Origin of the sequence: Gottfriedia acidiceleris (genome assembly GCF_050457485.1) — a bacterium.
Classification (GTDB): domain Bacteria; phylum Bacillota; class Bacilli; order Bacillales; family Bacillaceae_G; genus Gottfriedia; species Gottfriedia acidiceleris_D.
This window is the reverse complement of sequence record NZ_JBCMJM010000017.1, coordinates 1-57671: the sequence shown is the minus strand read 5'-3', so window position 1 is coordinate 57671 and position 57671 is coordinate 1. Positions and strand designations below refer to the sequence as shown.

Genomic DNA, 57671 nt, shown 5'->3' with positions numbered 1-57671 from the left:
TGGCAAAAGAATACGCGGATAAGAAAAACATTAAAATCTTTAATGCAACTAGAGGAGGAATGCTTGAAATATTTGAAAGAGTCGATCTTGATAATGTTTTAGCAAACAATAAAATAGAAGAATCTTTAGTTTATTTAACTTAATAAAAATCCAAATTGACAGATATTTAAAAAGATGATAATTTTTGTGATAAGTAGTTCTCAATAAAGAAAAAATATGATTTGTTAATTGCTAGACTATACCTCCTTATGTGATATTTTTTTTAGTCATTGTTCAATATAATGAACAGCTACTTTTAAACTTAAAAAATTAACGATCTTACATCAAAGGACAAAAAGAGGGAGCTTTAAATGGAGGAGTTTACTTATATTTATATAGATAACTTTCTATATAGTTCGCTTTACATAAACTTAGAGCAAAGTTTAATTGGTCTTATATTCTTCCTGTTTTTTAAAGGGAAACCTTTTGGTTTTCTTGAAAGGGAGACGAAAATTAGATTTATTAATTTTTTTATACCAATAGTTAGACTTATTCGAGTATTGGAATTTGCATATTTATATTTTAAAAAAAGGAGAATTAATAAAGTAAAGCCTGGTACTTTTCCAACTTTGTCGTCATCGCATTATGGAAATTGTTTAATTTTGGTGGGGCACGGTGAGCATAAAATTGTAAATCTTAGAGAGAAAAGTGTTACGACCATATTTCCTAACAATTTTTCAAGTAATGTAATGGAGGATAAAATTTATAAACTAATCGAGGCTCAAAATTGTAAATTATCCCAAAGTTTACTAGAGTGGAATATTAGTAATAGATTTATGAAAGAATCTTATGTAAATTTAAAACCGGCTTGCTTTAGTCTTCAGAATGTTCATACAGAGGCTTTACCTATATTAAGAGATATTTTATTAAGTAAAAACTACCAAATAGTCTCATTGGGGCAACATCTCCAAAACGTTACAAAGAGGATAGATGAATTGTTAAATCCTTTATTACAAGAAGATTTTACATTAATTAATAGTGTAAAATCTATTTTTGAATTTGTTTCAGATATAAATATAGAATTGAAAAAAAATTGTTTAAAAACAGAAATACTTTTAGGATTCACCCATGGAGATTTTTGGGAAGGAAATGTTCTGAAGAGTAAGAAGATAACTAAGGTAATAGATTGGAATACTTTAGAAATTAGAAGTTCGTTTTTTGATCTTTACTTTCTTATATTTGAAAAACTTTCAAATGTAAGTGAAATAAAGTTGTACGAAACAAGTGGAGAATTTGAAAACTTATTTCATATTTTTATTCGGAATTACTTAGAAGACAATTTTATTAACTCAGAAATAGCAGCAATTCTAGTAAATCAGTCGGAAATTTATAGATATATATTTTACTTAGAATTTATTCTTCGAAAGATAAAGGGAAATCTTAAAGGAGAACGAATATATTTTGAATATCTAGTAGAGCGAATTAAATTTTTTCAAGCATATGAAAGTAAGCTAAACGAAAATAAATACAATAATTGTATAGTAGAAAAAATTCAGTAGAAATATTTTATGTGAACGTTCTTTAAAATGAACAAGCCCTTTTAATCTATAAGAAGATATCAGGAGGAAGATAATTTATGAAAATCATTGGTGTTATTCCAGCTAGATATAATTCGTCAAGATTCCCAGGCAAGCCATTAGCAGATATTTGTGGAAAACCAATGATTTGGTGGGTTCACGAACGATTAAAAGGATTAGAGGGTCTAAGTGAGGTATATGTAGCAACAGATAATCTACGAATTAAAGAAGTTTGTGAAAGCTATGGAATAAAAACGATTATGACTTCTGAAAATCATAAAACACATCTAGACCGATTATACGAAGTTTCCACATTAGTAGACGCAGATTTTTATATAAATGTAAATGGGGATGAACCATTAATAGAAACTGAGGCAATTAGAAGGATTCTTCCTAAAGAGGTTGATTCGAATTCATTATATGTATCAAATTTAATGACGGAGTTAAAAAATCCTTTGGAGGCGGTTGATTTTTCAAAGATTAAAGTTGCCACGGATGTTTTTGGATATGGTTTATATTTAGCTCGAAGCCCAATTCCATACCCAAAAGGGACATACGATTTTTATTATAAAAAGTTTGTTGGAGTACAGTGTTTTACAAAAAGTGCATTGGAGTTCTGTTATTCAGCACCGAGAGGCCCTTTGGAAGCAGCTGAAGACATTGACGAGTTTAGATTTATTGAGAATGGTCAAAAGATAAAATTTGTGGAAGCAAATGTGACGACTCTTTCTGTAGATACTCCAAAAGATTTAGATAAAGTACGGGATATCATAAAAAATCGTTTAGAAAGTGTGGTATTTGAGTGAACAATATAAAGCTACTCGACTGTACTTTACGCGATGGTGGATACATCAACGATTGGAACTTTGGTAAGAGGACGGTTAAAAAAGTAATTGAAAAGTTGACCCAGTCTAATATAGACATTATCGAATGTGGATTTCTTAGAGATGTGGATTATGATAATGATACTACAATTTTCAATGATATTGAAAAAATCAAAGAACTGATTCAGCCAAAAAATAAAGATACTATTTACGTAGCTATGATTGATCAACCATTCATCTCAATCGATAAAATAAAAGTATATGATGGTACTTCAATTGATGGAATTCGATTAACGTTCCATGATAATGAAAAAGAAATTGCTGAAGCATTAGAATATGGAAAAATGTTAATTGAAAAAGGGTATAAAGTGTTTATTCAGCCAGTTGGTACTACTAGCTACACTGATGCAAATCTGTTAGCTTTGATCGAAAAAGTTAATGAGTTAAAACCATATGCATTTTACTTAGTAGATACACTTGGGATTATGTACAAAAATAATTTACTAAGAATGTACCACCTACTAGATCATAATCTTGATAAAACAATTAACATCGGATTCCATTCTCATAATAATTTACAATTATCTTTTTCAAATGCCCAAGAATTGCTAACGCTACACACTAAAAGAAATATAATAATAGATTCTTCGGTATTTGGTATGGGAAGAGGAGCAGGGAATTTATGCACGGAGCTAATTTCTGAGTACATCAATGAAAATATTGACGAAAAATATAAAATAGTACCGTTATTGGAAATTGTTGATGAACATTTGAGTAGATTTTTTAATGAGCCTAAATGGGGTTATTCCGTTCCCTATTTCATAGCGGCAATCAATAATTGTCACCCTAACTATGCATCATATTTAATGAATAAACAGACGATTTCTGTTAAGTCAATCAATACAATATTGAGGCAAATTCCGAACAAAAAACGAGATATCTATGCTGAAAATTATATTGAAGATTTATACATAAGTCATCAAATGCAATTGGTAGACGATACAGAAAGTTTGAAAAGATTAAGGAAGCTAATTGGTAATAAAAAGGTACTTATTATAGCACCAGGTAAATCAATCGAAAAAGAATTAGAGAATATTAAAACGTTTATAAACGAAGAGCATCCGTTTATTATTAGCGTAAATTTTTTACCTAGTCCTTTTAACTGTAACGCCATTTTTATTAGCAATAGTAAGAGATTTAAGAGTATGGAAGATGTAATAAAAGATAGACCATTTACTACAACTTTGATTACAACGTCAAATATTACAAATTTAAAAGTGGATTCACCTATTGTTGTTAATTATTCTGATTTACTGCTAGAAAACTCCTTAATTTCAGATAACGCAGGATTAATGGCTATTAATTTATTAAATCGTTTATTTATTGATCATGTGTATCTTGCGGGATTTGATGGGTTCAGTTTAAACAAGGCTAAAAACTACTATTCAACAGAATTAATTAATCATATTGAAATGGTTGAGCTTGTTAAGAAGAATGAAGAAATAAAAAATTACTTAGCCAATGTAGAAAAGCATATGGAAATTCACTATGTAACGTCGACGATTTATAAAGATGTTCATTTGTATAGTAAGACATATTAAAGCGGAGGGCATATGAAATATTCTACAATCATTTTTGACTTAGATGGAACATTATTAGATACAGCGGAAGGAATCATGATTGGCGCGAATCATACTGCAATTCTAATGGGGGCACCCGAATTAACAGTTCAACAGCAGAGACGATTTATTGGTCCACCACCTGTCGAATCATTTATGCGAGAGTGCGGTTTTAATGAAGAGAAGGCTAGAGAAGCTGTAAAAATATATAGAAGTAGATATAAAGAAAAGGGTAAATTTGAAGCTAAGCAATATAGCTATATTAAAGAGTTACTATTTTCATTAAAAGAAAAAAATTGTACTACGGCAGTTGCAACACTAAAGAGGGATGATTTAGCAAAAGATATTTTGGAAAATTTCAAATTGAGTAAGCACTTTGATGTTATTTTCGGGGTTGACGATGCCGATACTCTTAGTAAATCAGATCTAATTTTAATGTGCTTAGAAGAGATAGGGCAAAATGATTTGTCAAAGGTAGTATTGATCGGTGATAGCATGCATGATGCAATCGGCGCTGAAAAAGTAGGAATCGATTTTATCGCCGTTACCTATGGTTACGGTTTTGAAAGTATAGTTGATGCAGGTAAGTGTAAGAACGTTCACGTAACTGAGAGCGTTGAGGGGCTCTTTGATTTTTTTGAATTAAAGCAGACAATCAAGTATTAATTTCATTTGTACGGGTTATCAATACTTTGTATAAAAAGTGGATAATGGAGCGGTTACTTTGAAAAATAAATTAGCAAAAGTAGTTGCAGGGTTAATCATATTATTTATCTGTGCTCTAGTAATTTATATAATTTGGGATAATAACAGAATTACAATAGCAAAACAAGATGTCTTAGTAGACCACTTACCAAAAGAATTTGAGGGATATAAAATTCTTCAAATTACAGACTTGCATAGTAAAGAGTTTGGTAAAAATCAAAGTCGCTTGTTAAAATCCATTAATTCCACTGATTATGATGCCATTGTTTTTACTGGGGATATGATTCTTAAAAGCCAAAGTAATAATGTTAAGCCTTTCTATCAATTATTAGAAGGAATAAAAAACAAAGAGAATGCAATTTATATACCTGGAAATGAAGACCCAGAGGCATATTATGTAAATTCAAAAGGTGTATTAGTAAAGAGTAAGTTCATAAAAGGAATTGAAAAACGTGGTATCAAATTCTTGGAATCTGTTTATTCAGTCAAAAAAAACAATTCCTCAATTAACTTCGTTGACTTTGAAACGTCGATCCTGAACGCTTCTCAAAGTGAAAAACAAACAAATGGGATCTTCTTACCTGAATATGTACAAACCAAGCAGTATATTGAGCACCGTAAATCATTAATTAAAGAGATGTCCGGTATTAATCGTTTAAAAAAGAATGATGTCTTAATTGCGCTTAATCACTATCCTATAGTTGACACGAGAATTGATAGTCTTTTAAATGATTCTAGTCTGAAGTTTAGAGATCGGAAATACGATTTGATTATTGCTGGACATTATCATGGGGGGCAAATTCGTTTACCTTTTATAGGAGCACCATTTGTTCCAGAGGGATGGTATAAATGGGGTGGTCTGTTTCCTCCACAAAACCGAGTTAAAGGTCTTTGGGAGTACAAACATACTAAACAATATGTGAGTACAGGTCTTGGAAGCAGCAATTTTATTCCATTCCTAAAGTTTCGTTTATTTAACCCACCTGAAATTAATGTTTTAACATTAAAACAAAAAAAATAAAATTAACAAGATGTTGAAACATATTTTCTTAATTATAGTCTAACTACATTTTAATTTTTACTAAAAGGAGCAATATCCGTGAGCTGGAAAAAAATAATGTTGCGCATTGGAATTGTTTTGACCGTACTGGTAGTTATAGCTGGGGCTACTGGATTTTATATTTATCATGAAGTAACGAAAACGACTAGCGTTATCTATCACCCAATTGAAAAGACGGAGAAAAGGGTAGAACCCGTCAGCGTTAAAGAAAAAAGTCCATTCTCAGTTTTACTTCTAGGAGTAGACAAACGGCCAGGTGACCAGGGGCGCTCAGATTCCCTAATGGTCATAACCGTAAATCCTACAAAACATACGACGAAAATTATTAGTATTCCCCGCGATACTCGTACTGAAATAGTAGGGAAAAATCGTACTGATAAGATTAATCATGCATTTGCATTCGGTGGTATACAGATGAGTGTAAACACTGTGGAGAAATTTTTAAACATACCTATTGATTACTATTTGGAGGTCAATATGGAGGGATTTAAGGGCATTGTAGATGCAATTGGTGGAGTAGAGGTTATGAATACACTAGACTTTACAAATGACGGTTATCACTTTAAAAAGGGATTATTGTCTTTAAATGGGGAAAAGGCGTTAAGTTTCTCGCGAATGCGTTACGAGGATCCACAAGGTGATTTTGGACGTGAAGCTAGACAACGTCAAATTATTCAAGAAGTAATTAACAAAGGAACAAAAATTAAAAGTTTAGTGAGTTATAAGGATATATTAAATTCGATTAGTAAAAACCTAGAAACTAATTTAACCTTAAATGAAATGTTCGATATTCAGAAAAGCTACCGCGTTGCCACTGACAGTATTGAACAACAGCAATTAGAAGGAAGTGGGAAAATGATTAAAGGAATCTACTATTATTTAGTACCGGAAGAAAATCGTTTAGCACTTTCAAACGAACTACGCGATCAGTTGGGATTAACTCAATAAGAAAAAACCCCGATTTGTATTATAGTTTAACTATATTACAAATCGGGGTTTTTTTGCTTTGATCTTTAATCTGAACAAAAGACTATTCCTCTGATATTTATCCTCTGTAGTTTCTACAAATTTCTACATATTGATATTCGATCATAAATCTTTAGGCTACTAAAGACCTAGTACTTAATCCTGGTTTTACCTTTGAAATCTGAAAAAAAATAGAGAATGAACAGTATTTACGTTTAATCATTTTCGTGTTTTATATGTAAAAAGAACTAATTAATAGAGTAATAGTTAGTATAGTTCTGTTTTTACAACAGAAAATAACAAATAAATACAATATTCGTCAAAAAGTGATTTAAAACAACAGTATTATCGTCGTTTTTTGTCAAAATAGCACTTTTTATAGAGGTTCAACTCAATTGTTAGATTATTTAGTCTTTTGTATAGTTAAATTGTATACGTTCTCACTGGAGAACAGAATACAAACTATATACAATTTAGGGAGAGAGAAAGAGATGAAAAAGGTTAAGAGTAAAGTTGTAATAGGGATTGTATCTGCCGGTTTAGTTATTTCTGGAGGAATCGCATTCGCAAGTACTAACGCAGGGGAGTTATTAACAAACTGGGCTAATTCGAAAACTTCTGATGCAAAAACAGAGCTTTCTTCATCATACAAACCAAAATATGATTCTTCAGTTGCAGATATGAAAACTAACGTAAACAATTACAAAGTTGATGCTGCAAACACGATCGAATCAGTAGGAGACGCTCAAACAAAATTAGCAAATCAACAAATTAGTGCGGCTTTAAATGAGCATATTGCTGCAATTTCTGAAGCTATGGCAGCTTTAAACATGAGCATTCCTGCTGATTTTGCTAACTATGTTTCAACAACAAATGGTAAAACAACATCTGATTTAAATGCATTAGCAGATACATTAAATAGTAGCTTTAATGCACAGCTTTCAGCAGTTGCTAAAAGTGCGGATTCAAAACTTCAATCTAATTTAAATTCTTCTCGTACAACAGCTGTAAACACTTTAACACAAAAAATTCAAGATGCTAAAGCTGAAATTACTACATTAATTAACTCTCAAGCATCTGATTCCCAAAAAGCTGTTTTAGAGCACTTATCTTCTGAAATTGATCGTATTGAAGCTTCATTAAAAACTGAAATTGACACGCAAAAAGAAGCAGCATTTAAAACTTTAGAAGATACACAATCAAAAACTACTAATGATGCGATAAAAGATATGCAAAATTTAGTGGATGCGATTAATAAATAAGATAATTTCCATTATTAGCAGTAAACATGAATTTTAAATTCATAAAATTAAAGAGTTTGTTTTTTTTCATGTAGTCATTAGGAGGTAAATTATGCAGAATCGTACTGAAAAAACAGAAAAACAAACATGGATCTCCAAAAAAATTAAAAAGCTTTTAATTGGCTCTGTTACGTTAAGTGGTGGTTTGCTCATCGCAACGACGTTTTCATTTGCCGATACAAATTTACCTGCAGCAATGACTGCATGGACAAGTCAACAAACTAAACAAGCAAGCGATTATATTATTGGAATGACCGAAGCAGAGTCTACTAAGCAAAAAGCACGCTTAATTCAAGAGGTGCAAGAAAATGCTAAAGAATCTGCTGATGAAATACAAGAATATGCGACACAAAAAAGCATAGAATCACAAGCAGAGCTTCAAAAGTATGGAGATCAATTGATTAAACAAATTGATAGTAAGAATGAAAAAGATGTACAAGAAGCAAAAGCGAGAATTGATAAAATTATACAAAACGCTCAGGAACAAGCAAAAGAAGAAATTAAACAGCAAGTTCCTAAGGGGAACTCAAATAATGGAAATAAATCCAATGAAACATCTAACTCGAAAAATGATGATTCACAAAATACAAACAGCCAAGATCAGTCTAGCGGGGAAGGTCAACAGTAATGAATGCTTCAAAAATTGAAGAACAAAAAGCAGTTGAAGATAAAAACGTACAAACTTTTAGTCAGTCATTATTTGAATGGATGAGGTTCTTTCTAATTTTAAGTATTCTTTTAGTTATTTTACTAAACACAGTTGGACTTACAAAAGTTAGCGGATTTTCAATGTACCCTACTTTAAACGATGGGGATGTAGTCTTTGTGAATAAATTAGCTCGTTTTACTCATGATCCTGAACTTGGAGATGTAGCGATTATGAAATTAAGAGCTGAAGGATTTGATGTTGTAAAACGAATAATTGGAGTTCCCGGGGACACAGTTTTTATAAAAAATGGAATTATTTATGTGAATAACCAACCAGTTCCAGAAATCTCCACAAATGGGACTTCTGAAGATATGGAAAAAATAACGGTTCCTAAAAACAAGGTATTTGTTGTTGGTGATAATCGAGAGCCGGGAATAAGTTTCGATAGTCGAAGTAAAGATTTTGGATTTATACCTATTAATGACATTAAAGGTTATGTACTTGTTTCAATTTTACCTATTCATAAAATAGCAAAACCACTTAAAGTGTAATCTGTCTAATGGAGGCACGAAAGAAAATGGAAAAAAAGTCAATGAAAAAGAAAATTGCAGTTGGAATACTGGCTGCTGGAATCTTAACATCTTCTAGCTTGGCATTTGCATCTACTAATGCCGGGGAGTTATTTACAAATTATGCCGCTCAATTATTAAGTGATGCGAAGTCAACTGTTAGTAGCACATTAGGTTCTAAAACTTCAGATATGATTGGGGCATTAAAGAATAAATTAAATGCATATGCTTCTGATACAGAAAATGGCGTTAATAATAAACAAGGTGAGTTAGAACAAGCTGGTGTTAATAAAATTAACAGTCAGTCAGATGAGCATATTAACGCAATCAACAATACTTTACCTGGAATTAATCAAAATACTACAGACCAATTTTCGCAGCTAGTAGCACAATTAAATGCTCAAACTACTGCTGGAGTTGAAGGTGAAGTTAACGGATTAAAACCTGACTTTAGTTCACAAGTTTCAAATGGGCAACAAAAAATTACTGCTGAGCAAGCTAAGGCGCTTGATGAACTAGAAGACGCAATAAACGCTGCTAAAGTAACTTTAGGGCAATTAATCGATGAGCAAAAAAAATCGACTGATGCAACTGTAAAAGCATATTTATCAGATGAAATCAAAAGAGTAACAAATATTATTAATGCTGCAACAGATCAATTAGAGCTTAAGAAAGCAACAGCTCTAGCGAATAAAGCTACATCTATTAAAAATGATACACTTAATGATTTAGATACTCTAGCTGGTGGATTATATACTCCACAAAATAGTTATCTAGCAGACTTTGAAAGTGCAAGTTCACCATTTTCAATTGCTGGTGATTGGGGAAGAATTAATTCAAAAGTAGATGGTAAAACTGACTTTTATTTAATTAGCAATAATATTTCTAATAACAGTTCTTCTACTGCTGAGGTAACAATTAATGTACCGGATAACGCATATAACGCATTCTTATCTTTTGATTATTTAGTACTTTCTCAACTAAATAAAGATATCCTAACGATTTCATTAGATGGAAATGTACTAGTTAGTGAATCGGGTACAGATAACCATTGGATAAATAAAAAACTTACTATTCAGCCAGGTAAACATGTGTTAAAACTTACGTATGCTAAAGATAAATCTGGCAGCTCTAGTAAAGATGCTGGTTATATCGATAACATTTCTCTAAAATATGATTTACGTAAATAAATGATAAGAAGGGCGCTCTTCGTTTGAAGAGCGCCCTTCTTATTTTTGTGGGAAAAAAAATCTTCAAATTAAAATGGAAACATTTTAATTCGAAGGTTTATTTGCCTTGCTTATACTTATTAAACTCAATAAATTTTAATAATTCATCTTTTGGTATTCCTGAATTAATTGCTTCTTGAAGGATATCCATCCATTCAGAATCAATAATTTTTGTTGGATCAATATCATCTTTCAGGAGGCTTTCTGCCGTTGTATTGAAGACGCCAGCAATTTTTTCAAGTACTTGAATTGAAGGATTGCTTTGTAGATTTCGTTCAATCGAACTTATGTAAGATTTTGCGATACCAGCACGTTCTGCAAGCTCTGTAAGTGACATTCCATGTTGTAAACGTAGTTTTTTAATTCGTTCTCCAATCATATAAGCTACTCCATATCTTTTTGACTATTACAAAAAGTATATCATAGTAGGGAGTAGTTATCCTAGTTTTGACATGAATCTTTAACGCAATTGTAAAGAAATGATCGCACTTCATCAGGGCTTATGCCTACTTCAATGCACTCTAGTAGTAAGTCGATCCAGTTTAATTCGGCAGAATGTTCTTCCAATTGACTGTACATGGATAATGGCCTCCTAAAATTAAGGTATAAAATACCTAGGTAACCCTGCTATCTTAGTTCGTTTCATAGTTAAAAAATACAGAAAAATAGTTCTTTTTAACTATATTTACAACTAAGATCAGTGGCTTTGCGTCCCAATCTCTCAATTGGTTTGCCTTTTTCTAGAGAGAGTTCTGGTTGATTTATTACAATTTTTAAAAAATTTATATAACAATTATATAATGAATCCAATACATAGTTTGTAGTAATTTGTAGTTTCAAAAAAAACAATAATATTAATAATATTTCAATTATATTAAAAACATTAGATAAATCAAGGTGTTTTTTTACATTTGAAATAAAAGGAAAAATTTTAAGAAAAAACATTTCGACATTCGATAAAAAAAGTGTCGAAACACCAAAAAACGCTGGTAAAATTTAGTAATTCTAGAATAGTATTCTAGACTAGGCCAAAATAGAAGTGAATGTTAAAAAATGTGTAAAATTCTACTCAAAACGGCATAGTTTTGAAGTTTCTAAAAATAGGAGGAAAGTAATGGTTCTCTTGGATATAATAGGAATTCAAGTTGATAAACTTAAAAAATAAAATGATCAATAAATAGATTAAGTTATTTCACGCTGTTGAAAAACAACCTTGTCAATTAAATTATCAAATTTTCGTAATAGGAGTAGAGTGATGTTGATTNNTGGGGCGAGATTCTTTAACCTTCTCGGCAAGCCTGCGGGGTCTTTAGCCTCCCCGCTTATCCCATAGGAGTCGAGCATCCCTCCGTTTCAATCAACTTATCCATAAAAAAAGTCTGTAATAATTCCTAATCAAATAGCCTTTACTTAGAGTAACTTAACTGTTGTATTTTAAACAGCTTTTAGGTCAATTAATATGGAGCACTAATTAAACTAATCAATTGAATAGGTTTTTCTAAAAATTAGCTCATAATATTTTTAACTTCTAAAAAACATTACTAGTGTTATTAGAATCATAAAATTGATCAAACATATTAACATTAAAATCCATTAATAGAACATCCAAAAAATGATAATTTCATCATTAATAATTGTTCATTTAATGTCCGTTTTCCCTATTGACCATTTTATATTTCTTTAGTTTACTTTGAATCTCTTAATCTTTTTAATGCATAACGATAACTAGACCGTACACTAGATTCTTTCATATTTAAATTTTTTGCAATTTGGGGAAATTCATGATTGAAATAAAACCGTTCAATAAGAATTTGCTTCTGTAAGGGGGAAATTCCATCTAGAAAACTCATGAAATTTACAAGTGAAAATGCCTCATCAAAATATATTAAATCTTCTATACCTTGCTTGGAGAATACGTTTCTTTCATCATATTTAATTGCTTTGGAAAGCTCGTTTAATAAATAGCCTCTTACTGTAATAAAAGCATAACTTGAAAAGCTCCCTTTCTCAGTTTGATACTGCTGATAAGCCTTCCATAATGCGATTTGACCAATTTGATAATATTCATCAAAATTTTTGTATATATGTAACTTCTTCATAGTTGCTTTTATCATTCGGGAATACTGGTTTAAGCATTCCTCGAATGTACTTGGCTTCAATTTTCCTGAAACAACTTGATAATCTACATGTTCTTCACTACATTTCATGCTTACTGCCTTTCTTAAAGGCATGCCCTTTTGTGTATTCCGCGGTGAAGTAACTATATAAAAATATAAGAAATATATCATATTTGGAAACATCAATTAAGAATAAAAAAAATAGAGTGAAATGTGAGTATTGAATTTAAAACTTTAAATTTGCCAGAAATAATTAAATGAAATCTTATCTATTTATATTTTTAAAAGAAGTAAAGTTTACTAAAACACAGGCTAAACGGTCATAGAAGTTTCAAAAATACGTAAAGATAATTTTGATATAATCGATATGTAAAAAATCCTCAAAGGAGGCACATATGTCAAAATTAGATTATGTTGTATCGTATGAAACAATGCTGATTGAAGCTGCGGATCATCCAGAGTTTTTAACCAAAATAACAGATAAAAACAAAGGGGTGATCTATTCAAAGCGGCCAATGAAAGCAATTTTGAAAGAATCCGCCCTCTACCATAATCAATCTATTAAAGGTCATCTCGAAGTCGTAAAAAGTAAATATCCAACTATGAAAAAGATTCCTCTTATGATTAATCCCACATTATCAATTATTATGATTCCTACATCTTCGCAAAATAACATATCTTGCAAATGGCTAAATTTTATCCAAATAAATAAATATATAAAAGAAAAAAGAAAAACAAAAATACAGTTTAGGAATGGAGAAGAGAGAGTATTCCCAATTTCTTATTACATTTTTGATAAACAAATTAGTAAAGCCACAAAGATTATTAGTATGTATTTAAGTCAGAAAGTAGAATATAAGCTAAAATCAGATGAAGAAAAGTTAATGATGATTAAGGAATTAATAGAAGGATATTCTTCAGATGGGTAGGCTAGAGGTAAGTTGTTTTTAGGAAAGCAGGGGCAGGAAATACAAAAAGCAGGCCTTAAGATCTTAATTGATCATAAATCCTGCTTTTAAACTTTGTGTATCTATTCTTTAATTATACCTTAAATAACTTCTTGTTCAGGTATCCTGATTGTCCATTGTGAGAACGCATTTATTTCTACTAGTTCTTTAGGGAAGATAAATGTCCATGGTTTACTTGTATTTGCTTGGATTGTTAATGGAGGTAGTGTGAATAAACCTTTCGCAATTATTTCGCCATTCTCATTTAACATTTCTAGTGGTAATAATTCTAGACTAACAGCTTGGGTTGATCCGTTTCGAACTAAAATATTAACGCCTAAGTTTCCTTCTTCATTATAGCTTGCACGTAAAGCATGTAAGCTCACTTCATTTATACGTAATTTAGGTAAAGAATTTACAAGATTGCTTAATTCTGTAATTTGTTCTTCAGTAAGTCGGCCTTCCCATGTTGGATCTATATCTAATCGGTGGATAGTTTTTGATAAATCAAATGCTAACTCAAAACCAGTTTCAGGCAAGTTCTCTTTTAGTAAATACTCTCGTTCAAATACAAAGCGCCATGGGCGGCTACTGCAAGGAGGCATTTCGCCAAGCTCTTCCAATCTAAATCCTTTTTTAGCTAAGAGTTCTCCTTCTTCACTAATCAATAATAGAATTGCATCTTCTAAACGAACTAATTTTTCTAAACTGTTACGAACGAATGCAGTAACAGTTGCACTTCCGTCATCATTAGTTTCAAGTTCGATTGCGGATAATGATAATTGATTTGGTTTTAAAGGAGAAAGCTCGTTATTTAAAAATTGATAAACATAACGCTTTTCATCCTCAATATGCATTAATGGATGGAATGAAATTTTAGGAAAAATTTCAACCACTTCATTTTCTTCAACTTGAACTGCTTGATCAGTAGATGTTTGTTGCAATAAATCACTCGATGAAACTGTTGAATCTTTACCCTTTTGTAATAAACGCTTAATCGACGATAACATTTTGTTTTTCTACCCCCTGTGGACAAGATAATTCTTGGAATGTTGAAGCAAGACTTGCTGATATTTCTTGTTGTATTGAGTTATAAGTATGTTCAAACAGAGTAAATCCATCAAATTCATATAGTCGAAATGGATCTTCATGTTGATACTGTCTTAAGTGTATCCCTTCAATCAATTGTTGTAAATGCTCTAAATGTTCAGTCCAATATAAATCTATCGTACTTAATGCCATGCTTTTTACAATACTAATAAATTTTACTTTTTTCTCTTCATCCATACCGTTTAATACATCTTTATATACTGAAAAAGCTTCTTTTACGTTATGCCAAATCTCTTGTTCAGTATTAAAATGTTCAATATCTATTCGAAGTGGTGGTATAAGTTGTTCAAGTGCTGTTTTTCCTTCTAGTAGATCCCAATCTTCAGGTGTACTATCTTTAGGATAGAATTGCATTAATAAGTGATCAATAGTTTCTTCAGCTTGAACAATAAACCAGTCTATACCAGTTTCGTTTTGTAATAAGTTATTTCTTAATTTATAAATAATACGGCGATGTTCATTTGCAACACCATCTAATTTAAGCTGCCATTCACGAATTGAAAATTGATTTCCTTCACAGAGCCTTTGTGTAGATGAAACAAAGTCTTGAATCGTAGAATTTAGTACTTTACCAAATTGATCGGCCTGTAGATTCTTATATAATTTCTCTAGCTTTTCTGTATTATATTTTACAAATAATTCATCTTCTAATGACAGATAGAATTGAGATGAACCAGTGTCCCCTTGTCTTCCTGCACGCCCTTTTAATTGTAAATCAATACGCTCACTTTCATGACGTTCGGTTCCAATTACATGAAGACCTCCTAAATCTGATACACCATCAGCTAATATGATATCAGTCCCTCGACCCGCCATATTGGTTGAAATAGTAATCGTACCTATTTGACCAGCTTGGGCAATCATCTGTGCCTCTTTTTCAACATTTTTTGCATTAAGGAGCTGAAACTTTATCGATTCTTTTTCTAATAATTCTGCGAGTACTTCAGATTGATGAATGGAGGTTGTTCCAATTAGAATTGGTTGTCCCTTTTCATGTCGAAATTTTACATCAGCCAGAACTGCTCTGAGTTTTTCTTCTATTTTTTCAAACACAATATCCTCGTGATCAATACGAATTACCGGTTTATTAGTAGGAATTCGAATAACTTCCATGTTATAAACATGTAGGAGTTCTTTTTCTTCCGTTTTTGCAGTTCCAGTCATTCCAGAAAGAATTGGGTACATACGGAAATAATTTTGTATTGTTAAAGATGCAACGGTATGATTTTCTTCAGTTGTTTTTAAACCTTCTTTTGCCTCGATTGCTTGATGGAGACCGTTACTTAATGAACGTCCTTCCATAATTCGGCCAGTAAATAAGTCAATTAGTCTAATCTCGCCTTCTTGAATAATATAATCAACATCGCGTTGAAATATTAAATCGGCTCGCAATGCGTTATGAACATAGTGGAAAAGCATAGTATGTTCTAGGTCATATAAATTTTCAATCATAAAGGCTTTTTCAATCTTTGAAATACCTTCTTCAGTTAAAGTAATTGCTTTAGTTTCTTGATCTAAAAAATAATCTCTATCTTTTATAAACGTACGAATAAATCGCGCACAAAGTGAGTATAAGTGTGATTGTGCGGGTTTTTTTCCTGCAATAATTAGTGGTGTTTTTGCTTCATCTATTAATATTGAGTCAACTTCATCAATAATTGCATAATGATATGGGCGTTGTACTTGTTCAACTAATGAAGTAACCATATTATCTCTTAAATAATCAAAACCAAATTCTGTTCCGATTCCATAAGTAATATCTGCATTATATGCAGCTTTTTTAGCTTCCAAAGTTAAATTGGGAATGTTCAATCCTACTGAAAGACCTAAAAATTCGTGAATCCGCCCAATTTGATCCGCATCTCGTCGAGCTAAATATTCGTTTATGGTAATAATGTGTACGCCTTTTCCCTCAAGCGCACGAGTATAAGCAGGTAATGAAGAAACCAATGTTTTTCCTTCCCCAGTAGGCATTTCAGCAATATTTCCATCTAGTAATGCAAGTCCGCCAATTAATTGAACATCATAAGGGCGCATCCCTAAAACACGTTTTGATGCTTCGCGTACTAGAGCAAAAGCATCTATCGTAATTTCATGAATAACAGCTTCGTTATTAGAAATTTTTTGCTTTAATAGATAAGTAAATTTACGCAAATCTTCATCTAGAAGACTTTCAAAGAATGGCTCCTTTGTATTTATCTCTTGAACAACTTTTTCATACTCCTTCAATTTCCGATTGCCAATAATTTTTTGCAAAGTCTGGATCAAGGATGTTCCCTCCTGAGCTAGTAATCTATCAAGTCTCTTCTTTAAATGTATCATAAGTTTTAAGGGACTCAAGGTATAAATAGTGGGAATTTATAGAAAAGATTGAAAATTATATTATTAATACTAAAGTAAAAATTAGTAAGAATCAAAATGAAGCGATCAATCTTTAAGTAAAAATAACTAGTTAATTTCAAAATGTGACAAATTGCTTACTTCCTATTATATATAATCTTATTAGTTTCATATTAATAGTCTACTAAGATATGAGGGAGAGAGCTTAATTGAAGACAAAGATCGGTATAATCTTTTCTGCTGCAATACTTCTAACAAGTATATTTAGTTCACCATCGTTGAAACATAGAGGCACTAAACATGAGACCAATTTAATAAGTAATAATGAAGTAAAAGCTGCAACAAATCAAAAGAGGAGTGGACAATCATCACTTCAAAAAGTTGAGACAAATCAACAAAAAAAATGGGAAGCACTACAACTGAATCCACTCCCAAGTAGTAAAAACCTATCGTATAGTTTCAGTAATAGTACAAAAGTGTTTACAAAGCCTTTCCCAGAGCAATATCAAACTATTAATGGAATATTGAGCTTTCGAGGCGGACCTTTCCGAAATAACGGTTCGATGGGAACGACAGTCATTTCAAAGCAAAAGTTAGTAAAGAGCTGGTCTTTTCAAACTTCTTCTTCATCTGGATGGGGCGGCGGCTCAGGATGGACTGGCCAACCTAGTGTAATTGAATGGAAACCACAGGAACAAAAAATTATGAATTTATATTCTCAATTTAAAACAAAGTCAAATTTTAAAGAAGTAGTTTATGGATCTTTAGATGGAAAAGTTTACTTTTTAGACTTAGCAACAGGTAAGAAAACAAGAAATCCAATTAATATACAAAATCCAATTAAGGGAAGCGTGGCTCTTGATCCACGTGGTTATCCTCTTTTATACGTTGGACAAGGTATACCACAAACCGGAAAAATAGGTATGAGGATTTTTAGTCTAATTGATGGCTCACAATTAGCATTTATTCCAGGAATTGATTCTTATTCTTTTCGTGGTTGGGGAGCTTTTGATGGCTCTGCGTTATTTAACCGAGAAGATGATGCTATGTTAGTCGGCGGGGAAAATGGACTAGTTTATTTTATAAAACTAAATACTAAATATGATCCAAAGGCTAAAAAGATAAAAATTTCTCCAGTAATTTCAAAATATCGATATAAACTTAAAAGTAATTCTTACCAAGGTATTGAAAATTCAGTAGCGGTATTTAAAAATATTGCATACTTCGCCGATAATGGTGGTGGTATTCAAGCGCTGGATATTATTAAGAAAAGGCCAATTTGGGCAAATAATGCATATGATGATACGGATGCGTCAATTGTCATTGAGAATTCAAATGACACACCGTTTTTATACACAGGTTCTGAAATCGATAAACAAGGAACTAAAGGCTATGCACGCATTCAAAAGTTAAATGGGCTTACTGGTAAAGTAATTTGGGAGAAGAAGATACCGGGTTATTCGATAAAAGGTAATCATCCTGTTAATGGTGGACTGTTAGCGACGCCAATTGTTGGAACCGGGCCATTAAAAGGGCAGGTTATTTTTAATATTTCAAGGTATAAAAGGATGAATGGGGGCTTATTAATTAGTTATGATACTGTTACTGGGAAAGAAAAATGGCATTTAGAGTTACCAAACTATGCGTGGTCATCTACAGTAGCAGTTTATACAAAGGATAATAAAGCTTACTTCATTCAAGGTGATTCCGTCGGTAACCTGTACTTAATAAGTGGTAGCGGAAAAATTATCAATAAGATTAATCTAGGTGCCAATATTGAGGCGTCTCCAGTTGTAGTTGGACAACAAGTAATTGTTGGAACTAGGGGAGGTAAATATATAAGCGTCAATATCCAATAAATATAGTGGTGAATGATCCCTAATTCCGTTTGCGGAGCTAGGGATTTCTTGTTTATTTGATATAGTCTTTTCAATTGTGTTAATAACGTATTAAACTTCTATTAAAAGAATTGGATTTTAAGCAAATAGATTAGATAATATGATAAGTGTATTTATTTATAACTGTATTAGGGGAGTGAAAGAATTTGGCTAATAAGGCAGAAAACAAAGTTGAAAGTCGTTCAGAACATAAAAAACTTAAGAATAAGGAAGATGGTTTAAGTAATAAACGATACTTTTCGTTAATACTCTCGATAGCTGGAGTACTTATAATTGGTGCTACAGCAATTTTTTATGTTTACCCAAAAATAATGAATGAAGGTAATATTCATCCGGAAAATGCTTCTACACAGGTAGCAGCAGTTAAAGATGTAAAAAAAGAAACAAAGAGTGAAAAGGCGACTGAAACAAAAACTAAGGAAGTTGCTAAAGAAACAACTACTAAGGAAACAAAAGTTACCGATGAAGAAAAGCAATCAAAAGATTATGTTTTACCGGAAAGTAATAGTAGAAAACTAACGAATGCAGATCTAATTAAATTAGCTCCAAATGAATTGCGTTTAGCCAGAAATGAAATCTATGCTAGGCATGGTTTAGTATTTAAATCTAGTGACTTGACGATTTATTTCAGCTCGAAGTCTTGGTATAAACCTAATCCAGCGTATGGCGGAGAGCTTAATGATGTAGAAAAATATAATTTAAGTTTAATTAAATCTAGGGAATAGTTGAAAAAGAACGGCTACTTCTTCAAAAGCTAGTAAAAAAAGCAAAGTTCAGTGATTAATGAACTTTGCTTTTTTACTGACTCTGTTTATTTAGATAAGAAAATACTTGTTTATGTCTTAAAGTTTAATCTCGGTTACTTGACTATCTAACCACTTTAAGATTTTCTTTGCTCCATTTTCCTTAGCTACTTCTTTTACTGTCATTCCATCCACATTCTTTATTGATAAGTCTGCACCTTTTTTAATTAGATACTGGAATGTTTTTACATCATCTACTTCATAAGTTGTATCAAAAATAGGTGTTTCTCCAGAACTGTCTTGCTGGTTTATATCTGCTCCATATTTTAGTAGTAAGTCAATTGCTTGCTTGTCTCCCATAGAAGCAGCGGCGTGTAAGATTGTCCAATCATCTGCATCTCCTATAGAAGGATTAGCTCCGTTATCAAGTAATAACTTTAACATTTCCAAGTTAAGATGATCTTCATCAGTATATGAAGTTACGAGAAGTGGAGATTCGTAGTCATCATTCAATTCATTTACGTCTGCTCCTTCGTCAATTAACTCTTTAACTTGTTCAATGTCATTATCAAGCACTGCTTGCGTTAATGGTGTTTCCGCAGCTAAATAGCCATCAACGAATGATTGTGCTAGCGGAATCGCTTTTTCTACTAATAAACCTGCACCGACTATAACCCCGAATGACAACCCGAATACAATTACAGCAATTCCGTATACGCGTTTTGGTGTTTTAAATTTAATATCGCTTTCTACATTATTAAAATGATGCAAAGCGTTAATACGTTTTGGTAAAGTTGGATGGGACATTAATCGTTCACTTAACCAAATTAAAAAGCCTTTTTCATTACTACTATTTAATAAATATTCACGCTGATCAATTTGTTGATAATATTTGCGGCCAACGGCTAACATTGTAAGTGCTTGAGTCGATGCTTCAAAATCATTTATATAATGACTAGCCATTCGATCGCTTGTATACTCACATGCACGTGAATATGCCGAACCTAAAAAAGGAACCCAATTTGCAGGCAATACTAAAGCTTGTTTTAGTATATGGTTTCGTTTAATATGTGCAAGCTCGTGTGCAACCACGAAATCAACTACTTTTGGATTTGATTCAATTTCTTCGAATAGATCTGAATATAAAACAATCATATTTCGTCCAAAGAAACGCGTAGCAAAGGCATTTAACAGTCCTCCAGATTGGACTACATACACATCTGGTAGAAAATAAAAGCCCATTTCCTTTGAAATTTCTCTTGTTCTGAAATATACCTCTGGAAATTGTTTTTCAGAAATTTTAACGCCATTTATACGTATGTGGGCAGTGAAAATTAAATGGGCAAAGAGTGGTAAAACAATTAAAATTCCTAAAATAATAAGACCAACAACACTTAAAATAAGTAAAAAATAAATTGGAATACTAAAAAGTAAAAGTAATATAAAATAAATCGATTCTTTCCGATTAACTAACGGCTTCAATATCTCTCCTCCTATACCTCAATTCTTATAGTTTAACAAGGAAATGGAAAGGATGTCATACATATATTTAAAAGAAATGAAACCAATTACTTCCACTAAATAATAAAAAAATTTCTTTTTACCCTTTAAATAAAAAATAGTATGATAGACTATAGTTTACTTTTTTAAGTATTTATTTAGATTCAATTTATATATTAAAAACATGCACTATATAGAATGAAAATTTAAGGGGAAGTTAAAAATAAATGGAAACTCAGTTAAGAGAACAAAATTCCTTGTCAAGAGCGGGTATACGAACAATGCGAAAAAAACGAATACCTAGTTTTAAAAGAAAATGGATGTTTATTTTAATACCAATTATCGCGATATTAATTACACATTTAACATTAAATTACTTAAATTCGCCTAAAAGATTAGTGAAGATTTTTGATAAAGCTGTGTCAGATAATAATTTTAAAGAAGTCACACATATGTTACAAAAAGGCGGTACCGGAGCATCTTTAGATGAAGAATCAGTAATCGCATTTATGGATTACTTGAATAGCTATAATGTATTAGATAAATTAGACGATATGATTCAAAATAATAAAGTGATTAAAAGTAAATTAATAGATAGTCGAGGAAACTATGTGCTTTCAATTAAAAAGGGTAGTAAATTTTTAGGGATTTATCAAACGTATTTAATAAGTGTCCAACCATTCGAATTAAAGATTTCTTCGCCAATTGACGACATTGAATTAAAATTAAATAATCATATTACACATTTGAATAAAGATGAATATGAAACAACATATCACAAAATTTTACCTGGAAAGTACACTATGGCTGTTTCATACAAAGGTGTTTATAGTGATGTTAAGGATTCAGTTGATATAGATTTTTCTTCTGCTTCAAAAAATAAGTTATCACAAGAATTAACTTTTAATGTTAGTTATGTCCAAATTTACTCAAACGAACCTGAGGCAGAACTTTTTGTAAATGGAAAAGATACTGGGCAAAAAATAAGTGAACTAGATCGCTTTGGTCCGTTTTTATTAAATGGTAAAACAGTAGTTCACGCTGAAATTGAAAAGAATGGTGAATTATTTAAAACGGATGATATTCCAGTAACAGGAAAATATGTAGATTTAATGTTTGATACGCCAGTTGAAAATCAGGACGAGACAGATCAAAAAGATGGTTTCTTTGCAGGACTTAAACGATTTTTTGATAAGTATTTACCTAGTCCTAAGCCTTCCTCTGATTTAGAAGAAAAGCAACTAATCAACGGATTGTTTAATCAAAATGGTCAAGCATTCTTACAGTCTAAGGAATATCAAGACAAAATTAAGAAAAAGGATACAACTCAAAAACTCACAAGCTTTTCTATGAAAGATTCAAAGCAAGATGATTCGGGTATGATCATTACAACAAATGAGTCGTATGAGGTAACTGATAAACATGGTAAAGCTAAAATGAAATCATTTGAAATTACTTACCACTTCTCAAGAGAAAATGATGAATTAAAAATGGATCGTATAGTAGAAGTAAAAGAGATAAAGTAAATTGTAGAAAAGAGTCCAATTTAGGTTGGACTCTTTTTTGAATTCAGAGTTGGAAGGTTCCACAATTATTAAGCTGGGATTAAAAGGGCACAATTCATATTAAATGATTATTATAAGAAATATTTCTTTTTTCACATTTTAATGTCAAATATATGTAGTTTTATCACATTGCTTTTTTAAATAGGAATATTCGTTATAATGTATTAAAGAGAAATGTTTGGAGGTAATGAAAAAGAATAGAATGTGGAAATTTATTAAAAGACTTCTTTTATTTACACTTCTGATGTCAATTATTGGGTTATTTGCGATCTATCGTTACTATTTCCAAGATGTGTTGAAGTATGAAACACAAGTTTATACTGAATTAAAGACGTCTAATTTAGAAGAATATACACCTTTATTACTAGGACTAATGATGCAAGAAACGAAGGGTAAAGGAAAAGATCCAATGCAGGCCTCAGAATCACTAGGACTAACAAAGGATAGTATTCAAGATACTTCAAAAAGCATACAACAAGGGGTCTCACACTTTAAAGACGTGTATTCCTATGGTAAAAAGCAAGGCGTTGATTTACAAACCATAATACAAAGTTACAATATGGGGATTGCTTATATTGATTTTGTAAAAACACATGGAGGTAAACATACAGATCAACTTGCTAAAACTTATTCTCTATCGATGGTGGAGACGAATCCTGAGCTTTATACGTGTAATAATAATAAGAAAAATTTCAGATATCCATATTGTTATGGTGACTTCACATATAGTCAAAAAGTAATGAAGAAAACAAAGTACTTCGAGATTTTAGTCCCTCTTAAACATAATATAGTAGGAAAACCATAGTCCATGAAGAAGAAATAAATGACTTCTTTATGGACTTTTTAACTTTTTTTTTAGAATTATGTCAATTTAATTACAAAATGGTTGTCGTTTCGATAAAATTAAACAATTTCCTTTTTTTACCGATATAATTATTGAAAAAACAATTCAAATTCCGACATTTTATGACTTATACTTAATTTTAGTGTTAATTTTTTGTTAATTTCATTTTAAAAAAATTATAGATTATTAATTTTACTAGTTTAATAGAATTGGATTGTTTTATTCTACGTTTTAAATGTAAAAATGGTAGGAAAGGAAAATTTGATACATGAAAAAAATGGGAAGAGTACTTTTGGTATCAACAGGCATATTAGTAGGCACCTCCAGCATTTCCTGTCCTAATATTGGCTTGGAAACATCAAAAGCGAGTGCAGCAATCGTAAATATTAAAACGAAGTATCAAACGACAGCAAATCTAAATTTAAGACAGGGTGCAGGTACAACCTATAAAACACTTTTGACGATTCCAAAAGGAAAAGTAATTACCGCTACTCAAAGAAACGGTAATTGGTACAAAGTGACTTATAATTCAATAACTGGCTGGGTAAGTGGTGCCTATTTAAAGGAATATTATAAATATACTACTCAATCGACTGCTTATTATTTTACAAATAAAACTACTAAGCTATATCCAACGCCTGATACCAAAAAAGCTGCAGTATATTCTGTAGTTGTTAATAATGGATTTTATAGTACTCAAAACATTGTAAATAGCATTGGCCAAACATGGTTCCGCGTTAGTTATAATGGAAAAACATTGTATGTAAATAGCGCAGATGTTACGAAAAGTACTGTAGCTACATTTGCCCAAACTAAATATAAAGCAATTAAAAACACGAGTTTATATCAAACCTATGGTATTTCGTCTAAAGTATTATTAAGTATTCCAAGTGGTACAGTTATTTCATCATCAAAACGTGTTGGTAACTGGTATAACGTCTCGCTTAATGGTAAAACGGGATATGTTTATATTAATAACTTTACAAAAGTAAATGAAATAAAATATGAAACAACAAGTACTGCATATTATTTTACGAAAGCAGTCACTAACTTATATGCAACTCCAGATGCGACAAAACCTGTAGTAACTACAGTTAGTGCAGATAATGGCTTCGCTTCAACTCAAAAAGCGACTGATTTAGTAGGGAAGATATGGTATCGAATTAATTACAATGGACAAAATCTTTATGTGAAGAGTGAAGATGTAACTGCAAATAGCTTCACAACATTTACTACTACGAATTATAAGGCGCTAAATGCAACATATTTATACCAATCGTTCGGCAGCGCATCAAAAAAGCTTATTCAAATTCCAAAAGATGCAGTTATTCCAATTAGCAAAAAAATTGGTAATTGGTATAGTGTGTCTTATAACGGTGTAAATGGATATGTAAGAGCAGTAGATTTCGGAAAAAGTGATGTCGTGACGATAACGAATATAACAGATACGACGTATATTACGACTTCAGAATTAAATCTACGTCAAACGTATAATGCTTCTTCACCATTGCTTACGGTAATACCAGTTAATATGATTTTAATTGCGACTGATAAAACATCTAACAATTGGTATAAGGTTAGTTACAATGGGAAAACGGGATATGTATCGGGATCATATATCAAACAAGTAAAAACTGGTGACCCAATAATATCAAGAGATAGCTACCAGTTTATTGATCTGCGTACACCTTCTCCTGTAACTGCTGCGCAAATTAATACCTATATAGCTAGTAATGTGAAAAGTGGAGTTAAGAGTATACTGACTGGCCAAGGACAATTATTTATTGATGCTGGAAATAAATATGGTGTAAATGCACTATATTTAGCAGCGCATGCCATTCATGAAAGTGGATTTGGTACTTCTCAAATTTCATTAGGTAAAAATAACTTATTTGGCTTTGGTTCATATGATGCAACACCATACATAGCATCATACAAATTTATGAGTGTTCAAGAAAATGTAGAGTATATTGCTCGCTCAATTAAATCTACTTACTTAAACCCAAGTAACTGGAAATATAAAGGTGCATATCTTGGCTTTAGTACGAAAGATATGAGCAATGTAAGAATAGATGCAGCGAGTGAAGGAATGAATTTTTATTACGCGACTGATCCAAACTGGGGTAAATTGATTGCTCAACATATGCAAAAAATTCTACCGTTTGATAAAGCGTACTATGATAAAGCTCAGCCGAATACTACGATTCCAGGCAGTCCATCTACTCCTGTTGGTAGTGATGTATTCCCTGCTAATATCAAAGCAGTTGCAAAAGGAAACATTGATCTATACTCCGCAAAAGGAGATACGGCTAAAGTGAAATCGATCGCAGCTGGTACTGCCTTCCTTCTTCTTGAAAAAACAAATAATTATTGGATTAAATTATCAATTGGTGGGAATGTTTTTTGGACAAACAGTATCAAGTTAAATGCATATAGTCAAACACTATCTGTTAAAAATTTAGGAAGAATAACAACAGATGGTTTAAACGTGCGCTCGGCTGCAACTACAGCTGAAAACAATGTAATTGGTACGTTAAATCTTAATAATTACGTATGTATTGTTACAAATACAGATGGTACTTTAACAATGGATAGTACAAAAAAATGGTATAAAATCCAATTAGCGAATGGAAGCTTTGGATGGGTATCTTCAAGTTATGTTAAACAAGAATTAAAATAATATTTTTTGATGGCTCAGAAAAACTGAGCCATTTTTTTATGAGATTTATAGACAAATAGATAGTCATGAATTGAAGTATGTTAAAATAGATTTATTGCTTAATATTTAGGTAGATTGGAGAAGATACAATGAAATCTTTTTTTCTGAAAAGTGGTTTAATAACTGCTTTATCAGTAAGTTTATTTACTGGAAAAGCTAGTGCAGAAACAAACACAGATTGGGCTTCAAAGTGTGGAGACGCTAGTAAAACTCTAACTCCTTCGATACAACAGGTTAATTGTTTATTGACTTATGCGGCAATAAACGCCGATATTCCACCTGAGGTTGTAAAGGCAATTGCGTGGAGGGAATCTGGTTGGAACCAGGAAATGAAGTCCCCTGATGGTGGGCTTGGTATTATGCAAATTACTGAAAAGACAGATCAACCTAGATATGATCAGCAACGACTAGAAAATGATATTGCATATAATATTCAAGCTGGTGTCGAGATTCTTAACGAGAAATACAATTTGAAATCAGGCGGAAACTACTTATTACCAAGAATTAATGGTGCTAATCGTCATATTATTGAGAACTGGTACTTTCCTGTGATGGCTTATAATGGTAATGTACCTGCCAATAGTCCACTTAAACAGGAAGATGGATCGGTCAATGTAAATGCTTATCAGGAAAAAGTATTCCGAATAATAGAAGGCCAAAGCTATTTAAGGCTTGATGATGCCCCACCGGTTTTAGCTAAGTATCCATTTAAAACGTCAGATTTTGATTATAATAAAGATAGTAAAGCACCAATTATTTTCAAAACTCCTCTTTATGCAATCAATAAAGAGCTGCTTCATGATTCTCCTTTCTTCATGAAAAAGGGAGAAATTGCATACGTAACAGTAGATGGTGCTAAATTACGACCAGAACCAAATACATCGGTAGAACAAGATAAACCAACTCCAAAGTGGGAAAGACTTGCTAAGTATACACCATTAACAATTTATGACGAAATCCAGTTTGATACTAAGAAAGATGATAACCAATTCGCTTGGTTTAAAGTGAAAAGAGCAGATGGAAAAATAGGATTTATTTCATCTGCTTACATTACGAAGAAATATGATTTAGCAAAACCGGTTGTAACTGGGGTTACTAATGGGAAATTCTACAATAAAGACGTAAAACTTCACTTTAATGAGGGTATCGCAACATTGAATGGAACGCGTATTAATAATGACTACTTAGTTTCAAAAGCGGGAAGCTATACACTGGTAGTGAAAGATTCAGTGATGAATACAACAACTATTAAATTTACAATCGATAAAACAAAACCAACAAAACCAACAATGAATACAGTTTCAGATCAATCAACTACTATTACCGGAACAGCAGAAGCAGGTTCTACAGTTAAACTATATATTAATGGTAAGCTTCAAAAAAGCACTACAGCTGCTTCAAATAAAAGCTACAAATTTACAATTTCAAAGCAAAAAAGTGGAACGACAGTAAGTGTAACTGCTACGGATAAAGCTGGAAATGTAAGTGCAACAAAGTCTTTAAAAGTATTAGATAAAACACCACCAGCTCTTCCAGTTGTTAATAAAGTTACTTCAAAATCAAAAACTGTAACAGGTAGTGCTGAGAAATATGCTTCAGTGAAGATTTATCGAGGAAGTACATTAATAGGTCAAAGCTCGGTTAATTCCAGTGGTAAATTTTCTGTATCAATAAAAGTACAGAAAGCAAACACATATTTAAAGGTTTATGTCATTGATAAATCGGGAAACAAAAGTGTTCGTACAATTAAAGTTGTAAAATAGTTCAAATACGATGCGATAAGTTTTTTTCTTATTGCATTGTATTTTTTTTATTTTTCAAGTAAGAGTAAATTTATTTGTTTCGAACTATACATTTGCTCCATTTCTAATGCTCGATAAATTAGTTAGACGAGTATCTTTTTTTCTAAATATTTTTAAGATGAATGCAATTTGTTTTTAACATGTGGATAACTTGTGAATAAAATTAATACTTATCGACAGGAAGAAAAGATTAAAAATTTTCATTTTGGGAGAATTTTGTCGTATCTTTATATTTCTTAGCTATTTGAATTAATTTATAAACAAGCGGTTTGTGGATAAGTATTATATGTTATCCACAAATTGTTAATAAACTTCTGAAATTGTGGGTAATTTTCGGAATTTAAAATGTTTTTTATCTTTTAAGTATTTTAATGATCAATAATACTTATTATTAAAGAAATTAAAAGGCCATTTCCCAATAGAGAAAAGGCCTTTTGTTAATCTATTCTTATTTTTAATAAAGAGAATTTGAACTTGTCTTAAATTACTTAACGAGCACCCTCACCAGTCAAGACAACTTTAATTGTTTTAAACATAATTCGAATATCCAACATAATTGATCGATGTTCGATATAGTGTAAATCCAAAACTAACTTCTCTTTCGGTGTTAATTCATACCCGCCATTCACTTGTGCCCAACCAGTTAACCCTGGTTTGACTGTTAAGCGATTAGTGAAGCCTGGTACTTCATGATTAAATTTTACTAAAAAAAACGCTCTTTCTGGTCTAGGACCAACAAGACTCATATCTCCACGTAAGACATTGACGAACTGTGGTAATTCATCGATACGAGTTTTTCGAAGGAAGTGACCAAGTTTTGTAATGCGAGGATCATCCGTACTAGCCCATTGTGGTCCATTTATCTCTGCATCCATACGCATTGTTCTTAACTTGTAAATATTAAAAATCTTCCCATTTAATCCAACTCGTTCTTGGATGAAAAGAGCGGGACCAGGAGAATCAATTTTAATTAATGCGATAAAGAACAAAACGAATGGTAAAGAAATCACAAACGCGAGCGACGCAAAGACTATATCCAATGTTCTTTTTATAAATGAATAAAAAATACTTTTCTTTTTTAATGACTCAAGTTGTTGAATTGAGTAGCGGCTTTCAACCTTTTGTTGAGTATTCTGTAAGGCCATTTAAACACCCCAGTTTATAATTTAGGCCCATCCTTGCAAGTGTATTGCAACATGTCCTAATGTATAACGTTTACGTTTTATAACATCATAACAATTATAAATGTTCGTAGAAAAAAATCAAATTATTTTTATGTTACAAGCTTATTACTCCACATAAAAAGTTCACAAGGGTACCTTACACTTATAGTGTATGCAAGAATGATTTATTAATCGGCATTACAATAATTAGCAATTGATCAAACTTTTGTCCAGTTCAACTTTTTAAGTATTATTATTTTAGCATAAAGTAAGTGGAAAAATACGTCGCGTTAAAATAGCACTTTCTCAAAGAAATTAAAACCCCATATAGATATTGATTTAGCAGTGTGGGAGGACTAATCCTTTTTATAACCTTGGTTTTGTAATTGGGTATGTAATAACAACAATATTTTGATGATTCTCCTTATAATTTATTATGAATAAATTTAGTTTTTTTATCCTACTTTTAAATTCTTGTTTTTTTGTTTCTCCAAAAATCATCTCCCTTTTGTAATTGTTCAAGATTTTTTTTACTTATGGCAAACCTCTTTTAGCACTTTCATTGCTGTTATATTTGATTTTGAATTAAGTGGGCGCAGCTTATAAATTTATGTTGTTCCATTAAGGACTATATTTAATATTAAGCGTTGAAATAGAATGCTCTTATTAACTGCATTTTTAATTACCGCATTATTAAACTTATTACCGCAGAAGAAATATGATTCTAATATTTTTTGATCATTTAGGATAATATTCTTCTTCAAAAAGGCGTTAACTTTAATTTTTAAATGAAAAAGTAAATAAATTAGTGGGGATATGGCTGGATATGACTAAAGATGAAATGTATTTATCACTTAGTTTTCAATATTATTAAATTTAATTTAAATTGAGTAGATATCACTTGATGTGGGATCAGTAATTGATATAAATTTTTTTATGCGTAGTGGATATACAGTTTGATATTCGTGAGAATATGAAATACTTTTTCGGATGAAATGATTAGATCATACTGGCTGATTATATTGTAGTTACTTAAAGTTTAAAACCAAATTATTAAGCATTATTTCTAATGTTACTGTATAAAATCTTGTCAGTAAATACTTACTTTTGAAGAATGTTAGTGTTTTTTAAGGAATGGAATGAATAATTGTAGTAATATATTGAAGTGAGTCGAAATTTTGTTTAATTTAGTCGAAAGGTTAGGTGTTAAATGCTAGCGAATTATTTCACTGTTTGTGGCTTTGGTAGTCATGAGATTGAGATTGAAAAATCGAAATTTATTTGTTACATAAATGAAGCGAAAACTGAAGTTGATGCGCAACGATTCATTTCAGAAATTAAAAAAAAGCATTTTGATGCATCTCATAATTGCTCAGCTTATTTAATCGGTGAAAATGATGAAATTCAAAAAGCCAATGATGATGGTGAACCGAGTGGTACGGCTGGAGTTCCGATGTTAGAGGTTTTGAAAAAGAGAGGATTAAAAGATACTGTTGTTGTTGTAACAAGGTATTTTGGCGGTAAAAAGCTTGGAGCAGGAGGATTAATTCGTGCATATGGACAGGCAGTCAGTGAAGGGTTAAACGCTGTTGGAATTGTAGAGCGTTCATTAGTTAAAGTAATGAACGTAAAGATTAATTATAAATTGTTAGGTAAAGTAGAGTTCGCTTTACGGAACTCACATTATCATTTAGAAAATGTTAACCACATGGAAGAAGTAAGCTTTGAACTTTGGATTAAGATTGATGAAGTAGATATCTTCAAAAACTGGATGATTGAGTTAACAAATGGTAGTTGCCATATAAATGAAAGTATTGTTAAATACATGTAGTAGTCTAGCTTTATAAATAGTAAATATATGACTAATTTCAAATAGAACAATCATACTAACTTTAAAGGAGGTCTATTCGAACATATGAATCAGAATCATTCTCGAAAAATGGCCAAGAAACGAAGAAGGAAAAAGAGAGGCTTAATTGCTAGGGTATTATTACTTATCATTATTGTAGCCTTAGTATTTGTAGGATATAAAGGCGTTAGAACATATCTTGAATTAAATAAAGCAACAAAAGGAGAAGATATTTCTTCGAACTTAAGAAATGAAAAAGTTGCAATATCGAAAGATCCAATATCGATTCTCTTCTTAGGGATTGAGAACTATTCAACTGGTGGAAAGGGTGGACGAACTGACTCGATGATCCTTGCTACCTTTAATCCTAAAGAGGAGACAATTAAAACAATGAGTATTCCTCGTGATACATATGTAAGTATCCCAGGACATGCAGAAAAAACTAAAATAAACCATGCATATTCATATGGCGGTTTACAATTAACAGTTGATACAGTTGAGCAATTCTTAAATGTACCAATTGATTATTATGTTACAGTGGACTTTAATGGCTTTAAAAACATAGTTGATGCAGTTGGTGGAATAGATGTTGATGTACCTTTTGATTTCTGGGAAAATACAGATACTACACCAAGGAAAAAGGTTTACTTTACTAAAGGTATGATGCATTTAAATGGACAAGAGGCATTAGCATATTCTCGTATGCGTAAACGTGATCCTCGTGGTGACTTTGGACGTGAAGAAAGACAGCAACAAGTAATAAAAGCGATCTTAAATGAAATTAAGTCACCTGAAACAATCATGAAAATGGATCAATATGCGAAAGTGTTCAGTAAAAATATTAGTACGAATATGAAAATGAGCGGTGGTATTTCACTTGCGAAGCATTTACCTAATATCACTGAAAATGACTTAGAAACAATAAAATTAAAAGGTCACGATGATACGATTCACGGTATTTACTATTATGTTCCTGAAGAGGAAAGTGTAAAAGAAATTACTAGCAAATTCCGAGTTCACTTAGGTTTAGAAAAACCACCTACAACTAAAACAACTAATACAATTAATTCAGATAGTAGTTCTGAAAATGAAAATAGTACCAATCAATAAATAGGCAGAAAGCTGATTCTTTTACGGGAATCAGCTTTTTTATTGGGTAAATCGTAATATATTTGTAATACTTGTTAACATTGTGTTAAGGATGTTATATAAAGGTATGTATTTTTTAAAACTTATAATAAAATACCAATATATATTGGTAATATAAGGTTTGAATCGGAAAAATTAAAATTTTTGCTTATTTCAAATTTTTGTACAATTATAATCCTATTTACATTATAATATTAGATATATATAAATTTATTAGTCATTTAGTAATAGGCTAATGGGGGAAAAGGTGAATGACAGCTAGAAAAATGGACAATCAGACACTAGACGAAATTATGGATAATATGCTCTCATCTGTTATAGATAGTAAGTCCCATGTGTTTGGAATTGTTGAAGATACTCGCTCAGAATATGAGAAATTAAGAGTAGAGCTTGAAGAAGTAAAATTACAAGTAGTAGAGAAGATTGAAAATACGGTTAGATTAGATTTATTAGCCCGATCGGCACACAAAAAACTAACTGAAGTTGATGGGGATTTTAATAAGTATACTGAATCTCAAGTAAAGTCAGTATATGAAACTGTCCAAAATATTCAGGAACAGCATCTTCTTTCATTAAAGGAAGAAAAAGTTCTAATTCTTCGTAGAAAAGAATTAGAAAATAGGCTACAGACTTTGTTAGAGAAACTACAAAAAGCCGAACTATTAGTTGCCCGTATTTCAATTGTTTTAAACTACCTTAATACAGACTTTAAGCAAGTTAGTCATTTACATGAAGATGCAAAACAAAAACAAGAGTTCGGATTTCAACTGATACAAGCTCAGGAAGAGGAGCGTATAAAGTTATCACGCGAAATTCATGATGGACCTGCCCAAACGTTAGCCAGTATATTAATGCAGTCAGACTTTTTGATAAAAACATATCGCCAAAGACCAGAAGAAGAAGCAAGAAAAGAATTAGGTGATATAAAGGAACAAGTCCGTTGCGCATTAGGGGAAGTTAGAAGAATTATATACGATCTACGCCCAATAGCATTAGATGATTTAGGTTTAGTTCCAGCCCTTAATAAATATTTAAAATCGCTTGAGTCGTATAAGCATATTGAGATTAAATTTGAATATTGCGGTCAAAGCAAAAAAAGACTTAATTCAAAAATAGAAGTTGCGATTTTTCGGATCATCCAAGAGGCAGTTCAAAACGCATGTAAGCATGCCGATCCATCAACAATTATTGTAAGACTAGAGTTTTTAGGAAACAAAATTAATGTTTTCGTTCAGGATGATGGAGTTGGTTTTTCAGTTGGAAAAGGCCAAAGTGAAAACTCTTTTGGATTAATAGGAATAAAAGAACGCGTTGAGTTATTAAATGGAGATTTTATAATCGAATCTATACTAGACGAAGGTACGACAATTAGGTTCACTTTAGATGTAGAAATAGAGAATGAGATTGAAATGTCATTTCAAAAAGAAACGTCTGAAAATTTCTAAAAGTAAAATTTTATTTCACGTTTTTCGGAGATTTGCGTCGTATCTATCAATAAAATATGTTAAAATATACTATAATTTAGAAAAAAATACCAATTTCTACAAATTTCGATAGATTAGCAAACTAGAACAAATAAACAGAGGAGTAATGAAATGAAAACTAGAATTGCAATTGTAGATGATCATAAATTGTTTCGTGAAGGAATTAAGAGAATCCTAGACTTTGAAGAGAGTTTTGATGTTGTTGCTGAAGGTTCAGACGGTACAGAGGTTGTAAACATCATGGATCAACATCAAGTAGATGTATTTATTGTTGATATAAACATGCCGACAATGAACGGAGTAACTGCTACAAAAGCATTACTAGAAAAACATCCTGATGCAAAAGTAATTATTTTATCAATTCATGATGATGAATCGTATGTAACTCATGTCCTAAAAGTGGGTGCAAGAGGCTATTTATTAAAAGAAATGGACTCAGATACACTAATTGAAGCGATTAAAGTCGTTACAAAAGGTGGATGTTATTTACACCCGAAGATTACTCACAACCTAGTAGAAGAATTTAGAAGACTATCACTTAAAGAACAGTTATTTAAATCACGAGAAGTAGAAGTGCGCCGTCCATTACATTTACTTACTAGAAGAGAATGTGAAGTACTTCAAATGTTAGCAGATGGTAAAAGTAACCGTGCTATTGGTGAAGCTCTCTTTATTAGTGAAAAAACTGTCAAAAACCATGTAAGTAATATTCTACAAAAGCTAGAAGTAAATGATCGTACTCATGCTGTAGTAACGGCAATTCGAAACGCTTGGGTAGAAGTGAAATAGTTAAGTGCAAAAAGCAGAGTATCGGATGATCGGTACTCTGTTTTAGTTTGTAGAAAAAGAACAATAAAGTTTATTTTTCACGATTAGTCTGAAAGATAGAATCAATAAAATGCCCACTTTTTCTTTTCAATAAATAGGCTTTTAAGTATAATAAGTCTTTCTAAGTCTAACTGAGTTGTCGAATTGGCTCAGAGTAAAGAGAATGAAATACAATGATTTTACTTAACTAGTTGTGTAAAATTAAACCAATAAATACATGGTTAAACGTTATTATATATAAGAAAGGATATGACAATGAGAACTGCAATTGTTACAGATAGTACATCCTATATCCCAAAGGAAATAAGAGATCCTTTAGATATACATATGTTGCCTCTTAATGTAATCTTCGGAGATGCGTCCTACCAAGAAGAAGTTGAAATTACAGCCGAACAATTTTTCCTCAAGGTCCGTGAACAAAAGGAGCTTCCAAAAACTTCACAGCCTGCATACGGCACGATTATTGAAAAATTTGAACAGCTATCAAAAGAATATGAGGCTGTTGTTGCTATCTCATTATCAAGTGGAATTAGTGGAACCTATCAAAGTATTGTATCAGCTGGTTCAATGATTGATAACTTAGAAGTAGTCGCTTACGATTCAGAAATTAGCTGCATGGTCCAAGGGTTTTATGTCATTGAAGCTGCGAAAATGGCAAAGAAAGGTGCTGGACCAACTGAAATCATTGAGCGTTTAGATGAAATAAAACAATCTGCAAATGCTTACTTTATGGTTTTTGATTTAGATCACCTACAACGGGGTGGAAGACTTTCAAGTGCACAAGCATTTGTAGGAAGCTTACTACAAGTAAAGCCAATTCTAACATTTGTAGACAAACAAATTGTTGCCTTTGAAAAAATTCGAACTGAAAAAAAGGCAATGAAACGAATTACAGATTTATTTGGCGAAGTTGCATCAAAAGGTGAAAAAATGAAAGCAGTTGTTATTCACTCAAATCGTGAAGACGATGCAAAAAAGTTAGCCCAACAACTTAGTGAAAAATATCCGAAAGTTGAATTAGAAACTTCATATTTTGGCCCTGTAATTGGAACGCATCTTGGTGAAGGTGCTTTAGGATTGGGTTGGTATGTTGTTTGAGTAGAAGCTCCTTTGATAGGGGGCTTTTTTTGTTTTGTACAGTAAAAACTTGTTATCGCAATTTAAAAAGTGAGTGGCGCAAATAAAAACTCGATAAATTATTGTAGATTTTGTTCAATTTGACTTAAAGTGGGTTTTTTTAGGAGTTTATATAGAAGTTGATCAAAAATGTTTCATAATTAACTCGATTGAATTATTTTAAGTCTACTTTACAAACGAACTGTAGAACTATTGAAATGGTTTTTTTTATAATGGGGTCCTTAAAAAATCGTCACAATATATCTATCTATTTGACAAGGAAATTTCACTGGATTTTACGTCGTTAGTGACTGATTGGATGTAATATTTGAAGATGGTCATATTTATGTGGAACCTTTTTAAAAAATCCCAAGTTTTATCCCTCACAATAATTATTAAAAGAAAGTAGGTTAAAAATGGACAAATTTTACGGTAGAAAACTTCCACTTCCCCCCTCAATAAACCTTCAGGACATCCCTCCAACAAGTCTAATCATTCAAGCGGTTCAAAAAGTTAAAAATCGTGATCAATGCTTTCGTTGTGGTAATCAAAATCAGCACTTTTTCGCTACTCATTTTTGTTTTAAATGTTCATCTCAGTGTACGTATTGTCGAAAATGTATCACTATGGGAAAGATGTCGACGTGTACTGAGCTAGTCATTAATGAAGTTGATATGAAATTCGCTCCCTCAATTTCTGGACTCGAATGGGATGGGAAACTTTCACCGCAGCAAAAAGAAGCATCTATTAAAGTAGTTGAAGCTGTGAACGAAAATCAGAATTTGTTACTTTGGGCAGTTTGTGGTGCAGGAAAAACAGAAATGTTGTTTGAAGGGATTGAAGCTGCACTACAGCAAGGAAAATTTGTTTGCATTACAACTCCTCGAGTAGATGTTGTATTAGAGCTATCGATTCGATTTAGACAAGCCTTCCCTACTATTTCAATTGCAGTACTTTATGGAGGCAGTGAAGAGATATGGGATGGAAATAGGATAACGATCTGTACAGTACATCAGTTAATGAAATTTAGACATACCTTCCACTTATTAATTATCGATGAAGTTGATGCTTTTCCTTATAATATTGAAACATATTTGCACTGGGTTGCAAATGAATCAAGAACAATTAAAGGTTCTACAGTACAAATGACAGCTACCCCCTCTAGTGAACAACAACTACTTGCACTAAAAAATAAAATCAAAAATGTAATGGTCCCCGCAAGATACCATAGGCAACCCCTACCAGTACCGAGCTTTGAATGGATTGGTAACTGGCGTAAAACGATCCGTAAATCACAAAAACTTCCAAATTCTTTAGAAAAATGGATGAAATTATTTATTCAAAAAGGCTGCCCTATCTTTTTGTTTGTCCCTACAATTAGTGAATGTGTTTTTATAGAAGAAGCTGTTAAAAAGATAACAGCTAAATCGGCATCGGTTCATAGTCAAGATCCACAAAGACATGAAAAAGTGAGTGCTTTTCGAAATGGTGATACTCAAGTTTTAATTACAACGACAATTTTAGAGAGAGGCGTTACGATTTCGAATAGTCAAATTGCAGTATTAGGTGCTGATGAAGAGATTTTTACTGAAAGTGCGCTAGTTCAAATTGCTGGGCGTGCTGGTAGGCATATTAATTATGCAAATGGAGAGGTTATCTTTTTTCATAATGGGATTAGCGAAGAAATGGTCAAAGCTAAAAAGCAAATACTTCTAATGAATCATTTAGGTATCGAGAAAGGCTGGTTGGATCATAAATGATTTGTGTATATTGTGGTGTTCGATTTGTTGAGAAGTTTTCCTTGCATAAATTGTTTTTTTTAAGCAATGAATCAGCTTGTTCAAAATGTGTAGCGAAATTTAAAAAAATTATTGGTCCTGTTTGTGAAATTTGTTGTGGTTACATTAGGGAGGATCAAAAGCATTGTAAAAATTGTAAAGAGTATATGAATTTAAAGCTAGATATGCCGTTAATTATGAATAAGTCGATATTTCATTACACAAATGAAATAAAAGAGTGGCTCAATCATTTTAAATTTTGTGGTGATGTTCAGTTGGCATCTATTTTTGCGAGTGATTTGAGGGAATACTATGAAAATTCTTTCAAAAATTATAAAATAGTTCCAATACCTCTAAGTGATGTGAGACTAAAGGAACGAGGCTTTAATCAAGTTGAATTGCTCGCACAATATGCAGGTTTAAACTTAACAAATTGTTTAGAAAGAATTCATACTGAAAAACAAAGTAAGTTAAACCGTTATGAAAGACTAAGTCGAGAACAAGTTTTTTCTTTTTGTGGTGAGCAAAAAATCGATAATGAACCGATTTTATTACTTGACGATGTGTATACAACTGGTAAAACGGTACAAGATGCCGCAGCAATATTGTTAAAAAATGGTGCTACTGAAGTACATTCACTCACATTGATTCGGGCATGAAGCTAGATGGCTTGTTAATTATATAAGAACTTAATTTTACTACGAGTTTTACCGATATTAATAGTAGACATTGGACAGAATAAAACAAAAATATAGATAAATGATCGGAAAATAATAATAAAGTGTCGAGGTATAAAACGATTAGCGATGAGGTGAGAAAATGATGGGTAATACATCTGATGAAGATAAAGTTCATTTACATCAATACAACGTAGAAAAAATTGAAAAAAATATTAAACGAGAACAAGAAGGAAAAATAGAAATCTCCCCTCAAGCGAAGGATAATCAAATCGCTAATCAGATAATCGAAAAACGTGATGAACGTATACAGCAATTAAAAAAACAAATAGATGAGGGAACATACAAAGTTCAACCAATGAAAGTGGCTGAAAAAATGCTTAGTTATTTTAATAAGAAATAAAGACTAATAACCGAACCGGGTTGTTAAAAAAATTGTTAATTAAATAAGAAGAAAATAGGAAAGAACTTAGCAAAAATGTTAAGTTCTTTCTGTGTGTAAACAAGGAAATAAAAATGATTTTCATACGAAATGAAAGCGTCTGGTATTTGAGTAGTGAAGTTTTTAAAGTGTCTTTCATTTTATTGTATTTTAATTTGATTTGGAGGAAAGTTAATATTAATAATTTCGAAAAAACCTTAATAAAATTATGGAAAGATTTTCTTAATATATCACACAATTTTTTCTAATAATGTGATAAACTCAAATGGTTTAGTTTTTTACTTTTTATGTAGAGGTGTACATATGTTATCGATTTTAAAACGATACTTAATTGGTAAACCACTTAAGTCAACAGAGTTAAGTGAACAAAAGTTATCGAATACGAAGGCTTTGGCAATTCTATCGTCAGATGCGCTTTCTTCAGTAGCATACGGTCCGGAGCAGATTCTGATCGTTTTAACTACGGTTGGGGCGGTAGCGTATTGGTATTCGGTTCCGATTGGTATAGGCGTACTGATTTTATTATTAGCATTAATTTTATCTTATCGCCAAATTATATTTAGTTATCCCCATGGTGGAGGCGCTTATGTCGTATCTAAACAAAACCTCGGTGTTATTCCAGGTTTAGTTGCCGGTGGATCCTTGCTAGTTGACTATATTTTGACAGTAGCGGTTAGTGTGTCAGCAGGAACGGACGCAATTACGTCCGCCTTTCCAGTTTTGCATGCTCATACAGTCTTTATTGCTGTTATTTTGGTTATATGTATTACAATATTAAACTTACGCGGACTAACTGAATCTGCTTCGATTTTGGCATATCCAGTTTATTTATTCGTTGTAGCACTTGTTATTATCATTATCGTAGGTTTATATAATGTCTTTACAGGCCATGCACCACAAACAGCACATTCAGCGATTGGTACTGTTGTTCCAGGGATTTCGCTCTTTATTCTTTTAAAAGCATTTTCATCTGGTTGCTCAGCCTTAACTGGTGTAGAAGCAATTTCAAATGCTATTCCGAACTTTAAAGTGCCTTCAGATAAAAATGCGGCAAAAACACTATTGATGATGGGTTCGATTTTGGCAGTATTATTCTCGGGTATAATGTTTTTAGCTTACTGGTATGGAATCGTACCAAATGCAGAAGAAACGGTTATGTCCCAATTAGGTTCTGATATTTTCGGACGAAATGTAATCTATTTCTTTATACAAGGGACAACAGCGCTTATCCTTGTATTAGCAGCTAATACAGGATTTTCAGCATTCCCATTACTTGCTTATAACTTAGCAAGTGATAAATTTATGCCTAGAATGTATTTACTTCGAGGAGATCGTCTAGGATATTCAAATGGTATTATTACACTTGGTATAGCTTCAATTTTATTAATTATTGCCTTCCAAGGTAAAACAGAAGAATTAATTCCATTATATGCGGTTGGTGTATTTGTACCATTTACACTTTCTCAAACAGGTATGGTAATTAAATGGATTAGAGAAAAACCGACTGGCTGGTTCCCAAAATTAATTGCAAACTTCGTTGGAGCAATTATTTCAGCTACAGTTTCGATCATTTTCTTAACTACTAAGTTAAACCAAGTTTGGTCAATATTTGTTTTCTTACCTCTGATTGTTATTCTATTCTTAAGAATTCGTAAGCATTATGAAGCAGTAGGTGACCAATTAAGATTAAATAATGATATTCCTGAAAAAATTAGTGGAAATATCATGGTTGTTCCTGTCGCCGGAATCACAAAAGTAGTTGAACGTACAATGCAATACGCTCAAGGGATTGCTGATGAAGTCTATGCTGTTTACATTTCTTTTGATAAAGAAAGTGAAGAGCAAATGAGAGAAAAATGGGAAGCATGGAATCCAAACGTAAAATTAATAGTTGTTCACTCTGAGTATCGAGAAATCACAAGACCTCTTTTAAAAGTAATAGATGAAATGGAAGCTAAAGCTCATGAACAAGGTTTTGAAATTACAGTTTTAATACCACAGTTTATTACGAGAAAAAATTGGCACAATGTTTTACATAATCAATCAAGCTTATTACTACGAGCGTATTTACTTCATAAACGAAGCGTAATTGTAACTACTGTACCTTATAGATTTAAGGTGTAGAGTGCAGGGGGGTTAAAGAAGGAAAAAACTTGTAGGAAAAATGATATAAATTTTCTTTTTATAAAAATAGGAAAAAAATAATGGGACATGTCAGAAGGTAAGCGAATATGATAGGTAAGGAAATAATTAGAATTTTTCGTTATTTGTCGAATTCGTGAAAAAAAAGGCGATAAGCTACTTTTGACTTGTCCTAGTTTTATGATGTATAGTTGAAATGTGGAGAAGATTCACAAGTTTTCGACTGAAGGGAATGGATTTGAATGCAAGGTAAAGTAAAATGGTTTAATGCAGAAAAAGGTTTTGGATTTATCGAGCGTGAAGATGGAGACGATGTATTCGTACATTTCTCAGCTATCAACGCAGAAGGTTACAAATCTTTAGAAGAAGGCCAAGCAGTTAGCTTCGAAATCGTTGAAGGTAACCGTGGACCTCAAGCTGCTAATGTTACTAAAATTTAATTTTTTCCGTTAATAAGTAAGTATTTGCTTATATAGATTCGGACCACGAGGGCTTACTCAAATGAGTAAGCCTTTGTTTGTTTTGGAAAATTTTTGAGTATCTTTAAATTATTATAAAAATATAATCTGATATAAACGATAAAAGTTCATAAAATGGTCACAGAGATTTCTCATATTTGACAAAAATTTCAAGGAGGAAATTAAGATTGAAGTGTAGAATATAAGTATGACAGCTTTCATTTTTGGAGCTTGATGAAGGAGGAAACCCATATGATGCTAAACATCCGAGGCGAAAATATTGAAATTACTCCAGCAATTCGTGATTACGTAGATAAAAAATTATCGCGATTTGATCGTTATTTTGACGAAGAGTTAACGGCGAGAGTTAATGCTAAGGTATTCCACGACAAGCAAAGAATTGAAGTAACTATTCCTGGAACGTATATGTTATTACGTGCAGAAGAAGAGCATTCAGATTTGTATGCAGCTGTCGATTTAGTTATTGATAAACTAGATCGTCAAATTAGAAAACACAAAACAAAAGTAAATCGTAAGTTAAGAGAAAAAGGTTCATTAAAATTCATGTTTGCACCATCAACTACTGAATCAGCTGTTGCAGTAGAAGAGCACGAAAATGATATTGAGTTAGTTCGAACAAAGCAGTTTGATTTAAAACCTATGGATGCAGAAGAAGCAGTGCTACAAATGAATATGTTAGGTCATAACTTCTTTGTATTCTTAAACGGTGAAACGAATAAAACGAACATCGTTTACGCTAGAAAAGATGGGCGTTATGGTTTAATTGAAGCCAAATAAAAATTAATAAAATAATAATAAAAGGACTGAGCTGAACAAATAGCTTAGTCCTTTTTTGGTTTTTTTGATTATTTTCTAAAATATTAATTAATTCTAATAGAACATTCTCGACATAAGGTTGTCACGTATCTTCATTTAATGATAAAATTAGAAATAGTATCTACTAACTTAATGACATTTTAGTTTATGACTTTATAATAGAGGAGCGTTACGAATGCTTGGAATGATAAAAAAGGTTTTTGATCTTAATCAGCGACAATTAAATAAAATGCAAAAACAAGTTGATCAAGTGTTATCTTTACAGGATCAGTATGCAAAATTATCTGATGATGAACTTAGAGGTAAAACATTTGAATTTAAAGAGCGTATTCAAAAAGGTGAAACTCTTGATGATATTTTAGTTGAAGCATTTGCCGTTGTTCGTGAAGGTGCTACTCGTGTGCTTGGTATGACTCCATATCCTGTACAGTTATTAGGTGGAATTTCCTTACATGAAGGTAATATTTCAGAAATGAAAACTGGGGAAGGTAAAACTTTAACTTCCACTTTACCAGTTTACTTAAATGCATTAAGTAGCGAAGGTGTTCACGTTGTTACAGTCAATGAATACTTAGCTAGTCGTGATGCTCGTGAAATGGGTCAATTATACGAGTTCTTAGGACTTACTGTTGGTCTAAATTTAAATAGTATGGAACCAGATGAAAAGCGTGAAGCATATGCTTGTGATATTACGTATAGTACAAATAATGAATTAGGATTTGACTATTTACGTGATAATATGGTTGTATACGCTGAACAACGAGTTCAACGCCCACTAAACTATGCTATTATCGATGAAGTTGACTCAATTTTAATTGACGAAGCACGTACTCCATTAATTATTTCTGGACAAGCAAAGCAGTCTGCACAATCATATATTGCGGCGAATGCATTTGTTGGAATGCTTAAGCTAGACAAAGACTATACGTACGATGTAAAAACAAAATCAGTTTTATTAACTGAAGAGGGTATTTCACGTGCAGAAAAAGCTTTTGGCGTTGAAAACCTATTTGATTTGAAAAATGTTAACTTAAACCATCATATTACTCAGGCATTACGTGCTCACGTGACGATGACTCATGATGTAGATTATGTAGTTCAAGATGGTGAAATTGTAATCGTTGACCAATTTACTGGTCGTTTAATGAAAGGTCGTAGATACAGTGAAGGTCTTCACCAAGCGATCGAAGCTAAAGAAGGATTAAAAATTCAAAATGAAAGTATGACGCTTGCGACAATTACTTTCCAAAACTACTTCCGTATGTACAAAAAACTTTCGGGTATGACAGGTACAGCTAAAACTGAGGAAGAAGAATTCCGTAATATTTACAATATGAATGTTCTAGTTATTCCTACGAACCGACCAATCGCTCGTATGGATAAACCTGATTTAGTATACAAAACAATGACTGGAAAATTTAATGCTGTTGTCGATGAAATCGTTGAGCGTCACAAAGCTGGGCAACCAGTTCTAGTTGGTACAGTAGCGATCGAGACTTCAGAATTAATCTCTCAATTGTTAAAGCGTAAAGGTGTTAAACACGAAGTATTAAATGCGAAAAACCATGAACGTGAGGCTGATATAATCGCATTAGCTGGTCACCGTGGCGCAGTTACTATTGCGACAAACATGGCTGGTCGTGGTACAGATATTAAATTAGGTGAAGGCATTCGTGAGCTTGGTGGATTAGCTGTTATTGGTACAGAGCGTCATGAAAGCCGTCGTATTGATAATCAGTTACGTGGTCGTTCTGGTCGTCAAGGTGACCCTGGTGTGACAACTTTCTATTTATCAATGGAAGATGAATTAATGCGTCGTTTTGGTTCAGACAATTTATCAGTTATGATGGACCGTTTAGGATTAGATGATTCTCAACCTATTGAAAGTAAAATGGTTTCTCGTGCAGTTGAATCTGCACAAAAACGAGTAGAGGGTAATAACTTTGATGCTCGTAAACAATTACTTCAATATGATGATGTATTACGTCAACAACGTGAAGTTATATATGCTCAACGTTCTGAAGTTATTGATTCAAATGATTTACAACCAATCGTTAAGAATATGATTGAAGGGACTATTAACAGAGTAGTTCAAGCTCATACTCCAAACGAGCAGCTTCAAGAAGAGTGGAATTTAGAAGGAATCATTGATTTCTTAGAAGCAAACTTATTAAATGAAGATGAAATCACAGTTGAACAATTACGTGTAATTGAACCTGATGAAATGGTTGAATTAATTCAAAAAACAGTATTCGAGCGTTACGAAGAAAAACAGGCAGCTTTACCAGTTGAACAAATGCGTGAGTTTGAAAAAGTTGTATTATTACGTACTGTTGATAATAAGTGGATGGCTCATATCGATTCAATGGATCAACTTCGTGAAGGAATCCATTTACGTGCATATGCACAAATTGATCCACTACGTGAATATCAAATGGAAGGCTTCGCAATGTTTGAAGAGATGATTGCTTCAATTGAAGAAGAAGTATCTCGCATTATTATGAAAGCTGAAATTGAAGCTGATGTAGAGCGTGAAGCTGTACAAGGCGATGCAATTCATGTAAGTAATGATGGTGAAGGTGAAGTAAAGAAAAAACCAATCGTAAAAGGCGAAGAAACTGGCCGTAATGAAGATTGTCCTTGTGGATCAGGTAAGAAGTATAAAAACTGCCACGGTAAAGGAATCTAATAAAATAGAAACTATATGAAAAGGGGCAAGGGCAAGTAGTTATTAAAAGGTAGGAGTAACTTTCTTTCAATGGTTATTCTTACTTTACTACTTGTCTTTACCTGCTTTTTATTGTTCGTAAAATTTAATCGAGGTGTTATGTAATGGAATTAGTAGAAGTAAAGCAAGAACTAGAAAAGATGGCGAAACGCCTTCAAGCATTTAGGGGGTCTCTTTGACGTCGAAACAAAACAAGCAAGACTAGATGAGCTTGAAGCGTTCATGTCAGAGCCAGATTTTTGGGATGATCAAAAAGCTGCACAAGTAGTAATTAGTGAAGTAAATGGTTTAAAAGAAGTCATTAATGAATTCAATGATTTAAATGATGGATATGAGAATCTTGAAGTAACTTATGAGTTAGTTAAAGAAGAAAATGACGATGAACTATTTGAAGAACTAGTAACTGAAGTAAAATCTTTAACTGGAAAACTGAATGATTTTGAACTTCAATTATTATTAAGCGAGCCATATGATAAAAATAATGCAATTCTTGAGCTTCACCCAGGAGCAGGTGGAACTGAGTCTCAAGATTGGGGTTCAATGTTATTACGTATGTACACTAGATGGGCTGAAAAACGTGGATTTAAAGTCGAAACTTTAGATTATCTACCTGGTGATGAGGCTGGTATTAAGAGCGTAACTTTAGCAATTAAAGGCCACAATGCTTATGGCTATTTAAAAGCAGAAAAAGGCGTACATCGTTTAGTACGTATATCTCCATTCGATTCATCAGGTCGTCGTCATACTTCTTTCGTTTCTTGCGAAGTAATGCCTGAGTTTAATGAAGAAATTGAAATCGATATACGTACAGAAGATTTAAAAATTGATACGTATCGTGCAAGTGGAGCGGGTGGTCAGCACATTAATACAACTGATTCAGCAGTACGTATTACACATGTTCCAACTAATACTGTAGTAACATGTCAAACAGAGCGTTCACAAATTAAAAACCGAGAACATGCAATGAAAATGTTAAAAGCAAAACTATATCAACGTAAAATAGAAGAGCAACAAGCTCAACTAGATGAAATCCGTGGAGAACAAAAAGAAATTGGCTGGGGAAGTCAAATTCGTTCATATGTTTTCCACCCATACTCAATGGTTAAAGATCATCGAACAAACACAGAGGTTGGTAATGTACATGCAGTAATGGATGGGGATCTTGATCCATTTATTGATGCTTACTTACGTTCTAAGATTTAATGTTGAAAAATGGGCTGATAAGATTGGGGGAAACTTCTTTCTTACCAGCCCTAATCTTTGGGGACAAAAGAGGTATATTTTATCATTTAGTTAGTTGTAAATCCATCTTTTAACCTATAACATCTACTTTCAGACTGCCTGCCAAACACTTGCAATTAGTCTGATCATCAATTTTTTTGGACTTTGTCTAAACGGACAGCTTCTAATTATGGAGATGTTATTCTTTTGAGCTTTTTTCTTTAGGGGATTAATAAGGATTTTACCTTACTAATGTAAAGGAGTTACATGAATCATATTTATTTTTAAGTTGTTTTACAAATAGAAGAAATTAAATTTTGTTTATATGTAATTAAATCTTATTGTTTTTTTCATAATAAAAAATAGAGAGAGTATCCGATATAAAGGATATAAAATAGAAAAGTTGTCTGTAAGTGAGAAATATTGAGGGGGATAAGTTTGAAAAAGGTCAGATATTCTACTGCTCTAACTGTAGGGTGGGGAAAAACGTTTTTTGAGTACTTTTTTGTATTAATTGGTTCTGCAATTATTGCTGTCGCGTTTTGTGTGTTTTTATTACCAAATCATATTGCTTCTGGTGGGGTAAGTGGTATTTCGACGATTCTAAAGAGCACAATGGGATTTAATCCTGCATTTGTACAATGGGCTTTTAATATTCCTTTATTTATAGCAGGCGTCATTTTCTTAGGTAGACAATTTGGCGCTAAAACATTAGTTGGAACAATCTTTATTCCACTTGTTGTTTATTTAGTTGATTTATACAATATAAAACCTGCCACTGATAATCCACTTTTAGCATCAATTTTTGGTGGACTATTTATTGGTTTAGGTCTAGGCATCGTGTTCCGTGGGAAAGCGTCTACTGGTGGTACAGATTTAGCAGCTCAAATTGTTCATAAATATACTGGTTTATCACTTGGGATTTGTGTAGCTTTTATTGACGGGTTAATTGTTCTTACATCTGCAATCGTGTTTAATCTTGAAAGTGGTATGTATGCACTAATTGCACTTTTTGTTACGAGTAAAACAATCGACTTAGTTCAAATTGGACTTGCTAGATCAAAAATGGCACTAATTATTACTTCCGAAGTGGAGCCTGTAACAACAGCTATTGTTCACCAATTAGATCGTGGAGTAACAAAGCTAACTGGTGTTGGTGGATATACAAATGAAGACCGTTTAGTATTAATGTGTGTACTTGATCAAACTGAATTTTCTTCTCTACGTGATATCGTTCGGTCAGTTGATCGAAATGCTTTCATCACAGTCGTAGATGCAACAGAAGTTCTTGGAGAAGGTTTCACAAATTTGACATAAAAAGGTAAAATAAATATTTTTATTAGTAGTAGACTATAGTTATGGGATTTTTAAAGGGGCGATGATTTTTGTGAAAAAGCTATTTCTTGCTTTTATAACTGGTGGTATGCTGTTAACGATTACTGCATGTGGTTCAAATAATAATTCTAGTAAAAATAATAATTCAGGTGCGCCGGTTTCAGTTGCTAATGGGGAAAAGTTATTTAAACAAAGCTGTGCTAGCTGCCATGGTGGAGAATTAGAAGGAATAATTGGACCGAGCTTAAAAAAGGTCGGAGCGAAATATTCTGAAAAAGAAATAGAAAATATTATCCATGATGGTAGAGGTTCAATGCCTAGTGGAGTTGTTCAAGGAAATGACGCGAAAAGTGTAGCGAAATGGCTTGCGACTAAAAAATAAAATGTTTTAAATTCTATCGAAAAAAATGAAAGAAACAGACAATTTTCTGTCAATTAGAAAAGGTCTGTTTCTTTTCATTTTAGTTACATTTTTCCATGATTTGTTAAACAAACCCATAAATCGTTCGGAAATAATCTTGACTATTATTAAAATGTAACATAAATTTATCAATTTTGACATTTTTTAAGTGGTATAATAGAGGAGCTTAGCTGAAATTATCGAAATATGTAAATAGCAGGCGAATTAATAAGATCAAGTAAAGTTAGTATAATTTCATCCAGAATGGATCTTATATAGTTTGATAGAAGAAAACGGAAACAAAAAATTAAGGAGAATGTCATGATTGAGTTAAAGGATGTTTATAAGACTTATCCTAATGGTGTTCTTGCGGTAGATGGTATTAATGTAAAAATTCGCCAAGGTGAATTTGTGTATGTCGTGGGACCAAGTGGTGCCGGAAAGTCGACATTCATTAAAATGATGTATCGCGAAGAAAGACCATCAAAGGGTACAATCTTAATTAATGGAATTGATTTAAGCCATATGAAGGATAAAAAAGTTCCTTTATTACGAAGAAATATTGGGGTAGTTTTCCAAGACTATAAATTATTACCGACTTTATCAGTTTATGAAAATATTGCATTTGCACTTGAAGTTATTGAAGAAAATCCGAAAACAGTAAAGAAGAGAGTTATGGAAGTACTTGACCTTGTTAAGTTAAAACATAAAGCGCGATTCTTACCAACAGAGCTTTCTGGTGGTGAACAGCAACGTGTTTCGATTGCCCGTTCTATTGTAAATAAACCACAAGTAGTGATCGCCGATGAGCCAACGGGTAACCTAGACCCTGAAACTACTTGGGAGATTATGGATATATTTAAAGAAATCAATGATCGTGGAACAACTGTAGTAATGGCAACTCATAATAAAGATATCGTAAATACGATAAAGCGACGTGTAATTGCAATTGAATCTGGAAAAATTGTACGCGACCAAGCGAGAGGAGTGTACGGTTATGAAAGCTAGAACTGCAAGAAGACATGTTCGCGAGGGACTACGTAGTTTAAAACGAAATGGTTGGATGACGTTTGCATCGATAAGTGCTGTTGCAGTTACTTTAATGCTTGTTGGCGTATTTTTAACCGTAATTTTGAACGTTAATCACATTGGAACAACTTTAGAAAAAGATGTTGAAGTACGTGTTTTAGTTGATTTAACAGCAAACAAAGAGCAACTAGCTACTTTAAAAGAAGAAATCAAAAAATTAGATCATGTAACTACTGTAAAGTTCTCATCGAAAGATCAAGAATTAAACAATCTAATCAAAAGTATGGGAGAAGATGGAAAAGCATTCCAACTGTTTGAACAGCAAAATCCATTAAATGATACGTTTATTGTAAAAACAGATTCTCCAGAACAAATCGCACCAGTAGCCAAAAAAATTGAAGGCTTAAAATATATTGACGAAGTAATTTATGGTAAAAAACAAGTTCAAAAATTATTTAATGCAGTTTCGGTAGGTCGTAATATCGGTTTAGTACTGATTTTCGGACTATTATTTACTGCGATGTTCTTAATCTCTAATACTATCAAAATAACGATTATGGCAAGACGACGCGAGATTGAGATTATGAGATTGGTAGGTGCAACTAATAACTTTATTCGTTGGCCGTTCTTAATAGAAGGTTTACTGTTAGGTGTGTTAGGATCGGTTATTCCGATTGTTTTACTATTAACTGGCTATAAGGTCATTTATAATATGTTAATGCCAAAATTAGCAGGAACAATGTTTACATTATTACCATTTTCACCGTTTGTTTACCAGCTATCTGCAATATTAATAGCTATTGGTGCAATAATCGGGATGTGGGGTTCTGTCATGTCAATTCGTAAGTTTTTACGTAAATAAGATTAAATATTTCATTTGTAGTTCTATTGTTTTAATAGTGTAATTCGATTGATAAGCTCTAGTTCCCAATTTAACGTCTGTCTGAGTTGATACAGGTACTAGGGCTTTTCTATATACATATAAGGAGGGATCTTAGATGAGTAAGAGAAAATCATCGAAAGTAATAACGATTATGTTATGCAGTACTTTCATAGTCGGTGCTATCCCATCCGTTTCTTTTGCTGAAAGTAAATACCAATCAGAAATTGACCGCATTAAAAAGAAGCGTAGTGAAGTTAAGGATCAGACGGATGCAACAAACAACAAAATTGCTGATATAAAGCATGACCAGCAAGAAGTTGTTGCGGAGCTTGAAAAACTTGATGCTCGGATGAAACTGACTAAGCAAAAAGTTAACCAAACCGAAGATGCAGTTAGTGATGGGAAAAAGCAAATTTCAAAACTAAAGGAAGAAATTAAGTTTATTGAAGAACGCATTAAATCTCGTGAAGAATTATTGAAAAACCGTATGCGTTCTCTTCAAAAAGCTGGTGGAATGGTATCATACATTGATGTCATTTTAGGCGCTAATAGTTTCGGAGATTTAATTCAACGAATGAGTGCCGTACAAATTATTATGAAGGCTGACGAGGACATTATTAAGCAGCAAAACTCGGACTTAAAAGAAGTTAGTGCTAAAAAAGATGATTTGACTATAAAGCAAGCAAAAATCGAAAGAGATTTAGCGAACTTAAAGAGTCTAAATTATCAACTTGCAAGTCAGGTTAGCGAAAAGAACAAATTAATGGCTTCATTAAAAGCTAAAGAAAGTGAAGCTCATGAAGATGTTTTAGATTTAAAGGAACAAGATCAATTATTAGCAAGTCAGCAGGCTGCAATGCAAAAAGCTCTTGAAATCGCTAAGAAACAAGCTGCTGAAAGAGCTGCGGCAGAAGCTAGACGTAAAGCAGAGGCTAAACGTAAAGCAGAAGTTGCTGCAAAAAGTAAAAAGCCATCTACAAGTACAAGTCATTCAAGTGAATCTGGAAACTCTAGTAGTTCGGGTAATTCTAGTAACTCAGATAGTACTGGTAGTTCTGATAATACACCAACCGTTTCTAGTGGCAACTTTACAAGACCAGCAAACGGTTATATCTCTTCTGGATTTGGACAACGTTCATTTGAAGGTGGAGAGTTCCATGAAGGTGTTGATATTGCCTCAGCGGGAAGTGTACCAGTTGTAGCGGCAGCTGATGGAGTTGTAATTCGTGCTTATGTCTCATCTTCTTATGGAAATTGTGTATTTATTACGCATAATATTGGTGGACAAGTATGGACAACTGTATATGCTCACTTGGCTAGTTTTAATGTATCAACTGGACAAACTGTTTCAAAAGGTATGAAAATTGGTTATATGGGAAATTCAGGTCATTCTACAGGACAACATTTACACTTTGAATTACATAAAGGTGAATGGAATTATGCTAAATCAAATGCAGTAGATCCTATGAAATATATTAATTTTTAATTTACTAAAAACCTATCCTAAAACACTAGGATGGGTTTTTTCTTTTTTTCTTTTTTTACTATATAAATCCTAATTGATTTATAAAACTGGCCATTCATACCTAAATAGTTTGAGGTGGTTAAAATCAATTATATTAATTACTAGTTTATAATAATTATAATTTGATATTGATTTTCATTACTAGTTAGGTTATTATATAATTATTACTAGATTATAATAATTATAATTAAGGAGAAATGATATGACAAATAACCGACTAACAACAAATCAAGGCGTGCCAATTGGAGATAATCAAAATTCACTTACAGCGGGACGTAGAGGTCCAACTTTATTAGAGGATTATCAATTAATTGAAAAACTAGCTCATTTTGACCGTGAAAGAGTACCTGAGCGTGTTGTGCATGCACGCGGAGCTGGCGCACACGGTGTTTTCATAACTAAAAATAGTATGAAAAAATATACGAAAGCTAAGTTTTTACAAGATCCCGGAACAGAAACACCTATATTTGCTCGTTTCTCAACAGTTATTCATGGATTACATTCTCCGGAAACATTACGTGATCCTCGAGGATTTGCTGTGAAATTCTATACTGAAGATGGTAATTATGATTTTGTAGGTAACAATCTTCCTATATTCTTTATTCGTGATGCAATGAAATTCCCAGATATGGTTCATTCATTAAAGCCGGATCCTAGGACTAATTTACAAACACCTAACAGATATTGGGATTTTATGTCTCTAACACCTGAGTCAACAAATATGTTATTACATTTATTTTCTGATGAAGGTATTCCAGCGAACTATCGTCAAATGAGAGGTTCAAGTGTTCACGCATATAAATGGGTAAATGAATACGGTAATACTGTTTATATAAAACTTCGTTGGGTACCAAAGCAAGGAATTGAAAATCTTTCAATGGAGGAAGCTAGTGAAGTTCAAGGTAAAGACTTTAACCATGCAAGCCGTGATTTATACGATTCAATTGAAAACGGAGAATTCCCAGAATGGGACTTATATGTACAAGTATTAAATCCAGCAGATATGGATGATTTCGATTTTGATCCATTAGACCCTACAAAAGATTGGTTTGAAGATGTGATTCCTCGACAATTTGTTGGAACGATGATCCTTAATCGAAACCCTGAAAATGTATTTGCAGAAACTGAATCTGTTGGATTTAATCCAGGTGTGTTAGTTCCTGGTATATTACCATCTGAGGATAAGTTACTACAAGGAAGATTATTCTCTTATTCAGATACCCAAAGATATCGTATTGGGGCAAATTATTTACAACTTCCAATTAACTGTCCTTTTGCGAAAGTAGCAAATGGTCAACGTGATGGTCATTTGCCTTTTAGTCAGCAAACACATCAAATTAACTATGAGCCAAATAGCTACTCGGATACGCCAAAAGAGGATGCCGATTATGTTGAAGTAGTTCAGCCATTAAGCGGTGTTTCTGAGCGCAAAAAAATAGAAAAAACAAATGACTTCGGTCAAGCGGGAGAAGTGTGGAATAGATATAGTAAAGCTGAGCAGGATGCTGTTATTAAAAATATTAGTGCTGATCTAGCAGATGTAGATGAAAAAATTAAGCTTCGTGCTGTTTGTAACTTCTATCGTGCAGATGCAAAATTAGGTGAGAGACTTGCGGAGATATTAGGTATTAATCTAAATCCATACTTACAACATCTACCAAAATAAATTAAACTCTTCTAATAAAAATTTATTAAATCGTGTTCTACTTGCAAACATAAGTGATACAGGCTTATCATATAATAGAACAGAAATGGCATCGCACGTCTGTGTGATGCTTTTTCAAGTACATACACTATTTAATAGATTGGTACGTTCTTAAGGAACGAAAAATAGGAGGTTCTGTATGAATCGTAAAACAACGGCTTTACTTGCAACAGCAACATTTGTTGTTGGTATGGGAGTAGGTACATTTGCATTTAATGATGGTACAAGTACAATCGTTTCGAAATTCTCTGAGAGTAAAGAAGTAAAAGCTTCAGAAGATGAAAATATTGCTAAAATACAAAAAGCTTACGAAATAATTGCAAATCAATATGTGAAAAAGATTGATCCTGATAAATTAACTGAAGGTGCAATCCAAGGGATGGTAACAACCTTAGATGATCCGTTTTCTACTTATATGGATGGAAAGACAGCTAAACAATTCCATGAATCATTAGGTTCATCTTTCCAAGGTATTGGAGCGGAAGTTTCTAAAGATGGTGAAAAACTAATTATTGTATCTCCAATTAAGAACTCTCCTGCGGAAAAGGCTGGTCTGAAACCAAAGGATGAAATTTTATCAGTCGATGGTAAGAGTGTAAAAGGTTTATCACAGTATGATGCGGTATTAAAAATCCGTGGTAAAAAAGGAACAAATGTTACGATTGAAGTACAACGTCCAGGAGTTCCGGATCCAATTAAATTTACAATTAAACGTGATGATATTCCAATGTATACAGTATTTAGTTCAGTGAAAGACGTAAACAACGAAAAAATTGGTTATATTCATATTACCTCGTTTAATGAAAAAACAGCAGACGAGTTTAAGAAAGAATTGAAAAAGCTAGAGGAGCAAAACATCCAGGGATTAACAATTGACGTTCGAGGAAATCCTGGCGGGTACTTACAAGCTGTAGAAGGCGTTTTAGAAGAATTAGTTGTAAAAAGTGAGCCATACTTACAGGTTGAAAATAGAAATGGCCAACGTGAAAAGTATTATACTAAATTAAATAAAGCGAAACCATATCCAATTGATGTATTAATTGATAAAGGAAGTGCATCTGCGGCAGAAATATTAGCAGCGGCATTAAGTGAAGCAGGACATTATGAATTAATTGGGGAAAAATCTTATGGTAAAGGTACTGTACAATCTACATTAGATTTCAAAGATGGTAGCAATATTAAGTTAACACAATTTAAATGGTTAACTCCAGATGGTACTTGGATTCACAAAAAAGGTATTAAACCAGATGTTGCTGTGAAACAACCTGATTATTTCTACGCTACACCAATTGATAAAAAGAAAACATTTAAATTCGATGACAATGATGAAAATATTAAACAAGCGCAAATCATGTTAAAAGGTTTAGGTTATGACCCAGGCCGTAAAGATGGATATTTCAGCAAACAAACAGAGACAGCAGTTAAGAATTATCAAAAAGCTGTTGGGATTACTGTTAACGGTGAGATTGATCCTCTAACGTCAGAAAAACTTGAATCATCATTAATTGATAAAATTAAAGATGAAAAGAATGATCTTCAGTTAGAGAAAGCTTTAGATATGGTAGCTCAGTAATACTACACAAAGAGGACAATTTTGTATTGTCCTCTTTGTTATAGTAATGTCCAGTTTTATTTCGTCCTCATTTGACATAATTCCCGGGAAATAGATTTGAAATTACAATCCATGCAGGAATTTTAGTTTAGTATGTCGAAAGTACACTTTATGGAGAAGTGTGCTTTTTTTATTGTTTTGTAGCATATTCTCTTTGAAAAAACATTAATAAACCGATAACATAAGTATATCAATCTATTATATAAAAAAGGTGGTGAATGTTATGTGGTCAAATTTATTATCTGAACTATTAGTTGGATTAGGTAAACTATTTTTAAATCCATTTACTTATATATTTTTCATCGCATCAATTTTCTGTGGCAATTTACGCGTAAAACGAGAACGTAAGCATTTTTCGGTTCGGAATTTTAATGTAACGTTCGAGTGGAAAACTTCACTATGGTATGGATTACTGATTGGATTAATTCTTTCAGTTATCACATTGGTAGCTGGAATTAGCATTCCGGTTGAAATGGTTTATTTACTAAGTGTATTGACGATTATTTGTGCACTAATTTTACAATTCAGATGGATGTCTCCTGCTTATCTTTTTGGACTAGCATTAGTAGCACTGCCATTACTAAATAGAGGGCAAGATTCATTACCTTTGTTGAAAAACTTTATACCTAATGATCTGAATGCTATGCTTCCTGCTATAACGATTTTATTGGCTTTACTTTTATTAGCTGAAGGAATTTTAGTTCAACGTAATGCTGCAAATCATACAACTCCTTTATTTATTGAAAGTAAACGTGGAAAAAGAGTAGGAGCACATGAAGCAAATAGATTATGGATGGTGCCATTATTTTTACTAATACCAAGTGGTTCGATCGTTAGTGACTATTCATGGTGGCCTACACTTGCTTTAGGTGATAGTGGGTATTCGATTCTTTGTGTACCATTTGGAATTGGATTTTACCAGTTAATTCAAGGAATGCTTCCAAAGGAATCAATTAAACTTGTTGGTAAACAAATAGTAGCTTTAGCAATTATAGTTTGTGCAGGTGGAATATTAAGTCACTTTATTGGTTTTGTAGCATTTATAGCTGTAGCAATCGCGGTAGTGGGACGAGAAGCTATACACTATATTCATAAAAATAAAGATATTAATACACCATCTTACTTTACAGTTAAATCAACTGGCCTAATTGTTTTAGGGATTTTACCAAACTCAGTAGCAGATAAAATGAATATTAAAGTAGGCGAAAGCATTACTAAAGTAAATGGACAAAATGTCTCTACTGTTAATGAGTTTTATGAAGCACTACAAATTAATCGTGCGTACTGTAAATTAGAAGTAGTTGATTTGAATTCTGAAATTCGTATTACTCAATCTTCAGTTTATGAAGGTGAACACCATGAGTTAGGATTTTTATTCCCAGAAGAAGAATCTAAATATAGTGGACAGGTCGGATAAGAGTAGTAGGTTGGAAGCTTTAATTTCTACAATATAAAATCAAAAGGAACATATTCATAACTTGAATATGTTCCTTTTTTTATACTGGTTTATGAGTCTAATACAGGGGTGTTTTTGTAGGTAGTATGTCATGTTTTTGAGTGTGTTTAGAGACCTATTGCTCAGGTTGATGAAATCTAGCATTCTATTAAAAGTAGAGATTATAGAAAATGGTTCCTTCATTTTTTAGCTCTTTTAAATTTTGTCACATTAGTAAGCGACAAATACGAATATTCATTTCATTGTATTGGTACTGTAAGCGTTTTATCATTTGTATATAAGCTTCACAAGGGAGGTAAGATTTTGAATACAGATAAAAACAATAATATAAAAGTAAAAATACAACGCTTTGGTAGCTTTTTAAGCGGTATGGTAATGCCAAACATTGGTGCTTTTATTGCATGGGGGTTAATAACTGCAATGTTTATCCCAACAGGTTGGATACCTAATGCAAAATTAGCTGTATTAGTTGGACCGATGATTACTTACTTATTACCATTGCTAATTGGTTTTACTGGCGGAAGAATGGTCCATGATATTCGAGGTGGAGTTGTTGGTGCGATTGCAACGATGGGGGTAATTGTTGGTGCAGAGATGCCGATGTTCTTAGGCGCTATGATTATGGGACCACTTGGCGGTTTGGCTATTAAGAAATTTGACCAAGCTATACAAGGAAAAGTTAAGTCAGGATTTGAAATGTTAGTTAATAATTTCTCAGCGGGTATTTTAGGAGCGATTTTAGCGATAATTGGCTTAATAGGTGTTAATCCAGTTGTTTCGACACTAACAGAAGCATTAGCTAACGGTGTAGATATGATGGTAAAAGCAAATGTCATTCCATTGGCAAACATATTTATTGAACCGGCAAAAATCTTATTTTTAAACAATGCGATTAACCATGGAATTTTAAGTCCAATTGGTCTTGAACAAGCAAAGTCAGTTGGAAAGTCACTTTTATTCTTACTAGAAGCAAATCCAGGACCGGGCTTAGGTGTACTATTAGCATATACAATATTCGGAAAAGGTACAGCTAAACAAACAGCACCAGGAGCAGTGATTATCCATTTTCTAGGTGGAATTCATGAGATTTATTTCCCTTATATTTTAATGAGACCTTTATTAATCTTTTCGGTAATCGCTGGTGGTGTGGCTGGTACATTTACTTTTAATATTTTAGGCGCGGGTCTAGTAGCAGCGGCTTCTCCAGGTAGTATTATTGCAATATTAGCAATGGCTCCAAAAGGAGGATACTTACCAATTCTTGCGGGAGTATTTGTTGCAACAGCCGTTTCATTTATCGTTTCAGCTGTAGTTCTGAAATCATCTAAGTCAGTTGCATCAGATGAAGATTTAGAAAGAGCAGCTCAAAAAACACAAGAATTAAAAGGTAAAGAAAGAAAAGTAGCTAGTCTATTACAGACTGAAAAAGAAGTAGCTAGTTCTCTTGGTATTGATAAAGAAGTGAAAAAGATTATTTTTGCCTGTGATGCTGGTATGGGTTCAAGTGCCATGGGGGCATCAATATTACGCAAAAAGGTAAAAACAGCGGGGATAGAATTAGAGGTTACGAATGTAGCAATTAATAATTTACCAAATGATGTGGATGTTGTTATAACTCATAAAGATTTAACTGATCGAGCAAAAGCAAAAGTACCGAATGCAGTTCATATTTCAGTGGAGAACTTCTTAAACAGTCCAAAGTATGATGAATTAGTGAATTCTTTATTAAAATAAAAAAAATTTTAAAGAGGTTAGCAACTGTTAATTTAAATTTATAAAAGTTTATAAAAA

General features: G+C 32.4%; 47 protein-coding genes and 1 riboswitch (1 of these 48 running past the window's edge). Of the genes, 40 read left to right on the top strand and 7 right to left on the bottom strand.

The features are described from left to right. From ABEY15_RS17985 to ABEY15_RS17935, 11 genes are all read left to right on the top strand, one after another. Positions 1-143: the end of a 6-hydroxymethylpterin diphosphokinase MptE-like protein gene (locus ABEY15_RS17985; RefSeq protein ID WP_429891512.1), read on the top strand. It extends 745 nt beyond the left edge of the window; only the last 143 of its 888 coding nucleotides appear in the window; its start codon lies off the left edge, out of view; the stop codon is at positions 141-143. 207 nt (positions 144-350) lie between these two features. After that, positions 351-1538, top strand: a complete 1188-nt coding sequence (locus tag ABEY15_RS17980) for a hypothetical protein (RefSeq protein ID WP_429891511.1) — start codon at positions 351-353, stop codon at positions 1536-1538. A 77-nt stretch (positions 1539-1615) separates the two neighbouring features. Next, positions 1616-2362: a 3-deoxy-manno-octulosonate cytidylyltransferase gene (locus ABEY15_RS17975; RefSeq protein ID WP_429891510.1), complete on the top strand. Its 747-nt coding sequence runs from the start codon at positions 1616-1618 to the stop codon at positions 2360-2362. Further along, the gene (locus tag ABEY15_RS17970) at positions 2359-3981 is read left to right on the top strand and encodes an aldolase catalytic domain-containing protein (RefSeq protein ID WP_429891509.1); all 1623 of its coding nucleotides are present in this window, start codon (positions 2359-2361) and stop codon (positions 3979-3981) included. Before ABEY15_RS17975 ends, ABEY15_RS17970 begins: the two co-directional genes overlap by 4 nt. 12 nt (positions 3982-3993) lie before the next feature. Then, positions 3994-4665 carry an HAD hydrolase-like protein gene (locus tag ABEY15_RS17965; protein WP_429891508.1) on the top strand — a complete coding sequence of 224 codons (672 nt, stop codon included), beginning with the start codon at positions 3994-3996 and terminating at the stop codon, positions 4663-4665. Between the two features lie 58 nt (positions 4666-4723). Then, positions 4724-5725: a metallophosphoesterase gene (locus tag ABEY15_RS17960; protein ID WP_429891507.1), complete on the top strand. Its 1002-nt coding sequence runs from the start codon at positions 4724-4726 to the stop codon at positions 5723-5725. Positions 5726-5821: 96 nt separating this feature from the next. Beyond that, positions 5822-6712, top strand: a complete 891-nt coding sequence (locus ABEY15_RS17955; protein ID WP_429891717.1) for an LCP family protein — start codon at positions 5822-5824, stop codon at positions 6710-6712. 509 nt (positions 6713-7221) lie between these two features. Next, positions 7222-7992: a hypothetical protein gene (locus ABEY15_RS17950; RefSeq protein ID WP_429891506.1), complete on the top strand. Its 771-nt coding sequence runs from the start codon at positions 7222-7224 to the stop codon at positions 7990-7992. A 91-nt stretch (positions 7993-8083) separates the two neighbouring features. Continuing rightward, on the top strand, positions 8084-8659 hold the full coding sequence (locus ABEY15_RS17945; RefSeq protein WP_429891505.1) for a hypothetical protein: 576 nt from the start codon (positions 8084-8086) through the stop codon (positions 8657-8659). Continuing rightward, entirely contained in the window at positions 8659-9231 is a 573-nt protein-coding gene (gene lepB, locus ABEY15_RS17940) for a signal peptidase I (RefSeq protein WP_429891504.1), read from the top strand. The genes ABEY15_RS17945 and lepB overlap by 1 nt, the downstream gene beginning before the upstream one ends. 26 nt (positions 9232-9257) lie before the next feature. Continuing rightward, positions 9258-10439 (top strand): hypothetical protein, encoded by a 1182-nt coding sequence (locus ABEY15_RS17935; RefSeq protein ID WP_429891503.1) that lies wholly within the window; start codon positions 9258-9260, stop codon positions 10437-10439. 97 nt (positions 10440-10536) lie between these two features. Here ABEY15_RS17935 and ABEY15_RS17930 read toward each other — a convergent pair whose 3' ends face one another. The 3 genes from ABEY15_RS17930 to ABEY15_RS17920 all read right to left on the bottom strand — a co-directional run bounded on the left by ABEY15_RS17930 (position 10537) and on the right by ABEY15_RS17920 (position 12685). After that, on the bottom strand, positions 10537-10857 hold the full coding sequence (locus tag ABEY15_RS17930) for a helix-turn-helix domain-containing protein (RefSeq protein WP_025671315.1): 321 nt from the start codon (positions 10855-10857) through the stop codon (positions 10537-10539). A gap of 62 nt (positions 10858-10919) precedes the next feature. Beyond that, positions 10920-11057 (bottom strand): anti-repressor SinI family protein, encoded by a 138-nt coding sequence (locus ABEY15_RS17925; protein ID WP_429891502.1) that lies wholly within the window; start codon positions 11055-11057, stop codon positions 10920-10922. 35 nt (positions 11058-11092) lie between these two features. Further along, positions 11093-11223, bottom strand: a riboswitch (cyclic di-GMP riboswitch). Positions 11224-12163: 940 nt separating this feature from the next. Continuing rightward, complete coding sequence (locus ABEY15_RS17920) at positions 12164-12685, bottom strand: sigma-70 family RNA polymerase sigma factor (protein ID WP_429891501.1); 522 nt, start codon at positions 12683-12685, stop codon at positions 12164-12166. A 305-nt stretch (positions 12686-12990) separates the two neighbouring features. Here ABEY15_RS17920 and ABEY15_RS17915 point away from each other — a divergent pair, with 305 nt between their 5' ends. After that, positions 12991-13524 (top strand): competence protein ComK, encoded by a 534-nt coding sequence (locus tag ABEY15_RS17915; protein ID WP_429891500.1) that lies wholly within the window; start codon positions 12991-12993, stop codon positions 13522-13524. A 119-nt stretch (positions 13525-13643) separates the two neighbouring features. Here ABEY15_RS17915 and ABEY15_RS17910 read toward each other — a convergent pair whose 3' ends face one another. Continuing rightward, on the bottom strand, positions 13644-14552 hold the full coding sequence (locus ABEY15_RS17910) for an accessory Sec system S-layer assembly protein (RefSeq protein WP_429891499.1): 909 nt from the start codon (positions 14550-14552) through the stop codon (positions 13644-13646). Next, a complete protein-coding gene (secA2, locus tag ABEY15_RS17905; protein ID WP_429891498.1) occupies positions 14536-16920 on the bottom strand; it encodes an accessory Sec system translocase SecA2 in 2385 nt (794 codons plus the stop codon). Before secA2 ends, ABEY15_RS17910 begins: the two co-directional genes overlap by 17 nt. Positions 16921-17201: 281 nt before the next feature. Here secA2 and ABEY15_RS17900 point away from each other — a divergent pair, with 281 nt between their 5' ends. Next, a complete protein-coding gene (locus ABEY15_RS17900; RefSeq protein WP_429891497.1) occupies positions 17202-18851 on the top strand; it encodes a hypothetical protein in 1650 nt (549 codons plus the stop codon). Between the two features lie 185 nt (positions 18852-19036). After that, positions 19037-19615 (top strand): YARHG domain-containing protein, encoded by a 579-nt coding sequence (locus tag ABEY15_RS17895; RefSeq protein WP_429891496.1) that lies wholly within the window; start codon positions 19037-19039, stop codon positions 19613-19615. A gap of 117 nt (positions 19616-19732) precedes the next feature. On the opposite strand, the gene ABEY15_RS17890 is transcribed toward ABEY15_RS17895, so the two are convergent. Next, positions 19733-21115, bottom strand: a complete 1383-nt coding sequence (locus ABEY15_RS17890; RefSeq protein ID WP_429891495.1) for a M48 family metallopeptidase — start codon at positions 21113-21115, stop codon at positions 19733-19735. A gap of 245 nt (positions 21116-21360) precedes the next feature. On the opposite strand from ABEY15_RS17890, the gene ABEY15_RS17885 reads away from it, so the two are divergent. The 4 genes from ABEY15_RS17885 to ABEY15_RS17870 all read left to right on the top strand — a co-directional run bounded on the left by ABEY15_RS17885 (position 21361) and on the right by ABEY15_RS17870 (position 28024). Next, entirely contained in the window at positions 21361-22659 is a 1299-nt protein-coding gene (locus ABEY15_RS17885; protein WP_429891494.1) for a TcaA 3rd/4th domain-containing protein, read from the top strand. A 226-nt stretch (positions 22660-22885) separates the two neighbouring features. After that, positions 22886-23503 (top strand): lysozyme family protein, encoded by a 618-nt coding sequence (locus ABEY15_RS17880; RefSeq protein WP_429891493.1) that lies wholly within the window; start codon positions 22886-22888, stop codon positions 23501-23503. 307 nt (positions 23504-23810) lie between these two features. Further along, positions 23811-26222, top strand: a complete 2412-nt coding sequence (locus tag ABEY15_RS17875; RefSeq protein ID WP_429891492.1) for an SH3 domain-containing protein — start codon at positions 23811-23813, stop codon at positions 26220-26222. Positions 26223-26350: 128 nt separating this feature from the next. After that, positions 26351-28024, top strand: a complete 1674-nt coding sequence (locus tag ABEY15_RS17870) for an Ig-like domain-containing protein (RefSeq protein ID WP_429891491.1) — start codon at positions 26351-26353, stop codon at positions 28022-28024. 527 nt (positions 28025-28551) lie between these two features. Here the strand turns inward: ABEY15_RS17870 and ABEY15_RS17865 are convergent. Then, positions 28552-29208 carry a sugar transferase gene (locus ABEY15_RS17865; protein ID WP_025671303.1) on the bottom strand — a complete coding sequence of 219 codons (657 nt, stop codon included), beginning with the start codon at positions 29206-29208 and terminating at the stop codon, positions 28552-28554. Positions 29209-30436: 1228 nt separating this feature from the next. On the opposite strand from ABEY15_RS17865, the gene ABEY15_RS17860 reads away from it, so the two are divergent. The 22 genes from ABEY15_RS17860 to ABEY15_RS17755 all read left to right on the top strand — a co-directional run bounded on the left by ABEY15_RS17860 (position 30437) and on the right by ABEY15_RS17755 (position 57614). Next, entirely contained in the window at positions 30437-31057 is a 621-nt protein-coding gene (locus tag ABEY15_RS17860; protein ID WP_429891490.1) for a YigZ family protein, read from the top strand. Between the two features lie 84 nt (positions 31058-31141). Further along, entirely contained in the window at positions 31142-32185 is a 1044-nt protein-coding gene (locus ABEY15_RS17855) for an LCP family protein (RefSeq protein ID WP_429891489.1), read from the top strand. A gap of 290 nt (positions 32186-32475) precedes the next feature. Then, positions 32476-33669 carry a sensor histidine kinase gene (locus ABEY15_RS17850; protein WP_429891488.1) on the top strand — a complete coding sequence of 398 codons (1194 nt, stop codon included), beginning with the start codon at positions 32476-32478 and terminating at the stop codon, positions 33667-33669. Between the two features lie 150 nt (positions 33670-33819). Continuing rightward, on the top strand, positions 33820-34497 hold the full coding sequence (locus ABEY15_RS17845) for a response regulator (protein WP_025671298.1): 678 nt from the start codon (positions 33820-33822) through the stop codon (positions 34495-34497). 294 nt (positions 34498-34791) lie between these two features. Continuing rightward, the gene (locus tag ABEY15_RS17840; protein ID WP_429891487.1) at positions 34792-35634 is read left to right on the top strand and encodes a DegV family protein; all 843 of its coding nucleotides are present in this window, start codon (positions 34792-34794) and stop codon (positions 35632-35634) included. Positions 35635-36278: 644 nt separating this feature from the next. Then, the gene (locus tag ABEY15_RS17835) at positions 36279-37412 is read left to right on the top strand and encodes a DEAD/DEAH box helicase (protein ID WP_429891486.1); all 1134 of its coding nucleotides are present in this window, start codon (positions 36279-36281) and stop codon (positions 37410-37412) included. A gap of 185 nt (positions 37413-37597) precedes the next feature. Beyond that, positions 37598-38089 carry a ComF family protein gene (locus ABEY15_RS17830; protein ID WP_429891485.1) on the top strand — a complete coding sequence of 164 codons (492 nt, stop codon included), beginning with the start codon at positions 37598-37600 and terminating at the stop codon, positions 38087-38089. 160 nt (positions 38090-38249) lie between these two features. Further along, positions 38250-38510, top strand: coding sequence for a flagellar biosynthesis anti-sigma factor FlgM (locus ABEY15_RS17825; RefSeq protein WP_429891484.1), 261 nt, complete (start codon positions 38250-38252; stop codon positions 38508-38510). A 342-nt stretch (positions 38511-38852) separates the two neighbouring features. After that, complete coding sequence (locus ABEY15_RS17820; RefSeq protein WP_429891483.1) at positions 38853-40673, top strand: APC family permease; 1821 nt, start codon at positions 38853-38855, stop codon at positions 40671-40673. A 260-nt stretch (positions 40674-40933) separates the two neighbouring features. Continuing rightward, the gene (gene cspD / locus ABEY15_RS17815; protein WP_056469532.1) at positions 40934-41131 is read left to right on the top strand and encodes a cold-shock protein CspD; all 198 of its coding nucleotides are present in this window, start codon (positions 40934-40936) and stop codon (positions 41129-41131) included. A 270-nt stretch (positions 41132-41401) separates the two neighbouring features. Continuing rightward, positions 41402-41947: a ribosome hibernation-promoting factor, HPF/YfiA family gene (hpf, locus tag ABEY15_RS17810; RefSeq protein ID WP_069033815.1), complete on the top strand. Its 546-nt coding sequence runs from the start codon at positions 41402-41404 to the stop codon at positions 41945-41947. A 214-nt stretch (positions 41948-42161) separates the two neighbouring features. Then, positions 42162-44675 (top strand): preprotein translocase subunit SecA, encoded by a 2514-nt coding sequence (secA, locus tag ABEY15_RS17805; protein ID WP_429891482.1) that lies wholly within the window; start codon positions 42162-42164, stop codon positions 44673-44675. 143 nt (positions 44676-44818) lie between these two features. After that, a protein-coding gene (prfB, locus tag ABEY15_RS17800) for a peptide chain release factor 2 (protein ID WP_248267333.1) occupies positions 44819-45917 on the top strand; the annotation gives its coding sequence in 2 pieces (ribosomal slippage) (positions 44819-44881 and positions 44883-45917; 1098 coding nt in all). A 456-nt stretch (positions 45918-46373) separates the two neighbouring features. Then, on the top strand, positions 46374-47252 hold the full coding sequence (locus ABEY15_RS17795; protein ID WP_097975035.1) for a YitT family protein: 879 nt from the start codon (positions 46374-46376) through the stop codon (positions 47250-47252). A gap of 70 nt (positions 47253-47322) precedes the next feature. After that, the gene (gene cccB / locus ABEY15_RS17790) at positions 47323-47652 is read left to right on the top strand and encodes a cytochrome c551 (protein WP_429891481.1); all 330 of its coding nucleotides are present in this window, start codon (positions 47323-47325) and stop codon (positions 47650-47652) included. 339 nt (positions 47653-47991) lie between these two features. Beyond that, positions 47992-48678, top strand: a complete 687-nt coding sequence (ftsE, locus tag ABEY15_RS17785; RefSeq protein ID WP_429891480.1) for a cell division ATP-binding protein FtsE — start codon at positions 47992-47994, stop codon at positions 48676-48678. Next, on the top strand, positions 48668-49561 hold the full coding sequence (gene ftsX / locus ABEY15_RS17780) for a permease-like cell division protein FtsX (protein ID WP_429891479.1): 894 nt from the start codon (positions 48668-48670) through the stop codon (positions 49559-49561). Before ftsE ends, ftsX begins: the two co-directional genes overlap by 11 nt. 136 nt (positions 49562-49697) lie before the next feature. Continuing rightward, positions 49698-51068, top strand: a complete 1371-nt coding sequence (locus ABEY15_RS17775; RefSeq protein ID WP_429891478.1) for a murein hydrolase activator EnvC family protein — start codon at positions 49698-49700, stop codon at positions 51066-51068. A gap of 241 nt (positions 51069-51309) precedes the next feature. Further along, a complete protein-coding gene (locus ABEY15_RS17770; protein WP_429891477.1) occupies positions 51310-52773 on the top strand; it encodes a catalase in 1464 nt (487 codons plus the stop codon). Positions 52774-52951: 178 nt separating this feature from the next. Next, on the top strand, positions 52952-54385 hold the full coding sequence (locus ABEY15_RS17765; RefSeq protein WP_429891476.1) for a S41 family peptidase: 1434 nt from the start codon (positions 52952-52954) through the stop codon (positions 54383-54385). Between the two features lie 262 nt (positions 54386-54647). Beyond that, positions 54648-55841, top strand: coding sequence for a PDZ domain-containing protein (locus ABEY15_RS17760; RefSeq protein WP_429891475.1), 1194 nt, complete (start codon positions 54648-54650; stop codon positions 55839-55841). A gap of 339 nt (positions 55842-56180) precedes the next feature. Continuing rightward, entirely contained in the window at positions 56181-57614 is a 1434-nt protein-coding gene (locus tag ABEY15_RS17755; RefSeq protein WP_429891716.1) for a PTS mannitol transporter subunit IICB, read from the top strand. The last annotated feature ends 57 nt before the right edge of the window (positions 57615-57671 follow it).

Coding starts and splice junctions, on each gene's coding strand:
- ABEY15_RS17760 (WP_429891475.1), top strand. CDS start 54,648: ATGTGGTCAAATTTATTATCTGAACTATTAGTTGGATTAGGTAAACTA.
- ABEY15_RS17865 (WP_025671303.1), bottom strand. CDS start 29,208: ATGGCCTTACAGAATACTCAACAAAAGGTTGAAAGCCGCTACTCAATT.
- lepB (WP_429891504.1), top strand. CDS start 8,659: ATGAATGCTTCAAAAATTGAAGAACAAAAAGCAGTTGAAGATAAAAAC.
- ABEY15_RS17835 (WP_429891486.1), top strand. CDS start 36,279: ATGGGAAAGATGTCGACGTGTACTGAGCTAGTCATTAATGAAGTTGAT.
- ABEY15_RS17915 (WP_429891500.1), top strand. CDS start 12,991: ATGTCAAAATTAGATTATGTTGTATCGTATGAAACAATGCTGATTGAA.
- ABEY15_RS17840 (WP_429891487.1), top strand. CDS start 34,792: ATGAGAACTGCAATTGTTACAGATAGTACATCCTATATCCCAAAGGAA.
- ABEY15_RS17830 (WP_429891485.1), top strand. CDS start 37,598: ATGAATTTAAAGCTAGATATGCCGTTAATTATGAATAAGTCGATATTT.
- ABEY15_RS17770 (WP_429891477.1), top strand. CDS start 51,310: ATGACAAATAACCGACTAACAACAAATCAAGGCGTGCCAATTGGAGAT.
- cspD (WP_056469532.1), top strand. CDS start 40,934: ATGCAAGGTAAAGTAAAATGGTTTAATGCAGAAAAAGGTTTTGGATTT.
- ftsE (WP_429891480.1), top strand. CDS start 47,992: ATGATTGAGTTAAAGGATGTTTATAAGACTTATCCTAATGGTGTTCTT.
- ABEY15_RS17825 (WP_429891484.1), top strand. CDS start 38,250: ATGATGGGTAATACATCTGATGAAGATAAAGTTCATTTACATCAATAC.
- ABEY15_RS17930 (WP_025671315.1), bottom strand. CDS start 10,857: ATGATTGGAGAACGAATTAAAAAACTACGTTTACAACATGGAATGTCA.
- ABEY15_RS17975 (WP_429891510.1), top strand. CDS start 1,616: ATGAAAATCATTGGTGTTATTCCAGCTAGATATAATTCGTCAAGATTC.
- ABEY15_RS17845 (WP_025671298.1), top strand. CDS start 33,820: ATGAAAACTAGAATTGCAATTGTAGATGATCATAAATTGTTTCGTGAA.
- ABEY15_RS17860 (WP_429891490.1), top strand. CDS start 30,437: ATGCTAGCGAATTATTTCACTGTTTGTGGCTTTGGTAGTCATGAGATT.
- ABEY15_RS17820 (WP_429891483.1), top strand. CDS start 38,853: ATGTTATCGATTTTAAAACGATACTTAATTGGTAAACCACTTAAGTCA.
- ABEY15_RS17945 (WP_429891505.1), top strand. CDS start 8,084: ATGCAGAATCGTACTGAAAAAACAGAAAAACAAACATGGATCTCCAAA.
- ABEY15_RS17855 (WP_429891489.1), top strand. CDS start 31,142: ATGAATCAGAATCATTCTCGAAAAATGGCCAAGAAACGAAGAAGGAAA.
- ABEY15_RS17775 (WP_429891478.1), top strand. CDS start 49,698: ATGAGTAAGAGAAAATCATCGAAAGTAATAACGATTATGTTATGCAGT.
- ABEY15_RS17875 (WP_429891492.1), top strand. CDS start 23,811: ATGAAAAAAATGGGAAGAGTACTTTTGGTATCAACAGGCATATTAGTA.
- ABEY15_RS17870 (WP_429891491.1), top strand. CDS start 26,351: ATGAAATCTTTTTTTCTGAAAAGTGGTTTAATAACTGCTTTATCAGTA.
- ABEY15_RS17880 (WP_429891493.1), top strand. CDS start 22,886: ATGAAAAAGAATAGAATGTGGAAATTTATTAAAAGACTTCTTTTATTT.
- ABEY15_RS17950 (WP_429891506.1), top strand. CDS start 7,222: ATGAAAAAGGTTAAGAGTAAAGTTGTAATAGGGATTGTATCTGCCGGT.
- ftsX (WP_429891479.1), top strand. CDS start 48,668: ATGAAAGCTAGAACTGCAAGAAGACATGTTCGCGAGGGACTACGTAGT.
- ABEY15_RS17965 (WP_429891508.1), top strand. CDS start 3,994: ATGAAATATTCTACAATCATTTTTGACTTAGATGGAACATTATTAGAT.
- ABEY15_RS17935 (WP_429891503.1), top strand. CDS start 9,258: ATGGAAAAAAAGTCAATGAAAAAGAAAATTGCAGTTGGAATACTGGCT.
- ABEY15_RS17920 (WP_429891501.1), bottom strand. CDS start 12,685: ATGAAATGTAGTGAAGAACATGTAGATTATCAAGTTGTTTCAGGAAAA.
- ABEY15_RS17955 (WP_429891717.1), top strand. CDS start 5,822: ATGTTGCGCATTGGAATTGTTTTGACCGTACTGGTAGTTATAGCTGGG.
- ABEY15_RS17925 (WP_429891502.1), bottom strand. CDS start 11,057: ATGTACAGTCAATTGGAAGAACATTCTGCCGAATTAAACTGGATCGAC.
- secA (WP_429891482.1), top strand. CDS start 42,162: ATGCTTGGAATGATAAAAAAGGTTTTTGATCTTAATCAGCGACAATTA.
- ABEY15_RS17980 (WP_429891511.1), top strand. CDS start 351: ATGGAGGAGTTTACTTATATTTATATAGATAACTTTCTATATAGTTCG.
- ABEY15_RS17850 (WP_429891488.1), top strand. CDS start 32,476: ATGACAGCTAGAAAAATGGACAATCAGACACTAGACGAAATTATGGAT.
- ABEY15_RS17765 (WP_429891476.1), top strand. CDS start 52,952: ATGAATCGTAAAACAACGGCTTTACTTGCAACAGCAACATTTGTTGTT.
- ABEY15_RS17885 (WP_429891494.1), top strand. CDS start 21,361: ATGGAAACTCAGTTAAGAGAACAAAATTCCTTGTCAAGAGCGGGTATA.
- ABEY15_RS17910 (WP_429891499.1), bottom strand. CDS start 14,552: ATGTTATCGTCGATTAAGCGTTTATTACAAAAGGGTAAAGATTCAACA.
- hpf (WP_069033815.1), top strand. CDS start 41,402: ATGATGCTAAACATCCGAGGCGAAAATATTGAAATTACTCCAGCAATT.